Consider the following 55359-nt stretch of genomic DNA (forward strand, 5'->3'; position numbering starts at 1 on the left):
CGACGGCCACAACGCCATCGCTGCCAGGCAGGCCAGCAGCACGCCACCACGCGGATTTGTGCTCGGCAGGCTGCCACGCCAGCGCCGCTCGGCTTTGCCTGTTGCCATCAAGCCTTTTCCTCCTTGGCCGCCCGGCTCGCTGAAGACGCGAGCTACACCTTAGCTTTTCTTATCGGCCGGTCTGTTACTTTGTTGCAGTAAAAGGGTATGGGGTACCTCCCTTGTCAAGGTCTCCCGATTTTACTCGCGTACTTGTGACCTTTGCCGCGCTGCCACGTGGCAATAACCCCCTTGCAATTGCCCCCCTGTTCGGCACACCTAACCCCTAACACTATAACACTCTAAGCAGCGGCGAACGCGGCACCTGCGTCCAGGGGAAACGTCTTGATTGCTAAACGGTTTGTCATCTTCCTGTTGGCCCTGGCGCTGTCTCCGGCCGCCGTCCTGGCCGGACAGAAGGCGATCATCTTCCCGTTCGACCTCATCGACCAGCAGCAGCAGTTCGAGATTGGCTTGATGCCGAAAGGCCTCGACCCCGAGGACAAGCGGCGCCTCGAGATCATCACCGATGAGCTGACGAAGCTAGTCAGGGACAGCGGTCGTTACGAGGTGGTGGACCGCACCCCCATAGCGAAGGACATCGAAGACAAGTCGCCGATGTACAAGTGCAACGGCTGCGAGGACGATCTCGCCAAGAAAGTCGGCGCCGACATCGCGTTTATCGGTACAGTGCGCAAGGCCTCCGACGTGTTGTTCACCGTCAGCATCTACGTGCGCGACGTCGCCAACCAAAAGGTGATCCACCAGGGGTCGAGCGAAATCTACGGCAACACCGACAAGATGTGGTTGCGGGCGGTGAACTACATCGTCGACCGCCGGTTATATGCTGACAGAGGTGCGAAATGATCGACCGCCGCCGCCTCATGCTTGCCGGTGGTGCCGCCGCGCTAGCGGGCTTCGGGCTGCCGCTGCAGCGCGCCAGCGCTGCCGGCACGCTGCGGGTAGCTTCACTGAAGTTCGGCTCGTTGAGCTGGCTGCTCGAGACGATCCGCGCTGAGGGACTGGCAGACAAGGCCGGCGTCAATATCACCGTCGTCGAGGTGGCGACCAATCAGGCGGGTCCCGTAGCACTGCTCTCCGGCGAGGCCGATGTCATCGTCAGCGACTGGCCGTGGGCACTGCGCCAGCGGGCGTTGGGCGAGCACGTCAAGTTCGCTCCCTACTCTTCCGCCCTCGGGGCCGTCATGGTGCCGCCCGACTCACCCATCCAGAAGCTCGGCGACCTCAAGGGCAAAAAACTCGGCGTCGCCGGCGGCGCCATCGACAAGAGCTGGCTGTTGCTGCGCGCCTACTCGCGCAAGGAGCTGGGTACCGATATCGCCCAGCTGGCGCTGCCTTCTTACGGCGCCGCGCCGCTGCTCACCGAGGAGACGCGCTCTGGGCGTCTCGATGCCGTGCTCAATTTCTGGACCTACGCCGCGCGGCTACAGGGTGACAACTACCGGGCCATCATCGAGATGGATGACGTGCTGAAGGCGCTCGGCATCGCCCCTGTGCCTTCACTCGTCGGCTTCATCTGGCGCGAGGAGACCGAAGCCAAGAAGGGGACAGAGATCGCCACGTTCCTTTCCGCCGTGGAGCAGGGCAACGCCGTGCTCGCCACCTCGGACGCGGCCTGGGACCGCATACGCCATCTGGTGCGGCCGGAAAGCGATGCCGAGTTCGCCGCCATCAAGGCGTACTATCGCGCCGGCATTCCGACCCCCTGGACGGGGGCCGAGACGCGTTCGGCGGAGAAGCTGACGCAGGTTCTGGTTGACATCGGCGGTGCGCAGTTGCTCGGCAGTGACACGCAGTTCGATCCCAAGCTGTTCCATGCGGCAGGCAGTTAACGCGCCGGCGCGCGGCTTCAAGGTCGGGCGCCTCGGCTGGTCGTTGATCTCACTTCTTGCCCTCGTCGGGTTGTGGGAGCTTGCCGCGGTCATCGCCCAGAGCCGCTACCTGCCTGGGCCGATGACCGTCTTCGACGTCATGGTGCGCGAGGCCGAGGCCGGGGAGCTGTGGGGCAACATCGCCGCCACCCTCACCCGCGTCGCCTTCAGCTTCATCGTCGCCATGTTCATCGGCTCGGCCATCGGTTTGGCGCTCGGACGCTATCCCTTGGCCGACCGCTTCTTCGACGCCTGGCTGATCTTCTTTCTCAACCTGCCCGCGCTCGTCATCATCGTCCTCTGCTACATCTGGTTCGGGCTGACGGAGGTGGCGGCCATCACCGCCGTCGCGGTCAACAAGATCCCCAACGTCGCCGTCACCATGCGCGAGGGCGCGCGCGCCCTGTCGAAAGACCTCAACGAGATGGCGCAGATCTACCGCTTCGGCTGGTGGAAGACGCTGCGCCATGTGACGGTGCCGCAGCTGGCGCCGTTTTTCGCCGCGGCGGCGCGGTCGGGGCTGGCGCTGGTGTGGAAGATCGTGCTCGTGGTCGAGGCCTTCGGCCGCTCCGACGGCGTCGGTCATCAGCTCAACATCGCCTTTCAGCTGTTCGACGTGCCGATGATCCTGTCGTATGCACTCGCCTTTATCGTGGTCGTGCAGATCATCGAGATGGCGATCCTGCAGCCGCTCATCGCGAGGGCCAGCAAATGGCGCCGCTGAAGCGTCCGCTGACGGTTCGGGTCGACAGGAAGGTGTTCCCCGCCGTCGGGGGGCGGCCGGAAAACCTCGTGCTCAAGAACGTCGAGTTCCAAGTGGAGCCGGGCTCGTTCGTCGTCATCACCGGGCCTTCCGGCGGCGGTAAGTCGACGCTGCTCAACATCATCTCCGGGCTCGACAAGGAGTACGAGGGGGCGATCGACTTCGGCGGCAACAACGACCGTCTCGCCTTCGTGTTCCAGACGCCGCGACTGCTGCCATGGCGGACCGTCTACGAGAACGTCGCGCTGACCCTCCCGCCGGGCGACCCGCGCCTCGCCAACATCCCCGAGATGCTGAAGCGCGTCGGCCTCACGGACGCCGCAAACGCGTATCCGGAGATGATCTCGCTCGGCATGCAACGCCGTGTGGCGCTGGCCCGCGCCTTCGTGCTGGAGCCCGAGCTCTTGCTGATGGATGAGCCGTTCGTTTCTCTCGACGATCCGACCGCCCAGGGCCTGCGCGAATTGCTCGTCGAACTGTGGTCGAGGCGGCCGACGACGGTGCTTTTCGTCACCCACGACCGCCCCGAGGCCGTGATGCTCGGCACCCGCATCTTGCGCCTGTCGAACGGAGCTGCAACTATCGCCCAGGATGTTCCGGTGCGGCTCTCGGTGGTCGACCGGACCGACCGCGAAAAGGTGCGGGCGGAGCAGCGGCGCATCTTCGGCGAAGCTTAGATCTCAGCAAGATTGATGGAACACGTGCGCCCGACGGCGAGAATGCTTGCCAGCGTGATGGATGAGCGCGAGGCGCGCCTCGTCGCCGCGCTCGGCGCCGACATTATCGACGCGAAGAACCCCGCCGCCGGCGCGCTGGGCGCGTTGCCGCCCGCGGCCGTCGCGGCGATCCGCGCCTGCGTGCCACGCCACGTGCCGGTGAGCGCGACGATCGGCGATCCCAGTGATGATGTGGAGGCGAGCGCGGATGCAGTTGTGCGCATGGCGGCAGCGGGGGCCGACATCGTTAAGGTCGGTCTCAGCAAGGTTGCCGGGGCGGAGCCTATGCTGGAGCGGCTCGGCAGTCTCGCCCTGGGCGAGGTCCGCCTCGTCGGCGTGCTGCTGGTCGATCATGGCGTCGACCTCGATCTCGTCGCTGTGGCGCGCGCCGCCGGACTGGCCGGAATGATGCTCGATACCGCCGACAAGCGGCGCGGCGCTCTCCCCGACGTCGTCGCCAGCGACGCGCTGGCCCGCTTCATCTCGGCCGTGCATGCGGCCGGAATGTTCGCCGGGCTGGCGGGATCGTTGCGCGCCGAGCACGTCTCGTCGCTGCTCAGGTTGGCGCCCGACGTTCTCGGCTTTCGTGGCGGATTGTGCCGCCAGGCCGAGCGCACGGACAGTATCGACGCCGAGGCAGTGCGTGCCGTGCGCCGCGTTATCCCTGTTTGCGATGCAGCACTCGCCGATGCTTGCCGCGCGCCATTGTCGGGTGCTATGGCGCCCCGGCAGACGAAAGACGTGGCATGAGCGGCAAGCAGAGCATCACGCGGCGCGACGGCGTCGTCCTCGATCGCATCTTCGTGCGCGGCCTGGTGTTGCCCATCGCCATCGGCGCCTACGACGAGGAGCGGGGCATCACCCAGAAGGTGGGCTTCACCATCGAAGCCTCGGTCGGCGCCGGCGTGTCGCCGAAAGGCGACGACCTTAACGAGGTCCCGTCCTACGACGATCTGGTCGGAGCGGTGAAGACGGTGGTCGCCGCCGGGCATATCAATCTCGTCGAGACGCTCGCCGCGCGCATCGCCGACCGCTGCCTCGACGACAAGCGGATCGTGTCGGTGCTGGTGCGGGTGGAAAAGCTGGAGCGCGGCCCGGACGCCGTCGGCGTCGAGATCGTGCGCCCACGCCCTACGTGAGCACGTTGCACAAGCCGACCGTCGTCAAGCTCGGCGGCAGCCTCGCCGAGAGTCGGCGCATCGCGGCCATATTGAGGATCGTCGGAGCGGCGCGACGCTCGTGCGTGATCGTGCCCGGCGGGGGTTCCTTCGCTGACGCGGTGCGCGCGGCCTATAAGAAGCACAGGCTCTCGCAAGCCGTGGCGCACCGCATGGCCATGCTCGCCATGCACCAGACGGGCATGATGCTAGCCGGCATGCACGCCAGGTTGGTGCCGGTGGAGACCTTGGCTGATATGCGGCGTGCACTTGCCGACAGCCGCATCCCGGTATGGCTGCCGCTCAAGCTGAGCGCGAGGGACACGCAGATCACCGCCAACTGGAGAACGACTTCCGACGGCTTGGCCGCGCGCCTTGCTGAGCGGCTTGGCGGGGCATCGGTAGTGTTGGTCAAATCCTGTCGGGTCGATCGATCGGCCGCGCCCACACGCCTCGTCCGCGCCGGCGTCGTGGATCCGGTCTTCGCCGAAATCGTGGCGCGTGCGTGCCTCCCTTGGCGCGTGCTCGGCGCCGGCGATGAGGCGGAGCTGGCTCGGCTTCTCGCCGCTCCCCATCGATCCGGTCGACGGAGCCCGGCCAGGCGTGCTATCGCGCGCCACAGATGACCGCATGCGGCGTCGGCGATGACGCGGTCGAGGCACGGCTCACATGGCGCAAAAGCTGCTTTTCCTGACCGGACGTCTCGCCGAGCCGCGACTGGCCGAGACGGTGGCGGCGATGGGGCTGCCGAACGGCTCCTGGCGCATCGCCAACCTCGGCATCAAGGTGGCGGCGCTGATGACCGAGAACATCGTGCGCAACCGCCTGAAGGAGCCGCTCGAGGCCGACCGAGTGATCGTGCCGGGACGCAGCCGCATGGATCTGTCGCACCTCGCCGAGCATTACGGGGTGCCGTTCGAGCGCGGGCCGGACGAAATCATCGACCTGCCGCAGTACTTCGGCCATGACGGCAAGCCGCCGGACTTATCGAAGCACGACATCCGCATCTTCGCCGAGATCGTCGATGCGCCGGCCATGAGTGTCGACAAGCTCGTCGAAAAAGGTCTTGAGCTGGTCGGCAAGGGCGCCGACGTGGTCGACATCGGCTGCCAGCCGGACGTGAAGTTTCCGCACCTGGAGGAGACGGTCGCGGCGATGAAGCGCGCCGGGCTGAAGGTGAGCGTCGATTCCGGCGATGTGGAGGAACTGCGACGCGGCGCGCGCGCCGGTGCCGACTTTGTGCTCAGCCTCGATGAATCGAACCTCGACGCCATCGCCGGCACCAGTTGCGTGCCGGTGCTGCTGCCAAGGCCGCACGGCGACCTCAACTCTCTCATCCGCGCCATCGATCTGTGCAAGGCAAGGGGCATTCCGCACATCGCCGATCCGGTGCTCGACCCGATCAACTTCGGCTTCATGGCCTCGCTCGAGCGCTACGCGCAGCTGCGCCGCGCACGCCCCGACGTCGAGATCTTGATGGGCACGGGCAACCTCACCGAGCTGACCGATGCCGACAGCCAGGGCGTCACCGCGGCGCTGCTCGGCATCTGCACCGAGCTCGCCATACGCAACGTGCTCATCGTACAGGTATCGCCGCACACGCGGCGCACGGTCGAGGAGCACGACGCCGCGCGCCGCCTGATGTATCGCGCGCGCGCGGACGGCAACCTGCCCAAGGGCTACGATGCCGGGCTGCTTTCGTTGCACGACCTGCGGCCCTATCCAGACACGCCCGAGCAAATCGGCGCGGCAGCGAAGGAGATAAAGGACGCCAACTATCGCTTAGAGTCGGCGGCCGACGGACTGCACATCTACAACCGCGACGGCCATCACGTCGCCGACGACCCGTTCGCGCTGTTCGACAAGCTCGGGGTCGAGAAGGACGGCGCGCACGCCTTCTACCTCGGCTACGAGCTCGCCAAGGCCGAGATTGCACGGGCGCTCGGCAAGCGCTATGCGCAGGATAGCCCCCTCGATTGGGGCATCGCCGCCGACAAGAAATCCGAAGACCTGACGCAGCATGCGCCCGAAGGGGCGACCCTCAAAGCCGCCCGCAAGGAGAAGCAGGATGCCGCGTATCGTCGAAACGATCGTGACGACGACGAACGCGCGGGGTGAGGCGCACATCGCGCCGCTCGGGCTGATCGAGGACGGCGAGCATTGGGTCATCGCCCCCTTTCGTCCCTCGCGCACGCTCGACAACCTGCACGAGGTCCCCTACGCGGTGGCGAGCCACACCGACGATGTGCGCGTGTTCGCCGGCTGCGTGACGGGGCGCAAGGACTGGCCGACGCGCCCGGCCGCGCGCGTCCCGGGCGTCATGCTCGCCGATGCGGTGTCGCATTGGGAGCTGGCGGTGGTGAAGGTGACGGAAGACGCACAGCGCCCCCGCTATGCGTGCAGCCTGGTGCACGAGGCGAGCCATAGGCCATGGCAGGGATTCAACCGGGCGCAGGGGGCGGTGCTCGAGTGTGCGGTGTTGGTGACGCGGCTGAAGATGCTGCCGCCGGAGAAGATCGAGGCGGAGCTGAAGTACCTGGAGATCGCCATCTCCAAGACCGCCGGGCCGCGAGAAGCGGAGGCATGGGGTTGGCTGATGGAGAAGATCGACGCATGGCGCGCGCAGCGCCCGCAGGGCGCTCAATCGAGCTAGCGATTGGACCCTGTGGCCAATGGCTTGAGGTTGCCGCAGTGATCCGCGCCGACGTTCTTCAAGGCGAGCGTCTCGAGCCCATGTCCATAGGGGCGCACAAGGTCGAGCGGCGCCTCACCGCGCCGCACCGCGCCGACTTCGCCGGCCAGGCATGGCCAATGCCAAGTGGCGTAGGGACCGAACACGTCCTTGACGATTTGTTCATCGCAGAGATTGCGGTCGGCGCAGTACTTGACCGCGTCGAAGTATTCCACGAACGCGAAGATCTCGCTCTGGGTGGGGCGGCGCTCGGCGCAATCATCCCTGCAAAAGATGAAATTGTAGAGCTTGTCGCGTAGCACCAGCATATGCGCACTCTGGAACTGCGTGACGAATTCGATGGCGGTCTTCGAGCGGTCGTCGAGTTGCTTGGCGACGCTATCCTCGTACTGCCGGTAGGTCGCATAGCCGCCGATGACGGCGGCGGTGAGCCCGAGCCAAGTCACGGCGATGCTGGAGATGTCCCTTATGCGCATGGTTTCCCCCCGAGGGAGCAGCATGTGGGCTCTTGGTATCATGCCTCTGCTCGCCGGGCGACCGCGGGACCGCGTGAAGCGGGGGCCCGAAGTTGGCGGATGGAGAGGATCGATGTCTGGCGCGCCGACCCGGCGCTGTTGCCTCGAGGCGTTCCGCACGGCTTTGGTGGGCTCTACAAGACGAGCTCGGTCCTGCCGCTGGCGAGGGCTTCCCTGGCAGCCTGGCGCAGTTCCTCGATGTGCAGCCAGATCTTCATCCTGACCTCGGCCTGGCTGTAGCGAATGCGCCACACCTGCTCGGCGTAGCGCCGGGTCACGCACAGCCGGAAGCGCTGCGCCTGCGGAGTGCGGCCCCAGATCACCGCCGTCTCGTCGGGCTCGAAGGCGATGTCGGTGTCGAAAATCAGCATGCTTGGCGGCTCTCGGTTCCCTCGCCGCCACCTAGGCTGTCGTGACGCCATTATGCATTGACCGAGATCAATGCGTCGCCCCCTAGCCCGTGCCCGGCCAGCAGGGCGACGGCGACGGCCGGGGCGCACCGTGTCACCCATTCGCGGCATTCATCGTTCGCCTCGATGAGGGCACCGAACGGGTGGCATGCACGGCCGAGCTCGCTGGCCAGGGTGGCGATCTCGGGCGCGCCGATGCCGGCGGCGATAACGGGTGCATGTGAGGACAACGGCACCGCCGCTAGGACCTCCTCTATGGCAGCGCGGATATCGCGCATCTGCTGCTCGGCGATTTCGCGCGCCGAGCGGCGCCAGGCCTCGAGGTCGGCGTCGATGGCGTCGCGGCCGAAGCAGCGTGCCAAGCGCGCGACGCTCTCCCCAACCGACTTGCCGCGGCCGTCGGCCGTGCCGTGCTGATCGACGCCCTCCGGCAGCTCGCCGAGGATGCGGCGCACGTCGGCCATATTGGCGAAGCCGCCGGCGGCAAGCCGCTGCGCGCGCCGGCGCAGCGTGGCGGTGCGGGCGACCGCACTAACGTCGGTGCGGGTCAGCCCGGTGTAGATGAGCTCACCTGTCGCCAGGCGCTCGCCGTCGGTGATGCCGCGCGCACAGACGCTGCCGCCGAGCACGGCCACGATGTCGGTCGTCGTCGACCCCATGTCGACGAGCAGGGCCTCGGGCATGTGGCGCGCGATCAGCGCGGCGCTGGCGAGAAAGTTGGTGGAGGCGACGTGCATCGGATCGGCGTGTGCGTGCTCGATGCTGCCGAAGCCGCGCGGGCCCGTCCAGATGCGCAAGCTGGTTCCCAGCAGATCCGTCAGTCGGTCGAGGATGGCGGCGACGCCGGTTCGCCGATCGGGGAACAGCTCGCACAACTCCCCCGTCATCGTCGCCGCGTGGATGTCGGCGCGCGCGGTGAGCGGCGCTGCCGCGGCGAACGCCATGTCGAGCTTGTCGAGCCCCTGCCACAGAGGGCAGGCGATCTGCCGCACGGCGATGACGCGGCCACCCTCGGCGAGCGCCACCTTGAGGTGCGCGCCGCCTACGTCGTATCCGGCCGTGATGGCCATGGCTCACCTTCGCGCCGTTGGGCTTTCTTGCGCGCCCGGCCGTGTTACACGAGGGGCGCGCGGAGGCAAGCTAGTGTGATGACCGAGAAATTTGCTATCATGAGCGGCGAGGTATCGAGCGAATTTCTCGATCTGAATCACACTAGCAACTATATGATTTTAGTGTCCCTTTTTCTTCCGAAGTTCGCTCCCCGCCCCAGCAGCAAACTCTGGCGAACTTCGGAATCGGGACGCTAGCCATGGACGTGATCCCGGTCATCGACGTGCGCCACGGCGTGGCGGTGGCCGCCGTGCGTGGGCAACGCGCCGATTACCGGCCGCTGGCGACGCCGTTGGCGCAAGGGTGCGACCCGGTCGCCGTCGCCCGCGGCTATGCAGCGCTGTTTACTTTTCCGATCCTTTACGTCGCCGACCTCGATGGCATCGAGGGCCACGGTCGCGATGCCGGCCTCGCCGCCCGGCTCGCGGCCGCGCTGCCCAAGGCGCGCCTCTGGATCGACGACGGCACGCCGCCCGGCGCTGCCGCGCGCCGCATCGCCGAGGAGGAGCACGCGACGCCGGTCATCGGCACGGAGAGCCTGCATGGTCCTGAAGATATCGCCGCGCTGCGGGCGCTGCCAGGCGATGCCTACGTGCTCTCGCTCGACTTTCGGAACGACAGTTTCGTGGGCCCAGCAATCGTGCTCGACGAACCGCAGCACTGGCCCGACAGCATCATTGTCATGACACTCGCCCGTGTCGGCTCGGGCGAGGGACCAGACATCGCTGCCATCGCGGCCATCGTCACTCGCGCCGGCAGCCGCCGCATCTATGCCGCTGGGGGCGTCCGGGATCGTGCCGACATCGTCAAGCTGCATGCCGCCGGCGCCAGTGGCGTGCTCGTCGCCACGGCGTTGCATCGTGGCACGTTAAAGGCCGGCGACCTCGAGGAGATCGCCGGCCTTTGATGGCGTAGCACGAAGGGCTTGAGCAGAACCGCGCGCCGGGGGTTCTACCCGTTCCAACGGCCAGAAAGCAGTCTACCCAATCGCTGCAGCAGACCCCTCTTCATAGGCGGGGCTTCATCCTGCTGTGGACGGTTTCCGCTTCAAGTCTTCGCACCGAACGGATGGTGAGCGGAGTTGCGCTGGGCGGTAACCTCGGCGGCGGTCGGCTTGCCGGCGACGGCGCGGGCGATCGACTCCTTCACGGCGCGATAGTTGTAGTCCTGGATCTTGGCGTCGTCGGAGGCTTCCCAGTGGATGAACACGCCGACGCAGATGAAGACGTCGTCAGCTTCCGAGGCTGGGATCACGCCCTCGGCGACCGAGTCCTGCACGGCCTTGGCGACGGCATACTGGGCGGGTCCGAACATCTGGACGGCCTGGCGGGCGTCCTTGATGGTGACCTTGTTGTAGAGAATCGTGTTCGGCTTGCAGGGGAGGTTCGGCGCGATCACCGCGAGCAGAGTCGTGAAGCCGTCCTTGTTGTTGGTCAGCGCGTTGCAGAACGCCGTCTCAGCGGCCGAGCCGCGCGGGCCCATGAGCAGGTCGATGTGGGCGACCTCGTTTCCATCACCGACGAGCGACTCGCCGATGAGCACCTTGTTGATCTTGGCCATTTCGGGGTTTCTCCCAAGCTATGAACACCACGAGCACCAACGCCACCCCGCCGAGGCCGAGCTGCACCGGTTCTGCCCAATTTCGAAAAGCTATCCTTTGTTATCTGCGTCCGGTGACGTTGTCCCCGAACCGGTTGGCCGGATAGCGGCGCGCCTTAAGCACCGCCCCTAGATAACGCGAGGCACCCTCCCGAGACAAGGGGCTACGGTGCGGTTGCCGGACCCAAGGCGTCGCATATGGAAGCGGCAAAAATAGTGGCTACAACGAGGTCCGCCGTGGTGCCGGGATTAACGCTGCGGCGCTTCAGGTCTGCATCGAAATCGCGCAGTTTTGGCAGCGTGTTGCGTTGCGCAACGGGGCGCCAGAAAGGCGACAAGGCCTGGGCCTCGCGGCGAACCTCGTTGGCGACGAATTCGCCATGTTTGCGAACAATGTGGCTGTCTGGAAATTGGGCAAGATAGGCCATGTCGAGCGTGGTGATCGCTAGCTGGTCATCGTGCGCCTCGGCGCGCGCGCGGCGCAGCTCGGGCAATCCGAACTCGAATATGTCGGCAAAGCCCGTCGAATAGTTGAAGGCGATGCGGTCGCGGTCGGCGGCCAGGTTCATCGCCTCGATGAGCCCGATGGTCGGCGGCACGGCAATATCCTGCTCGGGCGCCGCGCCGAGACCGCCTGGACGGGCACGCCGGATAGCGGCATAGGCGGCGGCGGCATCAGTGGCGTCGAGCGAGGCAAGCACCGCGCGCAGGCGATCGCGCAGACCGGCTTCGAGGGTCATCTCGGCCGCGGCGGCGAGCGGGGCACACAGCAGCAGGATGCCGAGATTAGTATTGCAGCCTGCGGCTGCGAACGAGGCCTCGACCGCGCGCAGGACGCGCGTGCCGACCTTCTCGCCGCGTGCAGCGACCCACGGCGCCGCCGCTTCGGCGCTCATCTCGAACTGCGCCACCTCCATGCCGTGACCGCCGGCATGCACGTGAACGTTGCCGGGCTTGAGCGCGGCCAGCTCGGCGCGGCAGGCGGCGAGAAACAACCCGCCGATCTGCGCCTCCTTCAGGCGGGGCATGGTTCGGAACGCGGCTCGGAACGGGGCTCTGGCGCCTCCCGCCGATGCTCGGCCACGGCGAGGAGGAAGTCCTCGATGATCGTCTCGGCGATGTCGACGTCGGAGACGCTCTGCAGCCCGCGCCAGGACGGGTTGCTGTTGACCTCGAGCACCAGCAGCCGCCCGTCGGGTGTGCGGATGAGATCGACGCCGGCGTAGTCCGCGCCCACAGCGGCGAGCGCGCCGGCAGCGAGCCGCGCCATCTCCTCGCTTGGAATGTGGGGGCTGGGCTCGCCGCCCTGGTGGACATTGGTGATCCAGTTGCCGGCGCGGCGGGCCATGGCCGCGACCACTCTACGGCGGGTGACGATGACCCGCCAATCCTCGAATGTGACGCCGGACGACGGCACGAAGTCCTGCAAATAGTAGATGTTGTCGGCAGCCTCGGGAGAGGGGAGGCCGGCGGCATCATCGACGCGCAGCAGGCCCTTGCCCTGCGAACCGAACAGTGGCTTGAAGATCAGCGGCCGGGCGGCCGAACGCACGTAGTCATCGGCTCCAGTGGGACCCTCCATGGTGCGGGTGCGCGGCGTCGGTATGCCCGCCTTGTGCAGCAGGAACGTCGTCGCCGACTTGTCGACGCAGCGCTCGATGGCGCGCGCGTCGTTCCATACGCGTACCCCGCTCTCGCGCAGCGCGTGCAGGATGCCGAGCCGGAAGGTGATCTGCTCCAGCGTGCCGGCCGAGATGGAGCGCACGAACACTGCGTCTGGCAACCTGCCATCGAAGCCGGGAATGTCGATGCCGCCTGCGAGCTGCGTATCGAAGGCGCAGCGAGGCAGCGACGTGACGACGACATAGGCACCGCGCGCCCGCAGCGCCTCGGCGAGGCGGCGCACGTGCCAATTGCCGCTCTCCTCCTCGAGGAACAGAGCGATGCGCAATCCGCTTCCGCTGTGCTCAGCGGAAGCTTTTATCGACGACATCTGGAGCAAGCTCGCCCGCGTGGAAGGATGAGCCCGTATCGAGGTTGGAAACGATGACCTCGGCAGGGCTGAACAGCATGGGATCGATTTTGTAGAAGTCGCCACCGGCCGCCGCGAAGATTTCGGCGAACGGCAGGCCGTAGGCGGAGCAGGTAGAGCTGGGCAGGGTCTGCGCCAGCTTTTGGGCCGCCTCGTCGCCGCCGCGCACGAATAGCTGCACGCGGCCGCCGTAGATAATGGCGTCGTTGGTGCGCCCCATCGCCTTCATGAAGTCCGGGATCGGCGGCGCAATGGGGGCGGTGCCGATGCCGTCCTCGATGTGCTCGAGCGGGAAGTGCAACTCGTGCGCCTTGTGCAGGGCGACCTCGAGCACGCGCGCGGCGATCTGCACGGTACCGGCGAGGCTGCCCGTCGGGGCGAAGAGGATGGTCAGATCGGTCGGCTGCACGCCGCATGCCGCCGCAATCATGCGGGCAACCGCTGCCGGCGGGGCCTTATCGCCTTCGATGACCAGCGAGGCCTTGCTATAGTGGTCGACGTAGCCGAGGTCTTTATAGAGCGCTTCGACGCGGGAGAGGGCGCGCGCGGGACCGGAGCCAAGGGCGAAGAAGCCGCTCTCCTGCTCGCTGATCTGCCAGCCGGCATACTGGCTGGCAAGGCAGGCGATGACTGGGTTGGTGGCGTGCACGGTGACGCCGAGCGGCCAGTGCTTGAGGCCCGAGGAGGTGTGCAGCGACACGGTGCCGAGACCGCCCATGCACACCTCGGCGAGGCGGCGTCCGGCTTCGAGCCCGCCTATCGCGCGCGCGCCGAGGTCGATGCACCGCTCGCCGGCGGTGCCAAAGGTCACCTCGCAGCGCAGGGCGCTGGCGTCGGCGACGATGCCTTCAACGAGCTTGGCTGCGCGCGCCGAAACGCTCGGGGCCGGGCCGTTGTATTTCTGCATTGTTGCTGCGCTCCCTGTTTGGCGCCTGTGCATACAGCATCTCACCCAGTACGTCCAAGCGCCGGTGGCAGCTCCGGAACGCCTCCTCGGCGGTCTCCCCGGCGGCAAAGACGGTGGCGATCGGACGGTAGCGCGGGATGCGGGTGGCGGGTGATGGGCGATCGGCTGTCCACGCTGGCCAGGAGAGGGAGGCGACGGCGAGCGGGCCGGGGTCGGCGTAGAGGACCGCGGCGGCACGGGCGCCGTTCAGTACCGGCAGCTGCGGCGCCCGCCCCTCGCAGGCGGCGAGATGCGCGTGGAACAACGACCCGGTGGCGTCGTCAAACACGTCGAGCGTGGCGCTGGGGCGCGGGTTGATGTCCAACAGATAGGGTGTCGTGCCGACCAGGAGAAAATCGAAGGCGACGAGGCCGACGAGACCCAGGGCGCCGCAGAGCTGCTCGACCGCGGCGCGTATCGACATTTCGATAGCGGGCGCGAGGCGCACCGGACCCACGGCGCCGCCATAGCGGTAGGGGCGGGGGCCGCAACCGACTATCCACTGGCGGCTAATGCCGACCATGTGCGCGCCGTCGCGCGTGGCAATGGCGAGGGCTGAAGCCGGCTCGCCGACGAGGCGACGCTGAAAGTAGCGTCGCGGGCTGCGCTCGGCGACGGTCGCCGGCACGATATGCGCGCCGCCGCTGCCGCCGATGCGCTTCGACAACCACTCGCCCGGTTTCTCTGGCGGTGCGAGGCGCGTTTCGGGATGGGCGATGGCGAGCGCATCGAGCAGCGCCCCGAGGGCTGCAGGGTTCTTGCTGCGCGCGACCGTCGAGGCGTCATTGCCGATGAGCCGATAGCGGCGCGCCAGCGCGGCAATAAGCTTGGGGCGGTCCTCGAAGCCGGAGCCGAGAACGAGCCCGATCGGAGGTCGCGCAGGCGCGGCGGCGAGCTCGGCGAGCGCGGTGAAGACCGGCTTGGCGTGAAAGCCGATGCGCGCCGCATCTTTGACGCAGCGCGCCTCCGCCGCGAGCTCGCCGGTGTCGCTGTCGCCGAACGCGTCGGCAACCAGCGGCAGGTAGCCCGCGCGCCGGGCGGAGGCGGCGAGCCCCCGCCCGGACAGCGCAGCGATGAGGATGGTCTTTGCCGTCAAGCTGTGAGCGTCCGCGCCAGCTCGAAGGCGGCGCGGAAGTCGAAGTGCACCGGCTTGTCGGAGGCGATCATGCGTTTAAAGAGACCGGACTCGGTCTTGTACTTGATGTCGCCGATGGCGAGCGGACCGACGCCGAGGGCGTTACATCCCGGAAGCGGTGCGCCGTCCATGAACAGCTCCATGCCGTCGACGCCGGGCGGTGGGACGGCATTGACGTCGGCGACGACGAGCAGGTTGTTGGCCTTCGCCTTGTTCTCCGCGCTGATGACGCGCACGCCGGCGGCGGCCGCGGCGAAGATCACCTCGGCGTCGGAGATGATCGCCTGCTTCGCCTCTTCCGTTTCGCCGGACTTGGCGATGAGGTCGACGCCGAAGCGCTGCTTGGAAACCTCGGCCGACCTGATGACGCGGTCGACGCCGCGGTGGGCGACGAGGGTCACCTGTGCACCCTCCAGCGCAGCGATGATCGAGGAGGCGAAGCCGACGACGCCGGTGGCGCCGAACACGGCGACGCGCAGCCCCTTCCAGCCGCGGTTGAACTTGGTGCGCAGCACGCGCTCGACGCAGGCGACCATGGCCGCAGCGGTCGTGAACGAGCCGGCCGGATCGGCGAAGGTGGAGAGACCGAACGGTGGCACCAGCGCCTTCTGCGCCGCATCCATCATGTCGAGAGCCAGGATGGCGTCCTTGCCGCCGATGAAGAGGCCGGTCCTCACGCCGAAGTTCGGCGGGCGCGAGAAGATCGCGTCCTGAGTGAGCGCAGTCACCTCCTCCAACGTCACGTTGATATAGGGGACGATAACTTTGTAACCGGCATCCGCTGCCATGTTCACGTCGAACGGAGACATGTGCTTCTGCGGCGAGAGCATGTGCAGAATCGGAGTGGCGTCGCTCATTTTTTGGTCTTTCCTCGGCTCTTTGAACCTATGTGCTCACGATCTTCTCGACGCTGGCGCCCCTGTTGCGCCCCCCGGCGACGAGGATCTCAAGACCCTCGGCTCTAGCGAGTCCGATGGAAGAATCATAGAGGCGGCCAGCAATTTCCTGCGAGGGTGCGAATGCGAACCCAGTCGGCCCCCACGAGCTCTGCCCGATCCCATATGCACCGGCAGCGCGTAGCGCTTCGACGACGCGTCCCACAGCCGGGCTGGTCCATGGGCTGCCGCCTTGTGCGCCTGCGAAATGGTTACCGACGATCTTCTGAATTTCCGTCAGTGCATTCCCGAAGGCGTCGATGTCCGTTTCCATAAGTCCCGGCACGAGCTGCATAAGGACGAGGCGGCACACGTTCGCTGCTGCAGCATCGGAGAGTGGTGGCAGTGCAGCGAAGGCCTGCGCTTCCGCTTCGCCGTGTACACCCGCTGTGCGCGCATCTATGACCAGCAGGGCGCGCCAGTCGTCGGGGAAGTGGGTGCGTACCAGGATCGGCGGAGCCTGATCGCGTGCGCCGCGGCCGCCATCGACGATGAAGCCGCCGTGCTCGAACGCCGCCATGCCGATCGCAGAGCGCGCGCCGCGGTCGACAATCTCGCCGAGGCGCGATGGGCTGTGCTCGATGCCTTCGAGCGTCATCAGGGCGGCGCCAGCAGCGAGCGCGAGCTGCGTGCCCGAGCCGAGACCGGCATGCGATGGAATGGCGGAGGCGATCTTCACCTCGTACGCACCACCCAACGAGAACACGTCGGCGAAGCGGCGCAGCGTAGCGATGGCACGGGCGTGGTCGGGGCCCTCACCCTTGTAGGTGCGGCTGCGTCTCAAGACCAGCTCGGTGCGGGGAACGTCGACGGCGAGCCCGATGCTTCCGAACATGCGCCCCAAACCGCCGTTCAGGTCGAGGAAGCCAAGGTGCAAACGTGCCGGCGCGACGACGCGTACGGCGCCGGGGTGGGCGCGCGGGCGCATTGCGGGCGCCTCAGATTGCGTTGCGTCGGCCAGTGGCATTACGGTTCAACCTGCTGGTGCGGTCCGTCCCTATAGCCGGAGGAGAGGACAATATGGCGGCTGAACGCGAAAAGCCCATGCCCGATGCCGAAGTCAACGCGTGGCTGCAAAAAAACCTGCCGAAGTGGCGCCTGGAGAATGGCTGGATCCGGCGGACATACAAGACGAGCGGGTGGAAAGGCACGCTGATGGTTATCAATACCGTCGGCCACCTGGCCGAGGCTGCTTGGCATCATCCCGATATCACGGCTTCCTATGCCTGGGTCGAGGTGCGCCTAATGACGCACACCGCCAAGGGTATCACGGCCAAGGATCTGGAGCTGGCCAAGAAGATCGAGGACGTCGTTCATTGGCAGCCGGGCAAGGAGGAAGGCCCGCTCGAGGGCACGCCCACGGGCGACATGCGCTTCGCTTACATAAAATACGATTGATCCATCTGGTAGGGTCGCCGCTTGCCTCGGCGCGGTCAGCGCGATAACGAGCACGGCTTTCCACCGCCGTGTCAGCGAGCCCCGATGTCCAGCGCCACGCCCACCTCCGCCACTCCGGCGTTCGACTGCATTCTGGCGCTGGGCTCTAACATCGGTGATAAGGCGGCCAACATCGGCAAGGCGATTGCGCTGCTCACCGAAAAGGGGGACGTGCGTCTCGTTGCGCGCTCGCGCAACTACGCGACCGAGCCGTGGGGCAAAACCGACCAGGACTGGTTCGTCAACGCCGCCATTGCCGTAGCGACCGAGCTCGATCCGCGCGGGCTGCTGGCCCGCTGCAAGGAGATCGAGCGGCGCATGGGGCGCGAGAGCACTGAGAAATGGGGGCCGCGCATCATCGACCTCGACCTGTTGGTCTATGGCGACGCCGCTTTCAGCGACGCCGAGCTGGTGCTGCCGCATCCCCACATCGGCGTGCGCGCCTTCGTGCTGGCGCCGCTCATGGATATCGCTCCCGACCTCGTCATCGGCGGCAGGAGCGTGCGCGCAATGTACGGTGCGGTCGATGCGACGGGGGTACGGCCCCTCGACTGAGCACAGATGAAAACGCCGCCGGCTTGCCGCCGGCGGCGCTTCTGAATTCCGTTGCGTGGCGCTTACTTGTTGCTGCCGTCGGCGTTGAAGGACGCGAGATAGGCGATCAGGTCGCCGCGCTCGATCTCGTCCTTGACGCCAGCGAACAGCATCTTGTTGCCGGGCACCTTCTTCTTCGGGTCCGCAAGATACTCGCCGAGCGAGGTCTCGTCCCAGGTGATGCCGGCGCCCTTCATGGCGGGCGAGTAGTTGAAGCCTTCAACCGCGCCCGACGCACGGCCAATCAAGCCGTTGAGCTCGGGGCCGACCTTGTTCTTGGCGCCGGGGCCGACCGAGTGGCACGGCGCGCACTTGGCGAATATCTTCTTACCGGCCTCGGCATCCTGCGCCGAAGCAACCGTCGGCAGCGCGAGCATGATACCCGCTGCGACAACCCACCTGAGCATCCCGATTTTCTCCCTGTTTTCGACGATCACGCGTCGTTGATGGCGCGCGTATCATCCAATAGCCATCGCGAATGTGCCAAGTCTTTTCTGAACTTGGACTGAACACGATGACGCACCCCCGGTTCCCCGAGGGCGCCGCTCAGGATTTGAACGATGGCCGCTCCGGCGAGTTAAGCGTCGCTCGGAACGGGCGTTTTCTCGACCGCCGGCTTGGGCGTCGCACCGCCGGGGCGGCGGTAGACGAAGGCCGGCGGGCTCTGGTGGGATTCAACATCTGCCACTTTCGCCCAATCCAGGTGCAGGGGCGACAGCGAGCAGGCCGGGTCGGTGTTGGCGGCATCGCCGGTCAGGGCGAAGGCCTGGCAGCGACATCCGCCGAAGTCGATCTCGCGCCGGGGGCACGACCGGCACGGCTCCTTCATCCAGCTCGTGCCGCGATACTTCTGGAACGCCGAGCCATTGAGCCAGATCTCGCCCAGCGGCTTGTCGCGCACGTTGTCGAACTCGAGGTGGGTGATGGATTCTGCGGCGTGGCAGGGGAGCACGCGGCCCGACGGTGTGATGTTGATGATGCCCCGCCCCCAACCGCCCATGCAGGGCTTGGGGAACTTGGCGTAGTAGTCGGGCACCACCGCGTCGATGACGATGACGCCCTTCAGCCGCTCGCGCTCGCGCTCGACGATGCGTGCCGCCTCCATGAATGCCTCGCGCGTCGGCATCAGTGACGCGCGGTTTTTGAGTGCCCAGGCGTAATACTGCACGTGGGCGATCTCGACGCGCCCGGCGCCCAGCTCGACCGCGTAGTTGATGATTGCCTCGACGCTGTGAATGTTGTGGCGATGGATCGGCGCATTGATCGTCAGCGGCAGTCCCAGCTCGCGCACCCAACCGGCCACGATCTTCTTCTTCTCGCTGCCGCCCTTGTAGCCGGCGATGCGGTCGGCGTTCTCGGCTGCCGTGTCGACATCCTGGATGGAGATCTGCACGTGGTCGAGGCCGCACTCCTTCAGCTTCTCCAGCCGGTCGCGCTTTAAAAGCACGGCAGCGGTGATGAGGTTCGTGTAAAGGCCAGCCTCGGAAGCCGTCTTGACGATTTCTTCGAGATCGCGCCGGGCCGTCGGCTCGCCGCCCGACAGATGCACCTGGAGAATGCCGAGCTGCGCTGCCTGGCGCATCACCTTCTGCCACTCCTCCGTCGTCAGCTCGGTGTTGACCTTCTCAAGCTCGAGCGGGTTGGAGCAGTAGGGACACTGCAGCGGGCAGCGATGCGTCAGCTCGGCCAGGAGGCCGATCGGGGCGCGGATGGCGCAAGACGGATCGGGCGTCGGCGAGGACGAGGCTTCGCAGCGCATTTCGCCGGCGTCCATCGTCAGCATCTCTTCCTTGACGTGCTTGACCTGGGAAGGGGCAGTTTCGCTCATGCCTTCACTACTCCCTTGTCGGCGAGGTCCTGCAACATCGCGATGATGTCGGCCTCTATTTCCTCCGGTGGTGCGTTGTAGTCCTTAGCTAGTTGTCCAGCGATGTCATGCACAGTCCGTGCACCATCACAAAGCTTCAAAACCTCGACAGCAATCGCATCCGGGTCGAATACGCGCTCAGGCGCCAGGATGAGCCAGCGGCCGCGGCCGGCGTCATGGCGCATCTTGATGTGGGGCGGCATGGCTGGCTTGCTGACGGCCGTGATGACCGTTCGCTGGCGTGGCGCCGTCTCACTCATCATTGCGCCTCCGGACGGAAGGCGCCGGGCGGAATATGGCCCTCGACGTAGGCATGCTGCAGCGCATCGAGCTGCACCCACAGCACGTTGCACTTGAAGCGGACCGCGTCGACGCAGGCCTCCTGCTCCTCGCGCGTCTTGGCGTTCTTGAGAACGTAGTCGAGTGCGAAGTCGGCGTCGCGCGGCGCCTGCGTGAGGCGGCGCTTGAAGTAGGCCATCACCTTGTCGTCGATGAAGTCATAATTCTCCAGCATGCCGGCGATGCGCTCCTTGTGGATCTTGGGAGCGAACAGCTCGGTGAGCGAGGAGGCGATGGCGACGGTAATCGGCTGCTCGCGCACGAAGGTGACGTAGGATTCTACCGCGAACTTGGTGGCCGGCAGCGCTCCCTTCATGGAGATGACGTAGTCGCGGTCGAGGCCGAGGCCATCGGTCAGCACCAGCCAGCGCTCGATGCCGCCCTCCTCCTCGCCGTAGCCGTCGTGGTCAAGCAGGCGGTGCACCCACTCCCGGCGCAACTCGCGATCATAAAGGCGGCTGATGAGCGCCGCGTCCTTGCGCGGTACCGCCGACTGGTAGCAGTAGCGGTTCAGCGCCCAAGCCTGCACCTGAGGCTTCTTCAGCTTGCCGCCGTGCAGCATGTGATGGAACGGGTGCTTGTCGTGGTAGCGCTCGGCGCCGACGGCGCGGATTGCCGCCTCGAAATCGGCGAGCGACATGAGCTCCTGCGCTTTGCGCTCGGTGCTCAAACGCTCCAGGCTTACCGGCTCACTCATAGGCGCACCTCCATGCCATCGTACCCGACTTCCCATCCCGCGCCATCGATGGCTTTGCGGGCGGGCGAGTTCTCGTCCAGCGCCGGGTTCGAGTTGTTTATATGCACGTATATGAGCCTTCCGACGCCCAGTTTTGAGAAGGCGGCGATCGATCCCGAGGCTCCCGACATGCTGATATGGCCCATTCGGGCTCCGGTTTTGTTAAGCAGGCCCTGCTCGATCATCTCGTCGTCGGTGAACAGCGTGCCATCGAAGAAGACGATGGATGCACCCTGCAGACGGGCGGCGAGCGTCTCATCTATGGCGGCGCAGCCGGGGATGTAAAAGAAGGACTTCTTCTCGGCCGGATCAGTAATTTTTAGGCCGATGGTGTCGCCTTCCTGGGTGCCGAAGTCACCCGAGGAGGTGTCCTCCAGGTAGAGCGCGACCTTGCCCGGCACGGCGAATGCTTCGATCGTAAGCCCGAGATCGACACCGGCGCCCTGCAGATCGAACGGCTTACCGAGCGCCATCTCGACGCGTGGAACGAGCGGCTCGGCCAGCACCTGGAACACCGAGTTGGTGCGGATGACGTCGAGGACGCGGTTCGTGGCATAGATGGTGAACGGCTGCGCCTCGCGCAGGTTGATGAGGCCGATGATGTGGTCGACATCGCCGTTGGTGAGCACCGCTGCCATGATGGGGCTGTGGCGCAGGCCGACCTTGGCATCGGCGTGCAGTTGCGGCGTGGCGTTGATTTGCTGGCGCAGGTCCGGCGAGGCGTTGAGCAGGGCCCAATTGACGCCATCGCGGCTGACGGCAAGCGATGACTGCGTGCGGGCTCTGAAACCCGGGGCTCCAGACCGCACGGCGGCGCAGTTGCGGCAGTTGCAGTTCCACTGCGGGAACCCACCTCCCGCAGCAGACCCCAGTATTTTGATGAGCATGGACGTCGTCTGGTTAGGGGCGCGCCGACGCCCGATAAAACAACGGCGGCCGAAGCTTCGACCGCCGTTGTCGGAAACTCACTGAGTTGGTGAGTTGATCGACAGTCGTTAGATGATGTCGATCTCAGCCGGCATATACGAGGTGACCTCGAGGCCAACTTCCTGCTCACGAACTGCGGGCTTCGTCCAAACCTTCATGACTTCCTCCTATTCGGCAAGATGCCGTCCAAAATTGGATGGCCCCGCCGAGGGCCCACCCACTGGAGCGCTTCCCTCTTGGTAGGGTCTCTCCAGTCCGCGGATCCAGAACACGCAAGCCCAGACCGCCATGGCGGCTATAAACCACAGGGCCCTTGGGAACGGAAGTCAAAGGCTCTCACAAACGCGTGTGCTATCCGTCATCTAATCGACACGCTGCGCAACGGCGCGGTGGTGAGTTCTAAGGTCGGCAATCGATCTGGCGCGCGCTGCCGGTCGCGGTGTTGAGAGCTCGGATTCGGCACGTGCTGCACGCCGATGCCGGATGGCCGGCGGTACACGGCAGCGCTCTCCCTTGTCAGGCGCCGTTGGCCAGTGCGACTTCGCCCTGGCGCCGCAAATCTATGCCCTTGTTATGCTGTGCATAGAAAAATTGTTCTTATCTTTCGATGGACTTGCCACGGCAATAGAAAATTCTACTTCGATAAACTATAAGAAGCGCACCGGCCGGACGGGTTGCCGTTGGGGTCGGTCCACCTAGTCGGTCCACCTATCGGTCCTTGGTCACCAAGCGCAGGCAGCGAAGGGTAAGGCGTTGCGGTACTTTCCGATCTTCTTCGATCTCGACGGCCGCGACGTGCTCATTGCCGGCGGTGGCGAGAAGGCTTTGCAGAAGCTGCGCCTGCTCGCCAAGACAACCGCAAGGCTCAGGATCGTCGCCGAGGATGTCAGCGCCGACATCGCCGCTGCTGGCATCCCAACCTTGGAGATCGCACGGCGCAGCTTTGTCGACAGCGATCTCGACGGCGTAGCGCTGGTGTTCGCCGCCAGCGACGATGCCAGCCTTGATGCCCGCGTGGCGGCTGCCGCACGGGCGCGCGGTCTCCCGGTCAACGTCGTCGACGGGCCGGGGGAGAGCAACTTTATCATGCCGGCCATCGTCGACCGCGATCCTATCGTCGTCGCCATCGGCAGCGAGGGTGCCGCCCCGATCCTGGCGCGTGAGATCAAGGCCAAGATCGAGAGTTGGCTGCCGGCGCGGTTCGGTCGCGTGGCGCAGCGGGCTCAAGCTTTGCGGAGCCGCGTGCAAGGGGCCATTGCCGATCCCGTCGTGCGCCGGCGTACCTGGGAGGCGCTCCTGCAGGGTCTGTGGCGCAACGCGGTCTTGGCCGACGATGCCGACACGGCCGAGCGCGAGCTCAGCCGCCAACTCGATGCCGCACGCGCCCAGGCGCAACCCGTTGGCAGCGTGGCGCTGATCGGCTGCGGCCCGGGCGAGCCCGACCTCATCACGCTGAAGGCGCAGCAGCACTTGCAAGCGGCCGACGTGCTGGTCGTCGATCGCCTCGTCAATCCGGCCATCCTCGAGTATGCACGCCGTGACGCCATCCGCATCGACGTCGGCAAAGAGCCGGAGGGCGATTCGGCCCTGCAGGAGGACATCAACCGCATTCTCGTGCGCGAAGCGCTCAAGGGGCAGCGCGTGGCGCGCCTCAAGGGTGGCGATGCGTTTGTCTTCGGACGCGCCGCCGAGGAGATGGCGGCGGTACGCGCCGCCGGCGTTCCCGTCCAGGTGGTCCCCGGCATCACGGCGGCGCATGCCTGCGCGGCGAGCGTCGGGCTGCCCGTAACGCTGCGCACCAAGGTGCGGCAGTTCGCCGTGGTCACCGGGGCGTCGGCCGACGGCCCCGTCGATCTCGACTGGCCGGCGCTGGCGCAGCCAGGCCAAGCCTTCGCCATCTACATGGGCGTGCGCACGGCGCAGCATTTCCGCGACAAGCTGCTCAGCGCCGGCGCCGCTCCGCAGACGCCGGTGGTCATCGTCGAAAACGGCACGCTGGCGAGCGAGCGGGGCGTGGCGACGGAGCTGGCGTCGCTGGCGCAGGCCGTTACCGAGGCCGGCATTCGCGGTCCGGCCGTCATCTTCGTAGGTCTCGACTGGGCTAGTGCCGGGCTGTCGCGCCCCGACAAGGTCGAGGTATACGGGATGCACCGCGCCCGCGAAGGCGAGCCCGCTAAGGCCGGCGTCGCGGCGGCGCATGCAGGACAAGGCCGCGCACCGAGGTGGTAGTCTGCCCTCATCGCGCAGACGGGAAATTTCGAGGAGGCGTTTGTGACCGCCCAACCGTTGCTTCCGAAGAACGCGCCGTTCACGCCGGAAGACATTGACGTTCTCAACAGCGTCGTAGCGCGCACGACGCCGCAGCAGCGTGCCTGGCTGGCCGGCTTCTTCGCCGGCTTCGAGGCCGCGCAGGCCGGGGCCCACCCGCAGCCGGCGGCTGCCGCCAAGCCGCGCCAGGCGCTCACCGTGCTCTACGCCAGCGAGAGCGGCAACGCCGAAGCCCTCGCCATGCGCACCAAGAAGCTGGCGCAGAAGCACGGGCTCGATGCGCGCGTCATCGACTTCGCCGATGCAGAGCTGAGCGTGCTCACCAGGGCCAAGAACCTCATGGTTTTCGCCTCGACCTGGGGCGAGGGTGATCCCCCCGGTCGCGCCGTCGACTTCTACGCCGCGCTGATGGGCGATGGCGCGCCGCGCCTCGATGGCGTCCGCTTCGCCGTGCTGGCGTTGGGCGATACGGCGTATGCGCAGTTCTGCGCCACCGGCAAGGCGATCGATGCGCGCCTCGAGGCGCTGGGCGGCACGCGCGCCTTCGATCGCATCGACCTCGATCTCGACTATGCCAAGCAAGCGGCGGAGTGGACCGAGAAGGCACTGGGAGGGCTGGCGCCGGCCGATGCCGCGGGCACGGCGACCGTGGTGCACGTCGACTTCAAGGGCGGCGCACAGCTCGCCGAGGATGATGAGCCGCAGTTCACCGCTGATAACCCACTCACCGGCGAGATCTCGACCCTCATCAACCTCAACGGCACCGGCTCGACGCGGGAGACCTGGCACGTCGAGATCGCGGCCGAGGCGCAGGGGTTCTCCTACCTGCCGGGTGACGCGGTCGGCGTCGTGCCGGAGAACGATCCGAACCTGGCGCTCGAGTTAGCCGAGGCGGTCGGCCTCGGCTCCGACGGGAGCGTCGTGCAGAAGCTGCGGGAGCGCTACGACATTACCACGCTGTCGCGCTCGCTCGTGGAGGCCTACGCCAAGCTCACGCAGCGCACCGATGTGAAGCAGCTGGCCGAGCCGCAAGCGTTCGCCGCCTTCGCCGAGGACCGGCAGCTCATCGACCTGTTCGAAACCTACCCTGAAAGGCTTGCGCCCGAGCAGCTGTTCGGCGTGCTACGGCCGCTCCCGGGGCGTCTCTACTCGGTCGCCTCCAGCCCCAAAGCGCACCCCGGCGAGGCGCATCTGCTGGTCGGCGCCGTGCGCTGGCAGTCGCACGGCAAGAAGCGGGGCGGCGTCGCCTCGACCTACTTCGCCGACCGCCGCAAGGTGGGTGATGAGGTGCGCATCTATGTCAAGCCGAACCGCCACTTCCGGCTGCCCGACGACGGCAATCGCCCGATCATCATGATCGGCGCCGGCACCGGCGTGGCGCCCTATCGCGCCTTCATCGAGGAGCGTGTCGAGACCGCTGCCGCCGGCAAGAGCTGGCTGGTCTTCGGGGAGCGCAACTACACCAATGACTTCCTCTATCAGCTGGAGTGGCAGGAGCACTTGGAGTCGGGGGCGCTATCGCGCATAGACGTCGCCTTCTCGCGCGATCAGCCGGAGAAGATCTACGTGCAGCAGCGGCTGTGGGAATCCCGCACCGACCTCCTCAAGTGGGTCGAAGAAGGGGCACACATCTACGTGTGTGGCGACGAGAAGGGCATGGCGCGCGACGTCGACGTGATGCTCTCGCATATTCTCGCCGAGACGGCGCGCGGCGATGACGAGGCGGGGCACGCCAAGCTGAAAGAACTAGCCAAGGCAGGCCGCTACCAGCGCGACGTATATTGAGGAGAGAGCCGACATGACCGTCAAGCGTTCGCGCAACGAGTCCCTCAAGGAAAACAGCCGATTCCTGCGCGGGACCATCGCCGACGGTCTCACACTGCCCGCGACCGGCGCCATCGCCGAGGATGACACGCAGCTTCTGAAGTTCCACGGCTCCTACTTGCAGGATAACCGCGACGTTCGCGGTGAGCGCACGAAGAAGAAGCTCGAGAAAGCCTTCATCTTTATGGTCCGCCTGCGTATCCCGGGCGGCCTCGTCAAGCCGGAGCAGTGGCTCGCACTCGACCGCGTGGCGACTGACTACGCCAACGGCTCGCTGCGCATCACAACGCGTGCCACCTTCCAGTTCCACGGCATCATCAAGTCGAACCTTAAACGCGCTATGCAGGCGATCAATGCGGTCGGCATCGACACCAAGGCGGCCTGCGGCGATGTCAACCGTGGCGTCATGTCGGTTGCCAATCCATACCTCTCCAAGGCGCACATGGAAGCCTATGAGCGCGCCAAGGATGTGAGCAACCATCTCGTCCCGCGAAGCGGCGCCTATCACGAAATCTGGCTCGACGGCGCGCGCGTCGATGCCGATGGCAAGCCGATCAGGGCGGAGGAGAAGGAGCAAAAGGAGGAGGAGCCGATCTACGGCACCTTCTACCTGCCGCGCAAGTTCAAGATCGTTTTCGCCGTACCGCCCGACAACGACGTCGACGTGTTTGCCCACGACCTGGGTTTCATCGCCATCCTCGAGAAGGGGAAGATCGCGGGCTGGAACGTTACGGTCGGCGGCGGCATGGGCATGACCCATGGGGACCCCAAGACCTTCCCGCGCACCGGCGATGCGATGGGCTTCTGCGGCCCCGATCAAGTTGTCGAGGTGGCCGAGAGGGTCGTCACCGTCCAGCGCGACTGGGGAAACCGCGAGAACCGTGCCAACGCGCGTCTCAAGTACACAATCGAGACGCACGGGCTTGCCGCTTTCCGAGCCGAGGTCGAGCGCAGGCTCGGCTACGAGCTCGGCGAGCCACGTCCCTATCATTTCGACTCGACCGGCGACAGGATCGGCTGGCGGCAGGGCCGCGACAAGAAATGGCACCTGACGCTCTTCATCGAGAACGGGCGCATCAAGGACAGGCCCGGCCATACGCTGCGCTCCGCCCTGCGCGAGATCGCTGAGTTCCACACCGGTGCCTTCGTGCTGACTAGCAATCAGAACCTCATCATCGCCAACGTCTCCGCAACGGCGAAGGGAAGGATCGATGCTGTTCTGAAGGAGCACGGCATCGCCATCGGCAGCGAGCTGTCGGGCCTCAGGCGCAACAGCATGGCCTGCGTGGCGCTGCCGACCTGCGGGCTCGCGCTCGCCGAGAGCGAGCGTTTCCTGCCTGAGCTGCTGACGGCGCTCGAGGAGTCGCTCGACAAGGCCGGTCTCAAGGATGACGACATCGTCATCCGCATGACCGGTTGCCCCAACGGCTGCGCGCGGCCCTACCTCGCCGAGATCGGACTCGTCGGTCGCAATCCCGGGCTCTACAACCTCTATCTCGGCGCGGCGTTCAACGGCGAGCGGCTCAACAAGCTCTATGCCGAGGACGTCGACAAGGCGCGCATTGTGCGGCTGCTGGAGCCGATTTTCGAGCACTACGCCAAGGAGCGCGAGGAGGGCGAGCATTTCGGCGACTTCGCCATCCGCGCCGGTTACGTGCGGGCAACGACTGCGGGCAATCGCTTCCACGCCGATCTCGCCTCGATCAAGGCCGCCAGCTGATCCTGCAACGTTGCCTCGCGCTCTAGCGTCATTCCGGCACTTGTTGCCGGGATCCGGCCCGCGTCTGGCGTAACGGCTAGTGGCGGAGGGGGTTGAGGAGCGAGAAGGCAGCCCAGCAGAGCACCAGTGCCAGCACGACGCGCAACACCCAGTCGGGCACCATGCCGGTGATGCGCGATCCGAGCGCGATGCCCGGCACCGAACCCAAGAGCAGCAGGCCGAGGATTTTGAGGTCGACGTTGCCCATGCCGAAATGGCTGGCGCCGGCGAGGAAGGTGAGCGGTATGGCGTGCACGATGTCGGTGCCGACCAGGCGCCGCGCCGACAACGAATGGTAGAGCGCCGTGAGCGCCACTACGCCGATGGCGCCCGCCCCGACCGAGGTGAGTGCGACAAGGACGCCGAGGGTAAGGCCGAGAAAGAGCGTGGGGACCTGGCGCACCGATGGCGGCGCGTCGTGGTCGGGAGCGCGCATCGCATAACGCTTGATGACGGGGTAGGCGGCGACGCACAGCGCGCTAATGATCAGGGCGATCGCCAGCACCTTGCGGATGATCGCTGCCAGCACGTGGATGTCAGGCTCAGCGAGATAGATCCAGGACAGTACGACGGCAGCGCCTGGAAGGCTGCCGAGGGCGAGCCAGCGCACGATCGGCCAGTTGACGTTGCCGAGCGCATGATGTCGCCAGGCGGCGCTCGCCTTGGTGATGGAGGCGAACAACAGGTCGGTGCCGACGGCGAGCACCGGCGAGATGCCGATGCCGGAGATGAGGAACGGCGTCATGAGCGAGCCGGCGCCTACGCCGGTGAGCCCGACGAGGAAGCCGACGGCGAACCCGCCAAATACGATGATGGGCCAGGCGCCCGAATGTAGAAATTCCATTTACGACAGGCTCGTGATCGCGTTCCGGGCGCCTCAGGGCGCGACCTTATCTGTTATCTTGGCTGGTTCAACCGCGGATCGCGGCGCGAGGGGCCTAAGAGAGGACACTGACGATATTCCGCAGGCTTAGGATGGCCACGACGCAGCCGACGATGATCATTAGCACCTCGTCGGGGAGCATTTTGGCCGCGTAGGCCGCGAACGGCGCCGCTACGACGCCGCCGATGATCAGGCCAGCGATGATCGGCCACAGCTCGAGGCCGATGGTCGCGACGAAAGTCGCCGAGATGGTAAAGGTGACGAAGAACTCCGCCAGATTGACCGAGCCGATGGCGTAGCGCGGCGTCGTGCCCTGCCCGATGAGGCTCGAGGTGACGATCGGCCCCCAGCCGCCGCCGCCGATGGAATCCAGAAGTCCGCCGACGAAGCCGAGCGGCGCCACACGCGAGGGCTCGGTTCCTGGCGAGACGCGCTGGCTGAGGGCCTTCCAAACGATCAGAAGCCCGATGAGCAGCAAATAGCCGCTGATGAACGGCTTGATCTTCTCGCCCGGCAAATTGGTCAGCAGGTAGGCGCCGATGGCGCCGCCGATCATGCCTGGCAGCGCGAGCCGCAGCAGCAGCTTGCGGTCGACATTGCCGAGGCGCCAGTGGGACGCGCCCGAGGCTGCCGTGGTGAAAGTCTCGGCGGCGTGGACGCAGGCGCTTGTCGTCGCCGGCGGAACGCCGAGGCTCAGCAGCACCGAGGAGGAGATTACGCCGTAGGCCATGCCGATGGCCCCGTCGACCATCTGCGCCGCGAAGCCGACGGCCACGAACAGGAGCAGATCATCCCACATCGTGTTGGCTCACACCTTCTCAGCTCTGGGTCCGCAAGCTTGATATAACGGATGCCGGACACAGGGCACGGCTGGTTGGAAGAGCCGTTAAAGCTCGATTTTCACCGGAATGCCGGCAGCGTGCAGCAGCAACGCCGCCTCGCTGGCGCGGCGCTGGAACTCGCGGCGGTCGTCATCGCTGTCGCCCAGGTCGCGGCATAGCCCGCGCTCCAATAGCTCGCGCGTCAGCCGGAAGGCGGAATCGTTGGCGGCATCGCCGGCCGTGGCCCTAGCAATCACGCCGCCCGCAACCGAGGCACCGGTTACCGCGTCGATGATGAGGAAGGAGCCCGTTGGCTGATTGTCGGCGAATTTATCGACGGCCACCGGGCGCCCCAACGTGATCGAGGCGATGGCGATGTCATTGACGGCACACTTCTCGGACGGCTGCGCGGCAAGGGTCTCGAGATCGAGCAGCGACCTGATGCTGAGCGTCGAAATGGGGGCCAGATCGGTGGCGGTGCGCAGGAAGTAGCCGGCGTTCGGATCGAACGGCGTCTCCCACAGCCACACAATGCGGGCCTCGAGCTGCGCCGCCACTGTTGGCAGACTGTCCGCGGCCGATAGGACGGCGCCGCGTGCCACGTCGATGTCCGCGTCGAGCTGCAGGGCGACGGCCTGGCCCTGCTTGGCGATCTCGAGGTCGCGGTCCATGGTGGCGATGCGCAACACGTGCGCGCTCTGCCCGCTCAGCGCGTCGGTGATGCGGTCGCCAACGCAAATGCAGCCAGAGGAGACCGTGCCGGCGAGGCCGCGAAAATCGAGGCCATCGCGGAGGACGGTTTGGACCGGCATGCGGAATGGGCCGCGTGCGGTGACGTCGCGCGAGGGGATGCGCTCGAGATGCTCGAGCAGGTGCGGCCCGGCGTACCAGGGCATGTGCTCGGACTTGCGGGCGACGTTGTCGCCGCCGACGGCGGAGACGGGAATGGCGATCGCCTCGCGGAAGCCGAAGCGCAGTGCCAGCTCGCGGAAGTCCGCCTCGATGGCGCGGAACTTGTCCTGCGACCAGTCGACGAGATCCATCTTGTTGACGGCAAGGATGAGGCGCTTGACGCCGACGATGTCGAGGATGGCGGCGTGGCGGCGCGTCTGCCGCTTCACGCCGTGGCGCGCATCGACCAGCATGATGGCGACGTCGGCGTGCGAGGCGCCCGACGCCATGTTGCGCGTGTACTGCTCGTGCCCGGGGCTGTCGATGACGACGAAGCGGCGCGTTTCGGTATCGAAGTAGCGCCAGGCAATGTCGATGGTGATGCCTTGCTCGCGCTCGGCGACGAGGCCGTCGAGCAGCAGGCTGAAGTCCGGGTGCGCGCCGCCGGTCGCCGCGTTCGACGAGCGGTTGATAGTCTCGCGCTGGTCGTCATAGAGGTCGGAGGCGTCCCACAGCAGGCGCCCGATCAACGTCGACTTGCCGTCGTCGACGGAGCCGCACGTCAAGAGGTGCAGGATGCCGTTGAGCTCCTGGTTGAATGCGGGCGCCAGATCCTCGCGCCGGATAGCCGTCAGCGCAGTCATCAGAAGTAGCCTTCCTGCTTCTTGCGCTCCATGGCGCCCGTCTGATCATGGTCGATGAGCCGTCCCTGGCGCTCGGATGTGCGCGCGCCGAGCGTCTCTTCGACGACGCTGTCGAGGCCGGCCGCCGTCGAAAGCACGGCGGCGGTGAGCGGCCAGCAGCCGAGCGTGCGGAAGCGCACGCTCTTCATCTGCGGAACCTCGCCGGGCTGCAGCGGTAGTCGATCGTCGTCGACGACTAGCAACTGGCCATTGCGTACGATGGTGGGGCGGCGGGCGGCGAAGTAGAGCGGCACGACTTCCAGCTTCTCGCGGGCGATGTAGCGCCACACGTCGCGCTCGGTCCAGTTGGAGAGCGGGAAGACGCGCACCGTCTCGCCGGGGCCGAGGCGTCCGTTGAGCAGGTTCCACATCTCCGGGCGCTGGCGGCGCGGGTCCCAACGATGGCCGGGTGAGCGGAAGGAGAAGACGCGCTCCTTGGCGCGCGAGCTCTCCTCGTCGCGGCGCGCGCCGCCGAAGGCGGCATCGAAGCCGTACTTGTCGAGCGCCTGCTTCAGCGGCTGCGTCTTCATCACGTCGGTGTAGACGGACGGTGCGTAGTCGTACGGGTTGATGCCGCGCTTCAGCCCTTCCTCGTTGACGTGCACGATGAGATCGAGGTCGAAGTCCTGCACCGTCTTGTCGCGGAAGGCGATCATGTCGCGGAACTTCCACGTCGTGTCGATGTGCAGCAGCGGGAATGGTGGCTTCTGCGGCCAGAATGCCTTGCGCGCCAGATGCAGAAGCACCGTCGAGTCCTTGCCGATCGAATACATCAGCACCGGCTTGCGGAACTGCGCCGCAGCTTCGCGGAAAATATGGATCGACTCGGCCTCGAGCATGTCGAGGTGCGAGAACTCCGCAGTCATGCGGCAGCATCCTTCTGACGGGGCCTGTTGTGCAGGCCGCATTCCTTACCGTCTTCGTTCTCCCACCACCAGCGACCGGCGCGGATATCCTCGCCGGGCTTGATGGCGCGCGTGCATGGCTGGCAGCCGATGGAGGGGAAACCGCGGGCGTGCAATGGATTGACCGGAACGTTGTTGGCGGCGACGTAGGCCTCGAGCTGCTCGAGGCTCCAGTCGGCGATGGGGTTCAGTTTGACAAGGGCGTTCTCGCTGTCCCATGCGGCAAAGGGCACATGGGCACGGCCGGCCGACTGCTCGCGCCGCAGGCCGGTGACCCAACCGGCGGCGCCGGCGAGGGCGCGCTTCAAAGGCCTCACCTTGCGCACCTCACAGCACGCCTTGCGGTTCTCCACCGCAAGGCGGAACCCATAGATGCCGTCGCGCGCCACCAGCTCCTCGACCTCACGCGCATCGGGGAACATGACGCGGATCTTAAGGCCGTAGCGGTTCTCGCTGGCTTCCAGCGTTTCGAGCGTCTCGGGAAAATGGCGCCCGGTGTCGAGGGTGAAGACATCGATTGCCGCGCCGCTCGTCGCGATGGCATTGAGCACGGCCTGGTCCTCGATGCCGAGGCTGGTCGAAAAGGTAACGCGGCCGGGCACCGAGCGGGTGATCTCCAATAGGCGCTCCTCGAGGCCGCCGATGGCCGCCAACCGCCGGTCGAGCGCTATCGCCTCGACCGCCATGTCGGGCGGCGCGGCGCGGGCAGTGCGCAGGGGAGGCCGGGCGCCCCGCGCCCCTCTGGCGCCGCGCCCAGTGGAGGTTTTCGTCGGCATCTTGAACCCTTGGCTGGAGCCCCGAAAATAGGGGAAACCGAATTCTACTTAAAGCGTCTGCCCTAAATAAAAATAGGATCGCATTCCAGATGGTGGGGCGCGGAGAAAATTTTTCCCAAGCGCGAGCTTCGTGGAACGGTGTGCCGCCCACATCGGGATGGACTCTCGAAGGCAAGGCGCACGCCCAGATCGTGTCGGCCGCCGGCTGCAGCCTAGGGCAGTGCAAAGGGCGACCGGGTTGGGGAGAGAGCCATGCACAACTTGTGCGCAAACCACATGTCGCACCCGTCCATTTCCCCCGCCACGAAGCGCGAATCAGTGTCTCAGCAATTCGAGCATCGGGACCGGCAATTCAAGTCACAGATTTATCGCAGGATGTGTGCCCGAGTTGCTCCGGCGAAAATATGGGGATGAATTAGATATGAAGAAAATGCTTATACTTCCGAGGCTTATTTCCTGCCATTTAATGTGGACATCCGCGTGACATTCCGGCCTCTGCAGCATCGGCTGAATAATGCCCCTGGCGAGTTGGTTAACAGATGGTATTCTCGCGACCGCTTCGTGATGGAGCCGGACATGAAGAGGGCTCTTCCATGTTCCAGCCCCTGGGCGAGGCAGCAAAAAGCAAACGTTGAGCAAGTAGCGGGGTACCACAATGGGGGATTCCTCTAAGCGTCCCGATTTTCCGCAGTTCGACCCACCCGTCGATATGACGAGGGAACGGGCCGAAGAAGCCGGGATCGAGGTCTTCGAGGTTGTCGGATCAATTAAATGGTTTGATGCATCAAAGGGTTACGGTTTCATAGTGCCCGACAACGGGCTCGCCGACATCCTGCTCCACGTCACCTGCCTGCGGGCGGGTGGCTATCAGACGGCCTACGAGGGAGCGCGCGTGCACGCCGAAGTCCTGCGCCGGCCGAAAGGCATGCAGGCGTTCCGCATCCTCAGCATGGACGAGAGCACGGCCATCCATCCCTCGCAGCTGCCGCAGCGGACGCACGTCATCGTCACGCCGGAAAGCGACTGGGAGCGGGCCATGGTCAAGTGGTTCAACCGGGTGCGCGGTTTCGGCTTCTTGACGCGCGGCGAGGGAACGCCCGACGTATTCGTGCACATGGAAACGCTGCGGCGCTTCGGTTTCACGGAGCTGCGTCCGGGTCAGATGGTGATGGTGCGCTGGGGCCACGGCTCGAAGGGCTGCATGGCTGCCGAGCTCAGGCCCGACGGACAACCCGGACTGCCGCCAACGCACTGACAAGGGCGATGGCTCAATTGCGAATTCGGAGCAGGGCTGCCCATGGGGCGGCCCTGCTTTTTGTAGCGGTCATCTCCACGGCGCTCATCGCGCCGGCCGATGCGAAGATGCGCATCGACCGGCTATGGCTCGTCCCCGCCAGCGGACAAGAGGTGCCGATCGACATCGAAATTGCCCAAGCGCCGGAGGAGAAGTCGCTGGGGCTGATGTTCCGCACCGAGCTCGCCGACAATGAAGGCATGCTGTTCCCCTACGGCGAGCCGCGCGAGCTCTCCATGTGGATGCACAACACCTACATCCCGCTCGACATGCTGTTCATCCGCCCCGACGGCGTCATCCATCGCATCGAGACGCGGGCCGAGCCGCTGTCGGATCGTGTGATCAGCTCCGGCGGTGAGGTGTCGGCAGTGCTGGAGCTTCCCGGCGGTGCTGCCGCGCGGCTGGGCATCAAGGCCGGGGACCGCGTCCGCCATCCACTGTTCACTGCGCCCAAGCCCTGAGTTCACTGCGCCCAAGCCCTGATCCACCGCCGCGCCGCCCGTCGGATACGCCGCGTTTACTAGGCCGGTGGCATCGCGTAGAACCCCTCTGACGTCGCGCGTCGGGGCGTAGCTCAGCCTGGTAGAGCACTTGCTTTGGGAGCAAGGGGTCGCGAGTTCGAATCCCGCCGCCCCGACCAAGAGACGCGACGGTCGTGAAATGCGAGGGGCACGATGGTGGCGCGTATTTTCAAACCGGCCAAGACGGCCATGCAGTCGGGCGAGGGCCGCACCAAGGAATGGGTGCTGGAGTTCGCGCCCGCGAGCCCGCGCGAGATCGATCCGCTGATGGGCTGGACGGGCACGCGCGACATGCGCGCCGAGGTGCAGCTCGCGTTCGACACCAAGGAAGAGGCGATCGCCTACGCCGCGCGCGAGGGCATTGCCTACGAGGTGTTCGCGCCATCGCCGCGCAAGATGATCCGCAAGTCCTACGCCGACAACTTCAAGTACGGCCGCATCGGGCGCTGGACGCACTAACGATCGAAGTCTCTTCCTGCACTCCGACAGCCTCGGTTACACGTCCGGTTACCGCGTCCGCTCGAGCCGAGCTCCGGAGGTGGAAGGGATCGACGGGGTGTGCGCCAGGCCATAAGAGCGCTAGTTGCTGCTCGAGGCGGGTTCTTCTGACGCGGACGCCAACCTCGGCCCGCTTCTATCGCGAGACCAGTTGATCAGAACTGATCGAGGCCAATGAGCTCCGGGAGGCTCTGCTCGGGCACCTTGTGAGCGGCGTGGCGGCTCTTTATTCCGCGCTTATGCGGGGCGCGCATAATCCGTATCGAATCCTTATGTGCCGAGGCCTAGCTCCTCCACGTCGAACCCGACAGGAGGAAGCACAATGTTGGATCTCGTCTATCTGGCGCTCGGGCTAGGCCTCTTCGGCCTCATGGCCCTCTACTCGGCCTGGTGCTCAATCGACTGACGCCCTTCCCGAACATCTCGATGATCTTCCTTTTGGCGGTCGTCTTCGCCGCGGTCACGTTCGGCATTTGGCCGGCCGTCTACGCATCCGTTCTCTCCTTCCTGGCTTACAATTTCTTCTTCATCGAGCCGCTCCATACGTTCACTGTCGCCAAGCCGCACGAGCTCCTGGCGCTCTTCGTCTTCCTCGCCGTCGCGGTCGTGATCTCGACGCTCGCCGGAAGCGTACGCGACCAGGCGAGCATGGCGGCGAGCCGCATGCGCGCCACCCGGCGTCTTTACGAGTTCACGCGCAAGCTCTCGAGCGTCGCCGGCTACGACGACATCCCGGAAGCTGCCGTCGCTGCCATTCACGCAAGCCTCGCCAGACCTGCCGTGGCGCTACTCGATCGGCGGGGGGAGCTGGAGCTGCGCGCGGCGTGGCCGCCGGAGGAGAGGCTCGATACCGCGACCATGACGGCGGCGCGCTGGTCGCACGAGCGCAACGAGCCGGCGGGAGCGGACACGACGACCTTACCGGCCGTGCCGTGGTATTTTGTGCCGCTCAAGACGGCGCGCGGTACGTTTGGCGTCATCGGTATCGGCCGTGACGGCGATGGCCGCAGCCTCGATGCTGAGGCGCGTACCCTGTTCGAGACGCTTGCCGAGCAGACCGCCGCGGCACTCGATCGCGCCTCGCTTGCGCGCGAGATGGTCGCGGCCCGCGGCGCCGCCGAGACCGAGCGGGTGCGCAACACGCTGCTGGCCTCCATATCGCACGATTTCCGCACGCCTCTGGCCTCGATCCTCGGGTCGGCGACAAGTCTCCTCGAATATGGGGACAAGCTCGATACCAACGCCAAGAAGGAGCTGCTTGGCCAGATCAGAGGCGAAGCCGAGGATCTCGACGAGATGGTCCGCAACCTGCTCGCCATGACCCGTATCGATGCCGGGGCACTGGAAGTGCAGAAGGACTGGATCGACCTGCGCGAGCTGGCCGAGAGGGTGGCCAGCGCCGCGCGCCGGCGGGGCGCCGCGCAACGCATAGAGGTCGTGCTTCCCGCCGACTTGCCGCTCGTCCGTGCCGACGCACGCCTTGTCGAGCAGGCGCTCGGCAACGCCGTCGCCAACGCCGTGGCGCACACGCCGCGCGAGACGCGCGTCGTGATCGACGCCGATGTCGGGGGCGGCTCCGTGGCGCTGCGCGTGACCGACGATGGACCGGGTATCCCTGCCGAGGTGCTGCCGCACGTTTTCGAGAAGTTCGTCCATGCCGCACCATCGGAACCGGGATTGGCTGATGGCGGCGAGAGCACCGGTCTCGGTCTCACCATCGCCAAGGGCATCATGGATGCGCACGGGGCCTCGATTGCTGCGGTAAGCCCTGTAACCAAGGGCCACGGCACGCGCATCATCTTCACGTTCCCCCTGAGCGAGACATCCAAATGACGGGCAAGACCCGCGCGCTAGTGGTCGACGACGAGGCGGCGATCCTACGCTTTCTCAAACCAGCGCTGGAAGCCAACGGCTACGAGGTTGCCGCTGCGATGACCGTCGGCGAGGCGCTGAAGGGCATCGCCAAGCAAGCACCCGATGTCGTCGTGCTCGATCTCGGCCTTCCGGATGGGGACGGCAAAGACGTCATCCGCCAAGTGCGGCAGTGGTCGGACGTACCCATCATCGTGCTCTCGGCGCGCGAGCGCGAAGCCGAGAAGATTGAGGCGCTCGACCTCGGCGCCGACGACTTCGTCAACAAGCCGTTCGGGATGGGCGAGCTGATGGCGCGGTTGCGCGCCGCGCTCCGGCACCGCGCGCAGCGTCAGGGCGAGACGACCGTCCTGAAGCTCGGCCAGATCGAGATCGACACCGTCCGACATCGTGCCACGCGCGCCGGGTCCGAGCTGAAGCTGACGCCCAAGGAGTTCGAGCTCTTGGCCTGCCTGGTGCGGCATGCGGGCAAGGTCATGACGCACAGACAGCTGCTCATGGCCGTGTGGGGCCCTGCACATGCGCAGGATACTCAATATCTGCGTGTCTACGTAGGGCAGCTGCGCCAGAAGGTCGAGGAGGACCCAGATGATCCCAAGATCATCGTGACCGAGCTCGGCGTTGGCTACCGCCTCGCTGAGGCGTGACTTCAGCTCATGGCGGATGCTGTCGAGGTCATAATCTCGGTCCCCTTCCGCCTGTGGGGCTATACCCTCGCATCTTCCGCCATCCCGCGTGGTCGCTGCGGGCGGATCTGAGAATGTGGCGTCTTCGGGCTTTGCGGTGAGCTAGAACTCGAGCGCTGGGCTTCGAACCGGCTCGCTAGCGCATTCGCGCTTGCTGCGGGTCATTGACGGATGGGCGGCGTTCTGGTGTTGTCTGCACCCCCACTAGGAGAGGCCCGGCCGCTATACGAGTCGGCCTGCGAGGTCCGTGCTCGAAATCTTCATCGTCCTGTGCCTCGTCGTCTTGAACGGCGTGTTCGCTCTGTCCGAGCTGGCGATCGTCTCGGCGCGCCGCGCAAAGCTGAGGGCTCTCGCCAAAGCCGGGCGCAAGGGGGCGAGAAGCGCGCTCGCGCTCGCCGACGATCCCGGCCGGTTCTTGTCCACGGTGCAAATCGGCATAACCCTCGTCGGCATCCTCGCCGGCGCCTTCTCGGGCGCGACGCTCGGCATCGAGCTGGAGGATTATCTGATCGCGCGTGGCCTGCCACGCGATGTGGCCGAGGCGCTGGGGCTTGGCGTCGTCATCGTTGCCATCACCTACCTGTCGCTGATCATCGGCGAGCTGGTTCCGAAGAACTTGGCGCTGCGCAATGCCGAAGCCATAGCCTGTGCCGTCGCGCCGATGATGACCGTTCTCGCGCGCGTTGGTTCTCCCTTGGTGTGGCTGCTCGATAGCTCGACCAAGCTCGTCCTGCGCTTGACGGGGCAAGCGCCGCAGCCGGCCGCGGCGGTCACCGAAGAGGAGATCAAGACGCTCGTAGCCGAGGCCGAGAGCGCCGGCGTCTTGGAGAGCGACGAGCGGCAGATGATTGCCGGCGTGTTGCGCCTGGGCGATCGCGCCGTCCTCGGCCTTATGACGCCGCGCACCGACGTCGATTGGATCGACCTGGCCTCTGACGAGGCCGACATCCGGGCGCGGCTGATCAGTACCGGTCACTCGCGCCTGCCGGTCGGCGAAGGCTCGCCCGACGCAATGATCGGCGTCGTGCAGACGCGCGAGCTGCTCGCTGCGCTCCTTGCCGACAAACCGCTCGACGTGCGCGGCCACGCGCGCCAAGCCCCCATCATTCCGGAGACCATGGATGCGCTCGACGTGCTGCAAGTGCTGCGCGAGGCGCCGGTACCCATGGCTCTGATCCACGACGAGTATGGGAATTTCGAAGGCCTCGTCACGCCGGCGGACATACTCGAGGCCATTGCCGGCGTCTTTCATTCCGATGCCGAGGGTCGCGAGCCCTATGCAGTCGAGAGGGACGACGGCTCATGGATTCTCTCCGGCGCGATGCCGGCCGACGAAATGGCGGAAATGCTGGAGATCACGCTGCCCGGGAGCCGAGACTACCAGACTGTTGCCGGCTTCGTGCTGGCGCTCCTGCATCATCTTCCCGTGACAGGGGAATCCGTCGCTGCGTTCGGCTGGCGCTTCGAGGTCGTCGACCTCGACGGCCGCCGCATCGACAAGGTGCTCGCCACGCGCATTCAGGCGCTGCGCCGCCGACAGGCCTGAGCGTCGGCGGAGCCCCAGCGTCACTGGAAGAGCACAAGCGCCTTCTCGACGGTGTTCCAGATTCCCCAGGCGAGCGGGATGCCGACGAGCAGCCAGAACAAGGTGGACTTGAAGGTGATGCCGCCCATGCCGATGCCGTAAGAGCCGGTTCTCACGGGACCCGTCGCCTCATGCAACTTGGCCAGCTCGGCGGCGACGTCAGCCTCGCTCATGTGCCATTTGTGGTTGACGGGGTGTACGAGAAGATTGGCGATGAAGCCAACGACCAGGAGCCCAGCCAGAGTGTAAAAGATGGGTCCGTAGATCTGGTCGGGCGCGATGCCGGCGGCCTGGCGCGTGTCGTGCATGTAGTTGACGATGACGGGCCCGACGATGCCCGCCGTCGACCAGGCGGTGAGAAGCCGTCCGTGGATGGCGCCCACGAACTGGGTGCCGAACATGTCGGCTAGGTACGCCGGTATGGTCGCGAAGCCGCCGCCGTACATGGAGGCGATGATGCAGATCGCGCCCACGAACACCGCCAGGAGCTTCCACTCGGCCGCGAACGAGGCCAGCACATAAAGCGCGGCGCCGAGGACGAAGAAGATGAAGTAGGTGGTCTTGCGCCCGAGGTGGTCGGAGGACGAGGCCCAGGCAAAGCGGCCGAAGATGTTGAACAGGGAGATGAGACCGACGAAGCCGGCGCCGACCGCCGCTGCTTTTGCCAGCAGAGCCGCATTCTTCTTGAGCTCGAGGTAGCCGATATCCGGGCTGCCGGCCAACGCGCCGCCGAAGGTCTCCTGCAGCATCGGGGAAGCAGCGCCGATAATGCCGATGCCCGCCGACACGTTCATGGTCAGGATGATCCACAACAGCCAGAACTGCGGGGTCTTGTGTGCATCCTTGAGGTGTACGTTGTTGGAGGTGATCATGCGGTTGCCGTTGGCCGGCGGCGTCCATCCCTCGGGTTTCCAGCCGGCGGGCGGCAGGCGATAGCCGAAAGCGCCGATCAGCATGAAAGCGAAATAGATGGCCGCCATGGCAACGAAGGTCTGCCACACGCCGACGTCGGTTGCCGAGCGGAAGCCGCTCCACTCGAAGGAAAAGTCGCCGATCGAATAGGCGCCGCCGCTGAGGCCGTTCATCAGGATGGCGGCGAGCGGCGAGCCGATCATGGCGCCGCCGCCGAAGCCCATGATGGCCATGCCGGTCGCCATGCCGCGCCGGTCCGGGAACCATTTGATGAGCGTCGATACCGGCGAGATATAACCGAGGCCGAGACCGATGCCGCCGATGACGCCGGCGCCGAGCCACATCAGCCACAGCTGGTGGATGTAAACGCCGAGCGCGCCGATGAGCAGGCCGCCGCACCAGCACAGCGCCGAGACGAGGCCCGCCTTGCGCGGACCTACGCGCTCCAGCCACCCGCCCCAAATCGCCGCGGAGATGCCGAGCAGCAGGAAGAAGAACGTAAACATCCAGCCGAGATCGAACTGGCTCCAATTGCAGTCGGTGGCGGTCAGGGCGTGCAGGGTGCCGATCGACTTTTCGGTGAAGGTGACGGCGCCGGCCGAGCATTCGGGCAGCGGCTTGCCGTCGGCACCGAGGAGGGCGCCCTGCAACGGCTTCCAGAACACCGAAAACCCGTAGGCCATGCCGATGCACAGATGGATGCATAGTGCGGCGGGCGGGACGAGCCAGCGGTTGAAGCCGGGTTTGGCAATGATGCGCTCTCGGGAGAGCAGCGGCGCGCCGACTTCCTCCGCGGTTACAGTGCTGGCCATGGTGCGTTCCCTTCCCCCGAAGTCCCATTTTTGCGGCGGCTGGCGCCTGGCGCCGCCGCTCTTCTCCCTTTCTTGGCATGGGTTTGCCGTCACGATCAACGAATCTGGTAGGCGGGATGGGGTGCCGGCGAATGCCATGCCCGCCAGAGGGGGCAAACGCGGATCCGCGTGCGGGGCGCCTGGCGCCCCGCTTCCTCACTGTGCCGCTAACGGACTATTGGCGCGCGTACTTTATGCCGCCCGCTCGCTGCTCAGCGCCGTATGCGGGGCATGATGGCCGTCGACGCGGAAGGGGATGCACTCGGCGGCGAGCCGGTTGGGGCCCATGCCATCGAGGGCCGCGAGCATGCGTCCCTCGCGTTTGAGGAACGTGTCGGCCAGCGCGACGAAGCGCCGGTTGGGCACGGCCGTGTCGGAGGCACGCCGCAACGCCAGGGCAATGGCTCGCTCGGGTGCCTGCGGATTGAGCGCACACAGGGTAATGAAGGCGGTGGCGGTGGAGCGGCTGAGGCCGGCGTAGCAGTGGATGAGCAGCGGCGCCCGCCGGTCCCAGCCGCGGACGAACTCGATCAGCTGGCCGACGTGCTGCTCGGCGGGGGCAATGGCGCCGTCCCGCTCCTCGACGATGTCGTGCATATCCAGTCGCAGATGCCGCTCGGGCGCCACACCGGCGGGTGTGAGAGGGGCAAGTTCGGCATTGATGGCGCTGATGAGATGGCGTGCGCCGCTATGCTCGAGGACCTCCGGGATGTGCCTCAGCGCGCAGACGTGGACAGAGGCGGAGGGCTTAAGCTGCATGATCGAATCTTTCTGGTTTCCAATGCTTAGGCGGGGTGTGCCAGCGAACCATGACCGTTTCAAGAAGCCGGCGTTCGTGGTCGTGTACAGGGCGTAGTTCCTGGCAACTCAGTGGCTTGCCAGCCCGACGCGGGCGGCTTATCCACGTCACTCACCGTGCGGTAGGGCTACCATGATATAGGTGGCCAGCAAGGGATCCCGTAGCTCAGTTGGATAGAGCATCTGCCTTCTAAGCAGAGGGTCGCAGGTTCGAATCCTGCCGGGATCGCCACCTTGTTTCAATTCCTTATGAGCGCGCTGCTGCCTTCATTCTGAAGCGCTTTTCTTGGGCTCATTCTGAATTTTGGCCGCTGTCTGTTCCCTTTCGACCTACGCACGCCGCTTGCGGGCATTATCGCGCATTTCTCAGCCTGCTGCGCAACGCGCCGACTTGGGAGCGGGCGACGAAGGACTATGGCCGCATAAACGTGCCGGTGCTGATTGTCTGGGGGGACTGCGACTGGGCGAAGCCGTCCGAGCGGGAGCGTGATAGCCGTCTTGTTCCCGGTGCCGCGACGGCGACGGTTGCGGGCGGGGGACATTTCCTGCCGCTCGATCGGCCGCACGAGTTGGCGGAACTGATCATCGGCTTCGCCGCATCGATTGATCCAGTGATCCCACGCTGACTTCGCGGCGCGACGCATCGGGCGTCGATTTCGCCGCCCGCAAGGGTTCGTCAGGCAACTTCGTCGATCGGCGCTAGGGCAACCGCAGCACCACCTTGCCGACGATACGCGAGCTCAGCTGATGGAGTTGAAGCCTGCGCATTAGGGGACGCAGCCCCAACGCGGCGACGAGCCTCCGCGCCGCATTGTACGCGGTGCAAACCGCCCACGCCGCCGGGCCAAGGGTTCGGACGTTGAAGACGACTCCTTGCGGCGTGTGCAACGGATTGCCGGTCCAGCAATGGCGCGACGGCATTGGCAGGCCACGGCGTTGGCGTGCACGGTTGCCGAGGCCATGGATGGACGAGGCGAACGCCGCACTGGAACTGACGATCCGCGGCGCGACACCGAAGATCTCGAGGCCAAACCGCCAAGGCTGCCGGAAATCGGTGTCAACCGGCCAGTACCTCTTGAGCGGGCACAGAAATCTTTTCGCCCCCGTGCGGCTGACGAGATAACCGGTGGTCGTTTCAGGCACGCGCGAATAGCGGACGATGCGGCGGCTGTCGTCGAGCTCGGCGATCGGCTTCACCGCGCGGTTGCTGTCCTGACAAATGTGGACGATGTCCCAGCCGGCCGGCAGGTTATCGAGCACATTGGCGATGATCTCGCGCATGTTGGCAGGAAGTACGGCATCGTCTTCGAGGATAAGCGCGTAGTCCAAGTCGCGTTCGACGATCGATTGCATTGCCGTTAGGTGACTGGCGTAGCAGCCAACCTCGCCGGGCTTCAGCTGCGAGTGCAGCTTGCCGTCCGTGAAGAAAAAATCCTTGAGCTGTGCAGGAACTGACAGACCCTCTACGCCGACAACCCGCTCGGCGGGAAGCTCGGCCAGGCGTAGATACTGACGGATCGCGATCCGCCGCGCCTCGTCAACCTCTCGGTTGATGTAAAAGGTTGGAATCGCATTCAGATTGAGAGCGCGGGACGCTTGCGCATTCCAGGCATCCCAGCCGTCGCGGGCGGCGTCGCGAGGGAGCCTGGCTGCGGGTTCAACAAGCATACACGACAACTCCACTTACGCGGATACAAGAACTGCCGCACGAGCGCTCAGGCTTGATGTTCTAGCATCGTGAATATCCGTTAGGCGAGCAGGTTCTATCGGGCGCCGAGCTTCCCTGCCTAATTGTTGCGCAGCTGCCTCGCACGCCGATGCGGCGCTACTTGGGTGGCCGACTGCCGATTCTGTGCAGAACTTTCAACAAACGGCGGATATGTGATTCGATGCACTCGCGCCCCTGGCGGCCAGCCTCTAGTCCTGGGCGAGACGATAATGACCGGGGTGCGGGGCCATGCGGCGCAGTATTTTAGACGTATGTCTGTTCAATTCTCCCTTCCACACGTTGCGGGCAATGTTCTGGAACATAAGGACTTTGGGCTTTACTTGGTGGGCGTGGTGTCTCGCGAAGAATACTTGCACCGCACTCGGTGAGTATTATTGCAGCGCGGGCGATGCATTAGGCGTGCGGCCCAAAACCATGCGTGTCGCCGCTCGGATCTTGCGCTGACTAGCTAGCGAGAGGGGCCAAGCACCCTTCCCGACTCCCCGCTCAGCTTTTGTCGATGAGGAGGACGACCTTGTCCTCGGCCGGGTCGACAATAGCGAGCTGGTCGTCGGCGACGAAGTACCGGCACGGGCCCAACTCATCCGCCTCCGAGAGCACCGGTTCGGGGAACTCTTCAAGCTCGATATCGCTCGGCACGCTCCAGCCGACCCGCAGATCCGCGACGTCGACCTCACGTCCGAGGCGGACCGATCCCAAGATGAGCTCGCGCTCGTCCGCGCTAAGGTGGATGTCGGTCGAGCACCTGCCGCCGGACCCAGCCGCCGCATGTCGCCGCGGGGTGGCCGGAATGACGGCGACGACCTCGTAGGTATCGGGGTCGCAGATGACGTATTCGTCCTCGACCCAGACGTACACGTAGTCCCGATACTCGGGGACGATATCGATAACCGCGATAGGCACAGGGACGAAGTGCCAGTGGCGCGGCAGGCGGCGCCCGATCGATATATCGATGTCGACGTCGGTGTGGTGCTTTGCGTCGGTCTTGTCGCGGAAGGCGCTCTGCACGCGGTCGCGCTTGTCATCCGAGAGCTCGACCTGCTTGACGCGCTCCGACTTGTCGGTAGGGGCAGCCGTGTCGGCATCCTTTCCGGTGACGCTATCCTGCGCCTCCTTATCCTCCTTATCCTCCGTCTGCTTGGCCGCGTCCTTGACCTTGTCCTTGGTGCGCGCCTGAGCATCGTCCTCGTCCGGCTTCCCGTCGAGCTTGGCGCGCTCGGCGGCCCTCTTCGACGGACGCGTGTCGTCCGCCTTCGCACGCTCCTCGTCGGCCTCGCGCTCGGCCCGCGCCTTAGCCCTATTGCCAGCGTCTCCACCACGATCGGAGTCGTCGGCATCCCGTTGACGTTCACCTCTATCGCCAGCCGGGCCTTCGGCCGAGCGGCGCGCCGGCGGCGTTTCGGTTGCTTCGCGCGCGGGTCCGGGCTCAACCGCGGGACTGTCCCCGCCGCCACCCGCGCTCGGGCCGGCTCGCTCCGCCGGCGCTGCAGGACCACCTAGGTCCGGCCCGCCCCCCATTCCCGCTGGTCCTTCAACTCCCGGACCGCCGGGGGCTGGCCCGCCCATCCTGCCGTCTGGCCCTCCTTGTGCGTACGCGCAGCCCATGGCGCTGAGCATGAGCGTCGCGACTAGCGTCATTGTTGTTCTCATCTTGACGTCTCCATTCGCAACAAGAGAGCACGCATCATGCGAACTCGAGACGCCAACGGAGTGTGCCGATTAAGTGTTCCCGGGCGCGGCCTGCTGACCAGTGCTTAGTTGGCGCGCGGGCGGTGAACCAAATGGATCGCCGTGAGTTGATTGCCTCAAAGAGAAGCTGGTCTTCGTCGGTGGACGAGCGGGCGAGCGTCACCCCGCCAGCAGCTTGATTGCCGGCTTCACAGCCGCCGAGGCCGCGCGTGCGGCACTAGCCAGAGAGCCTACTTATCGTCGCTGTAAGGCTGCTCGCCCTCGACGTACGGGCGCACCTTGCGCCACAGGCGATGGTAGTCGTTCGCATACCGGCGCTGCTCTTCGATATCATCGGCGAGCCGCGACGCTTCCCGCAGCCGCTCCATCTCGCTCAGCGCCTTTTCGACCTGCTCTCTCGTCATGCGAGGCTCCTCGTGCCCGACCTCGGGCGGCGTGAGGCAACGCGCGCCATCGGCGAGAGATATATCGCCAGTCTGCCCTGCTGAACAACGCACAACATCCGCTATTCATGGCCGGCAAAGCAGGAATGCTGCAACACATATCAGCGGCGTTGCGAATTGCTAACGATCTCCCGGACATTCTCGTTGAGGAAGCTCGCCACGCGCCAGGCATTTGCACGCAAGCTCACCCATACCGGCTACAAGGATCGGAACCTCGCCTTCCGGCGCGTGTTTGCCTAACGAGCAGCGCGCGGATCGGTTCTCAGGGTTCACAAACTTTGCTGAGGTCCATATGCGCACAGCAGTCGCATCTATAGTCGCCGCTGTCCTAGCCGTGAGCAGTTCGGCCCATGCGCAAGAGCAGCCGGGCTTTGGGCCAAACCCGAAGCTGCCTGAGCCGCAGTATTCACTGTTTCCGACCGTCAACATCGCCCCGGCGACGAGCTGGCGCGACGGTGCCAAGCCGGCGCCTGCGGACGGATTGAGCGTGATGGCATTGGCGACGGGCCTCGAGCATCCGCGCTGGCTCTACACGCTGCCCAACGGCGACATTCTGGTCGCCGAGACGAACGCGCCGCCGAAGCCGGAGGACGGCAAGGGCATCAAAGGCTGGTTCATGAAGCTCTTCATGCGGCGTGCCACCGGTCCGGCGAAAAGCGCCAACCGCATCCGGTTGCTGCGCGATGCCGACGGCGACGGTGTGGCGGAGGTCGATGAAGTGTTCCTCGACGGGCTCAACTCCCCGTTCGGCATGGCACTCATCGGCGACAGCTTCTATGTCGCCAACACCGATGCCGTGCTGCGCTTTCCCTACAAGGATGGCGAGATCATCGGCGCCGGGGTCAAGGTGACCGATCTCCCCGCCGGTCGGCTCAATCACCATTGGACGAAGAACATCATTGCCAGCCGCGACGGCAAGCGGCTTTACGCAACCGTCGGCTCCAACAGCAACGTCGGCGAAAACGGCCTCGACAAGGAGGAGGGTCGCGCCGCCATTTGGGAGATCGACTTGGAGACGGGCAAGAAGCGGATCTTCGCCTCCGGGCTGCGCAATCCCAACGGCATGGCCTGGGAGCCGACGACAGGTCAATTGTGGACCGTCGTCAATGAGCGCGACGAGCTCGGCAACGACCTCGTCCCCGACTACCTGACCTCGGTGAAGGACGGCGGCTTCTACGGCTGGCCCTACAGCTACTGGGGCCAGCACGTCGATACGCGCGTCAAGGAGCAGAAGCCCGACCTCGTCGCCACGGCGATCGCGCCCGACTACGGCCTCGGTGCGCACAGCGCGGCACTCGGGCTGACGTTCTACGAAGGCACCCTATTGCCCGAAGACTATCGCGGTGGCGCATTCATCGGCCTGCACGGCTCGTGGAATCGCGAGCCGCGCGCCGGCTACAAGGTGACCTTCGTGCCATTCGCCAACGGGCGCCCGTCCGGACCGCCGAAGGACGTGCTCATCGGTTTCGTCGACGGCGAGGGCAACGCGCAAGGTCGCCCTGTGGGCGTTGCGGTAGACAAGACGGGGGCGCTGCTCGTTGCCGATGACGTGGGCGGCCGCGTGTGGCGCGTGACGCCGGCCGCTGGCGCGCCGGCGATACCTCGCGCGGCATCTCAGTAAGCGTTCTACAAGCGGAAAGCTGCGCCCATGCAGGGCGTGCATGGCGTTCCAGGTGTGCCGCGTGGCACAGCGGGAACGTCGCGTGAGCGGTAGTGGTTGTGCAGCGACACAGAAGTGGAGTTCGCAAGATGCCGCTCTTCTTTTTGCCCTTCCTCTATTCGCAGCTGTTGCTCTCAAGCGCGACCAATTACTGGACCGAGGCAGGCGAGGAGTACTACAGCCCCTCGCTGCCTTCCCCGGAGACGATCGCGCAGGTCCTCCGCTGACCTAGGGTGGTTGTTTCTGTGGGGTGCAGGGCCTACACAGGGCGGCTTCACAAGCCGCCAGGTAACCAGCCTATGCCGCTCCTCCGCTTCGACCTCATCGAAGGCCGCACCGACACTGAGATAAAGACGCTGCTCGACGCCGCGCACCGGGCGATGCTCGCCGCCTTCAACGTCCCGGCGCGCGATCGCTATCAGATCGTCAACGAGCACAAGGCATCGCGCATGGTCGTCGAGGATACCGGTCTCGGCATCCCGCGCACGAGGAACATTGTTGTGGTGCAGGTGATCACTCGCCCGCGCGGCAAAGAGGCGAAGCAGCGATTTTACCGGTTCCTCGTCGAGGAGCTGCAGAAGAGCTGCGGAATCGCTGCGTCCGACGTCATGGTATCGATGGTCGAGAACACCGACGAGGACTGGTCGTTTGGCCTCGGGCGGGCGCAGTTCTTAGACGGCGACCTCTAGCTCGCGACACTATTCGCGGGGCTTGGGGGCGTGCTCAGCGAGCAGCGAGCGCAGCATGCGCACAACGCGCGAAGCGGGACCGCTGGAGCAGCACTGGAGCGAAATGCGCGCGCCCTCGAATAGCAGAAAGACTTCGTCGGCGAGTTGGTCGGGGTCTTCATAGCCGGCTTCGCGGAAGAGGGCGACGAGGCGGTTGCGCTTACGCGTCTTATAGTCGTCGATGATCTTTCGTGCCGGGTGGTCGAGCTCGCGCATCTCGACCGCCGCATTGGCGATGGCGCAACCACGTTCGCCGCCGTCAGTGAGGACCTTCTCGACGTATCGCACCCACCCCTCGAGCTGGGCATTCGCATCGCCGGGATGCTCACGCGCCAGGGCCTCCCAGACGTCATCCCCCTCCTTGGCAAGCTGGTTGAGATAGGCGGCGATCAGCTCGTCCTTGGAACCAAAGTGACGATAGAGCGTCATTTTGTTCGTGGCCGCGGCCTCTGCGATGGCTTCGACACCCACGGCGCGGATGCCATGGCGGTAAAATAGCTCCCTAGCGGCCGCGAGAATGCGCTCGCGGGGTGGCGGCTGTGCGGGTTCTGCTGTGCGGTTAATGGTGCTTACCATGGCCTCTTGACATAGGGTGTGACCGGTCAGTATACGAGAGGGAGTTACCGGTCAGTAACACAGTGTGCGGACGCTGTCATGCTCTTAGTTTCGCCGCACCGCACCAAATCCCGCGAGTATATCATGCAGCCAGCCAGCACCGTGCAGCACAAAGCCACGCACCCGGATGGTTTGAGGCCGGACGAGGCGAGACGCAATATCCTGTGCCTGACGAGCAGCCCCCGGCGTGACACCTCCTATTCGAGCCTTGTGGCTATGCGGGTGTTGCGGGAGCTGCGTCAAGTCTATCCAGACGCCACCGTCACGATTCGCGATCTTGCACGCAATCCCCTTCCGCATATCGACGAGGACTTCGTCACCGCTACCCGGTCCATCGCAGGCGCGCGCACCGACCGCCAGCGCGCGCAAGTTGAGCGCTCGGATGCGCTGATCGACGAGCTGTTCGCCGCCGACGCGATCGTCATCGCCGCGTCCATGATCAATTTCGGGGTGCCGTCGACTTTGAAGGCGTGGATCGACCACGTCGTCTGCCCTGGACGGACGTTCCGTTATACCAACACCGGCTCGCAGGGGCTGCTGCGCGGACGCCGCGCCATCCTCGTATTGTCTCGCGGCGGGATCTATTCGGGCGGCCCGCTGCGCTCGTTCCAGCACGACGAAAGCTATTTGCGCTCGGTCCTCGATTTCATCGGCATCACTGACGTGCAGTCGATCATTCTCGAGGGCATGGCGCTGGGGCCGGAGTTTGCCGAGCGGGCCGTCGATGCCGCCATGCGGCGGGCAGCGGCCGTCGCCGGTGTCCTCGCTGCCGCGTAGCCGACCGTTACACGACGCATTCTCATCGCACCGGGAACGCAAGCGCGCTTCCAACACATCCAACGGATACCTATGCCTATCTTACCGATTGCCCGCCTTGCCGTTCCTTTGTCGCTTGTCGCTGCGCTGCTGGCGGGATGCGGGGAAGCCCAGACGGAGGCGCAGGGCGCGCCGCCTCCTCCGCCGCAAGTCAGCGTCGCCAAGCCGGTGCAGAAGATGGTGACGGAGCGCGACGAGTACGTTGGGCGGTTCGTTGCCTTCGACTACGTCGAGGTGCGCGCGCGCGTGTCGGGCTATCTCGAGAAGATCCACTTCAAGGACGGCCAGATCGTCAAGCAGGGCGATCCGCTGTTCACCATCGACCGGCGACCGTTCCAGACCGTGCTCGAGCAGGCCAAGGCCGCCGTAGAGCAAGCGAAAGCCAACCTCGCCTTCGCCGAAAGTGATTTGAAGCGCGGCGAAAGCCTGCGCACGGGCACGACCATCACCCAGCAGGCGCTCGATCAGCGCTTGCAGGCATCGCGGGTCGCCGCGGCTGCCGTGACATCGCAACAGGCTGCGGTCGAGCAGGCCGAGCTCGATCTGAGCTTCACCGAGCTCAAGGCACCGATCTCCGGGCGCATCGGCGACCGGCGCGTCTCGATCGGCAACCTCGTGTCGGGCGGGTCGACGGGTAGCACCACGCTTCTGGCGACCATCGCCTCGATCGATCCAATCCGTTTCGAGTTCACCATGGATGAAGCGTCGTACCTGCGCTACCTGCGTATGGCCAGCAGCGCGGCCTCGAGCGCCGCGAACCGCGGCATGTCGCTTCCTGTTCGTCTCAAGCTGATCGACGAGGATGCCTTTACGCACGAAGGCACCATCGACTTCGTCGACAACACGATCGACCGCTCGTCAGGCACTATTCGCGGCCGCGCCCTGTTCGCCAACACCGACGGCCGTCTGACTCCGGGTATGTTCGGGCGCATCCAGATCGCCACCTCCGCGCCCGCGACTGCGCTACTCGTGCCGGATTCCGCCATCGGCACGGAGCAGGTGCGCAAGTTCGTCTATGTGCTGAGCCCCGATAACGTGGCGACGCCGAAGTACGTTACTCTCGGCCAGGTCGTTGACGGAATGCGCGTCGTGCAGGGGCTGCAAGCGGACGACACCATCATCGTGAACGGCCTGATGCGCGTGCGTCCGGGCGCCAAGGTGACGCCGGAGCAAGTCGCGGCCGAGGCGGGCAGCATTCGCGCGACCTCGTCCATCCGCACCAACTAAGGGCACGCCGCGATGCGACTGTCGCACTTCTTCATCGACCGGCCGATTTTCGCCAGCGTGATCTCGATCATCTTCGTGATCGTAGGCGCGGTGGCGTTGGGCCGACTGCCGATCGCGCAGTATCCGGATATCGCTCCGCCGGTCGTCAACGTCACCGGTCAATATCCGGGCGCCAGCGCCGAGGTCGTCGCCAACACCGTCGTTGCGCCGCTAGAGCAGCAGATCAACGGCGTCGAGCGCATGCTCTACATCTCGTCGAACTCGACGGTCGACGGGCGCTTCACGATCTCGGTGACGTTCGACCTCGGAACCGACCTCGATACCGCTCAGGTGCAGGTGCAGAACCGGGTGGCGGTCGCGCAACCGCGACTGCCGGCGGACGTGCGCAACATCGGCGTGACGGTGGCCAAGGCCTCGCCCGACCTGATGATGGTCGTGCACTTATATTCGCCCGACCAGTCGCGTGACACGCTGTTCATCTCCAACTACGCCAGCGTCAACGTCGTCGACGTGCTGAGCCGCATCCAAGGCGTCGGCTCGATCACGGTGTTCGGCAGCCGCGACTACTCGATGCGCGTATGGCTCGATCCCGACCGGCTGCAGTCGCTCGGCCTTACCGCCAACGACGTGACGAGCGCGCTGCAGCGTCAGAACGTGCAGGTAGCGGCCGGCATCCTCAATCAGCCGCCTGTGACGCAGCCGGGGGCGTTCCAGATCTCGGTGCAGACGCTGGGGCGCCTCGCTGACCCCAATCAGTTCGGCGAAATCGTCGTCAAGCAAAGCAACGATGCGGTGGTGCGGCTGAAGGATGTCGCGCGCGTCGAGCTAGCCGCGCTCGACTACGGCGTCAACTCCTACCTCGACAAGAACCCGGCCACCGGTCTCGGCGTCTTCCAGCTGCCCGGCTCGAACGCCATCGACACGGCGGAGAAGATAAAGGAGACGATGGCCGAGCTGTCGAAGAGCTTTCCGGCCGGACTCAAGTACGACATCATCTACAACCCGACTGACTTCATTCAGCAGTCGGTCGACGCGGTCGTGACCACGATCCTCGAAGCGGTGCTCCTCGTCGTCCTCGTCGTGGTGCTGTTCCTGCAGACGTGGCGCGCGGCGATCATTCCCATCGTGGCCATCCCCGTGTCGCTCATCGGCACGTTCTTCCTTTTGGCGGCGTTCGGATTTTCGCTCAACAACCTGTCGCTGTTCGGACTGGTGCTGGCGATCGGCATCGTCGTCGACGATGCCATCGTCGTCGTCGAGAACGTCGAGCGCAACATGGCGAAGGGGCTGAGCCCGCGCGAGGCGGCCTACCGCACCATGGAAGAGGTGGGCGCGGCGCTGGTCGCCATCGCCCTGGTGCTCACCGCGGTGTTCGTACCCTCGGCCTTCATTACCGGCATCTCCGGCCAGTTCTACCGGCAGTTCGCGCTGACCATCGCCGGCGCAACGATCATCTCGCTGATCGTGTCGCTGACGCTGTCGCCGGCGCTGTGCGCGCTGCTCCTCAAGCCGCACGGCGAAAGCCATCGCACGGCCTGGTACTTGTGGCCACTGCGCGCCTTCTTCGCTGTCTTCAACTGGAGCTTCGACAAGCTTTCCAACGCCTATGGCCGGGTGGTCGGACGGCTGGTGCGGCTGGCGGTCATCATGCTGGTCGTCTACGTCGGCGTCATCGCCTACGGCATGAACGAGTTCCGCAAGACTCCGATCGGCTTCATTCCGGCGGTCGATGGCGGTTACCTCATCACCGTCACGCAGCTGCCGCCCGCCGCCTCGCTGGCGCGCACCGACGAAGTCAATCGGCGTGCCGTCGAGCTGGCGCTACAGGTGCCGGGCGTCGCGCACGCCGTGAACATCGTCGGCTTTTCCGGCGCCACGCGCACCAACGCACCCAACGCCGGAGCCGTGTTCGTGGTGCTGAAGCCGTTCGAGGAGCGGGCGAAGGACCCCAACCAGTCGGCGCAGGCCATTCAAAAGGCACTCCTGGGGAAATTCTCGGCCATCCAGGACGCGATGGTGCTCGTCGTCGCGCCGCCGCCGGTGCGCGGCATCGGCAACGCCGGCGGCTTCCGCATGATGATCCAGGATCGCGCCGGGGCGGGCCCGGGAGCGCTGCAACAGGCCGTCTTCGCGATGATGGCGAAGGCGAACCAGACGCCGGGCCTGCAGCAGGTCTTCTCCTTGTTCGAGAACGCAACGCCGCAGCTCTATCTCGACATCGATCGCGTCAAGGCGCAGATGCTCGGCATCAACGTGACGGATGTGTTCACTGCGCTGCAGACCTATCTCGGCTCGGCCTACGTCAACGACTTCAACCTGCTCGGCCGTACGTTCCGTGTGACGGCGCAAGCCGACAGCGCTTACCGCGCCGAGACCAAGGACGTGCTCAAGCTTCGCGTGCGTAATTCGGCTGGCGACACGGTGCCGCTCGGTAGCTTCACGACGGTGCACGACATTTCGGCGCCATCGCGCGTTCCGCGCTACAACCTCTATCCGGCGGCGGAGCTCGACGGCGCGGCGGCGCCTGGTTATTCGCAGGGGCAGGCGATCGATCTCATGCAGAAGCTAGCGGCAGAGACGCTGCCGCAGGGCTTCGGCTATGAATGGACCGAGCTCGCCTACCAGCAGATCCGCGCCGGCAACACCGCAGCGTTCGCGTTTGCGCTCGGCGTCGTGTTCGTGTTTCTCGTGCTCGCCGCCCAGTTCGAGAGCCTGACGCTGCCGCTCGCAGTCATCCTCATCGTGCCGATGAGCCTCATCGCCTCGATCACCGGCGTGATCATGCGCGGGATGGACAACAACATTCTCACCCAAGTCGGCTTCATCGTGCTCATCGGATTGGCCGCCAAGAACGCCATTCTGATCGTCGAGTTCGCGTCGCAGCTCGAGGACGGGGGACGCAACAGGTGGGAGGCAGCGACGGAGGCGGCGCGACTGCGCATGCGGCCTATTCTCATGACGTCGCTGGCGTTCATCCTGGGCGTCGTGCCGCTGGTGTGGGCGGTGGGTGCCGGCGCCGAGCTGCGCCAGGCGCTCGGCACCGCCGTGTTCGCCGGCATGATCGGCGTCACGTTCTTCGGCCTCATCTTCACGCCGGTGTTCTACGTCACCTGCCGCTGGGTGGGCGGACTTTTCACGCGCCGCCTGCGGCGGGCGCCAGCAGAGCCGCCGGGCAGCGTCCAGCCGGCCGAGTAATGGGCGCAACGTCAGGGAGAGCGACATGGCCCGTGCAGATCGGGCCGTCCAGACGATGATCTTGTTCGCTGCGCGGGATACGGCCGCGCACCTTGGACGTTCCTTTTGCAGCCTGAGTGATTCCTCTGCACCCAGCAAACTCTGAATAGCGAGGCGTCAGATGATCAAGCTTTCCGTCAACGGAACTGCGGCGGAATTCGACGGCGACCCGTCGATGCCGCTGCTGTGGTTCCTGCGCGACGTGCAGGGACTGACCGGCACCAAATTCGGCTGCGGCGCGGCACAGTGCGGCGCCTGCACCGTCCACATCAACAGCGAGCCGCGCCGCAGCTGCGTAACGGCCATTGGCACGCTCGCAGGTGCCGAGGTGACAACCATCGAGGGAGCCAGCGGCAAGGAGACGGACGCCGTACGCGCCGCGTGGGTGGCGCTCGACGTGCCGCAGTGCGGTTACTGCCAGTCGGGACAGATCATGTCGGCGATCGGCCTGCTCAGTGCGAACCCGAAGCCGACCGACGAGGACATCGATCTCGCCATGACCGGCAACGTGTGCCGGTGCTGCACCTACCATCGCATACGGGCCGCTATTCACGACGCGGCCGCGCGTCTGGAGGGCTAAGCCATGAACGTTCCGGTCTCGGCTGATCGGCGGCAGTTCCTGCAAGGCTCGGCCGCGCTCGGTCTCGTCGTCGGTTTCCACCTGCCGCTTGTGGGACGCGCGCGGGCCGCCGAGCCGGCCGGCGAGTTCGTCCCCAACGCGTTCATCCGCATCGCGCCGGACAACACCGTTACCGTACTCTCCAAGCACATCGAGTTCGGCCAGGGGCCGTATACCGGCATCGCCACCATCCTCGCCGATGAGCTCGACGCCGACTGGGCGCAGATGCGCGTTGAATCGGCGCCGGCCGACGTCAAGAGGTACGCCAACAGCGCGTTTGGCATCCAAGGTACCGGCGGCTCGACCGCTATGGCCAATTCCTGGGATCAACTGCGCACGGCCGGGGCCGAGGCGCGCGCCCGGCTCGTCGCGGCGGCGGCGAAGCAGTGGGGCGTCGATGCCGGCTCGATCAGCATCGAAAAAGGCGTCGTCAGGGACACCACGGGCAAGTCGGCGACCTTCGGCCAGCTCGCCGCATTGGCGCAGGAGACGCAAGTCGCCGGGCCCTTCCAGCCGAAAGAGCCCGCGGCCTGGAAGTTGATCGGCACACGCCTGCCGAAGGTCGATACGCTGTCGAAGACCAACGGCACGGCGATGTTCACCATCGACGTGAAGCTGCCGGACATGCTGACGTGCGTGCTGGCGCGTCCGTCGCGCTTCAATGCCAAGGTGAAATCCTTCGATGCGGCTCCGGCACTCGCGGTGCCGGGGGTCAAGGAAGCGTTCGCCGTCCCGCAGGGCGTCGCCGTGCTCGCCGATGGCTTTTGGGCGGCCAAGAAGGGCCGCGATGCGCTGAAGATCGAGTGGGACGAGAGCGGCACAGAGGCGCGCGGCAGTCAGGAGATCATCAAGGATTACCTCAAGCTTGCCCGCGTGCAGGGCGCCATCGCGCGCAACGACGGCGACACCGACGGCGCGCTGTCCGGGGCCG

Annotated in this window: 57 protein-coding genes and 2 tRNA genes (1 of these 59 only partly in view); 32 read left to right on the forward strand and 27 right to left on the reverse strand. The window is 65.7% G+C overall.

The window, feature by feature from the left end; all coding sequences use genetic code 11:
* Positions 1–384: 384 nt before the first annotated feature.
* Genes F9K20_RS12850 through F9K20_RS12890 form a run of 9 tightly spaced genes read left to right on the forward strand, consistent with a single transcriptional unit; the run spans position 385 to position 7220 of the window.
* Positions 385–906, forward strand: a complete 522-nt coding sequence (locus tag F9K20_RS12850) for a DUF3280 domain-containing protein (protein WP_291002246.1) — start codon at positions 385–387, stop codon at positions 904–906.
* Entirely contained in the window at positions 903–1892 is a 990-nt protein-coding gene (locus F9K20_RS12855) for an ABC transporter substrate-binding protein (RefSeq protein WP_291002249.1), read from the forward strand. The genes F9K20_RS12850 and F9K20_RS12855 overlap by 4 nt, the downstream gene beginning before the upstream one ends.
* Positions 1876–2655 carry an ABC transporter permease gene (locus F9K20_RS12860; RefSeq protein WP_291002252.1) on the forward strand — a complete coding sequence of 260 codons (780 nt, stop codon included), beginning with the start codon at positions 1876–1878 and terminating at the stop codon, positions 2653–2655. Before F9K20_RS12855 ends, F9K20_RS12860 begins: the two co-directional genes overlap by 17 nt.
* Positions 2643–3371 (forward strand): ABC transporter ATP-binding protein, encoded by a 729-nt coding sequence (locus tag F9K20_RS12865; RefSeq protein WP_291002255.1) that lies wholly within the window; start codon positions 2643–2645, stop codon positions 3369–3371. Before F9K20_RS12860 ends, F9K20_RS12865 begins: the two co-directional genes overlap by 13 nt.
* A gap of 15 nt (positions 3372–3386) precedes the next feature.
* Positions 3387–4160, forward strand: coding sequence for a (5-formylfuran-3-yl)methyl phosphate synthase (locus F9K20_RS12870; RefSeq protein WP_291002257.1), 774 nt, complete (start codon positions 3387–3389; stop codon positions 4158–4160).
* The gene (locus F9K20_RS12875) at positions 4157–4549 is read left to right on the forward strand and encodes a dihydroneopterin aldolase (RefSeq protein ID WP_291002260.1); all 393 of its coding nucleotides are present in this window, start codon (positions 4157–4159) and stop codon (positions 4547–4549) included. The genes F9K20_RS12870 and F9K20_RS12875 overlap by 4 nt, the downstream gene beginning before the upstream one ends.
* A gap of 5 nt (positions 4550–4554) precedes the next feature.
* Positions 4555–5193 carry a uridylate kinase gene (locus F9K20_RS12880; RefSeq protein WP_291002263.1) on the forward strand — a complete coding sequence of 213 codons (639 nt, stop codon included), beginning with the start codon at positions 4555–4557 and terminating at the stop codon, positions 5191–5193.
* A 43-nt stretch (positions 5194–5236) separates the two neighbouring features.
* A complete protein-coding gene (locus F9K20_RS12885) occupies positions 5237–6685 on the forward strand; it encodes a DUF6513 domain-containing protein (RefSeq protein WP_291002266.1) in 1449 nt (482 codons plus the stop codon).
* Positions 6636–7220: a DUF447 domain-containing protein gene (locus tag F9K20_RS12890; protein ID WP_291002269.1), complete on the forward strand. Its 585-nt coding sequence runs from the start codon at positions 6636–6638 to the stop codon at positions 7218–7220. Before F9K20_RS12885 ends, F9K20_RS12890 begins: the two co-directional genes overlap by 50 nt.
* On the opposite strand, the gene F9K20_RS12895 is transcribed toward F9K20_RS12890, so the two are convergent.
* The 3 genes from F9K20_RS12895 to F9K20_RS12905 all read right to left on the reverse strand — a co-directional run bounded on the left by F9K20_RS12895 (position 7217) and on the right by F9K20_RS12905 (position 9254).
* Complete coding sequence (locus F9K20_RS12895) at positions 7217–7759, reverse strand: hypothetical protein (protein ID WP_291002272.1); 543 nt, start codon at positions 7757–7759, stop codon at positions 7217–7219. The genes F9K20_RS12890 and F9K20_RS12895 overlap by 4 nt on opposite strands.
* Before the next feature lie 149 nt (positions 7760–7908).
* Positions 7909–8145, reverse strand: a complete 237-nt coding sequence (locus tag F9K20_RS12900; protein ID WP_291002276.1) for a hypothetical protein — start codon at positions 8143–8145, stop codon at positions 7909–7911.
* A 50-nt stretch (positions 8146–8195) separates the two neighbouring features.
* Positions 8196–9254, reverse strand: a complete 1059-nt coding sequence (locus F9K20_RS12905) for a hydantoinase/oxoprolinase family protein (protein ID WP_291002278.1) — start codon at positions 9252–9254, stop codon at positions 8196–8198.
* A 239-nt stretch (positions 9255–9493) separates the two neighbouring features.
* Here F9K20_RS12905 and F9K20_RS12910 point away from each other — a divergent pair, with 239 nt between their 5' ends.
* A complete protein-coding gene (locus tag F9K20_RS12910; protein WP_291002281.1) occupies positions 9494–10201 on the forward strand; it encodes a HisA/HisF-related TIM barrel protein in 708 nt (235 codons plus the stop codon).
* A gap of 140 nt (positions 10202–10341) precedes the next feature.
* Here F9K20_RS12910 and fae read toward each other — a convergent pair whose 3' ends face one another.
* The 7 genes from fae to F9K20_RS12945 all read right to left on the reverse strand — a co-directional run bounded on the left by fae (position 10342) and on the right by F9K20_RS12945 (position 16869).
* Positions 10342–10854 carry a formaldehyde-activating enzyme gene (gene fae, locus F9K20_RS12915; protein WP_291002283.1) on the reverse strand — a complete coding sequence of 171 codons (513 nt, stop codon included), beginning with the start codon at positions 10852–10854 and terminating at the stop codon, positions 10342–10344.
* 203 nt (positions 10855–11057) lie between these two features.
* Positions 11058–11921 carry a triphosphoribosyl-dephospho-CoA synthase gene (locus tag F9K20_RS12920; protein ID WP_291002286.1) on the reverse strand — a complete coding sequence of 288 codons (864 nt, stop codon included), beginning with the start codon at positions 11919–11921 and terminating at the stop codon, positions 11058–11060.
* Entirely contained in the window at positions 11909–12844 is a 936-nt protein-coding gene (locus F9K20_RS12925; RefSeq protein ID WP_291002288.1) for a RimK family alpha-L-glutamate ligase, read from the reverse strand. Before F9K20_RS12925 ends, F9K20_RS12920 begins: the two co-directional genes overlap by 13 nt.
* A 16-nt stretch (positions 12845–12860) precedes the next feature.
* Positions 12861–13832, reverse strand: a complete 972-nt coding sequence (mch, locus tag F9K20_RS12930; protein WP_291002291.1) for a methenyltetrahydromethanopterin cyclohydrolase — start codon at positions 13830–13832, stop codon at positions 12861–12863.
* Positions 13774–14967: an ATP-grasp domain-containing protein gene (locus tag F9K20_RS12935; RefSeq protein WP_291002294.1), complete on the reverse strand. Its 1194-nt coding sequence runs from the start codon at positions 14965–14967 to the stop codon at positions 13774–13776. The genes mch and F9K20_RS12935 overlap by 59 nt, the downstream gene beginning before the upstream one ends.
* Positions 14964–15863, reverse strand: a complete 900-nt coding sequence (locus tag F9K20_RS12940) for an NAD(P)-dependent methylenetetrahydromethanopterin dehydrogenase (protein ID WP_291002297.1) — start codon at positions 15861–15863, stop codon at positions 14964–14966. The genes F9K20_RS12935 and F9K20_RS12940 overlap by 4 nt, the downstream gene beginning before the upstream one ends.
* Before the next feature lie 28 nt (positions 15864–15891).
* The gene (locus F9K20_RS12945) at positions 15892–16869 is read right to left on the reverse strand and encodes a beta-ribofuranosylaminobenzene 5'-phosphate synthase family protein (protein ID WP_291002300.1); all 978 of its coding nucleotides are present in this window, start codon (positions 16867–16869) and stop codon (positions 15892–15894) included.
* A gap of 92 nt (positions 16870–16961) precedes the next feature.
* Here F9K20_RS12945 and F9K20_RS12950 point away from each other — a divergent pair, with 92 nt between their 5' ends.
* Together F9K20_RS12950 and folK are read left to right on the forward strand one after the other, a co-directional pair.
* Positions 16962–17339, forward strand: coding sequence for a 4a-hydroxytetrahydrobiopterin dehydratase (locus F9K20_RS12950; protein WP_291002303.1), 378 nt, complete (start codon positions 16962–16964; stop codon positions 17337–17339).
* A gap of 84 nt (positions 17340–17423) precedes the next feature.
* The gene (gene folK / locus F9K20_RS12955) at positions 17424–17933 is read left to right on the forward strand and encodes a 2-amino-4-hydroxy-6-hydroxymethyldihydropteridine diphosphokinase (RefSeq protein WP_291002306.1); all 510 of its coding nucleotides are present in this window, start codon (positions 17424–17426) and stop codon (positions 17931–17933) included.
* A gap of 62 nt (positions 17934–17995) precedes the next feature.
* On the opposite strand, the gene F9K20_RS12960 is transcribed toward folK, so the two are convergent.
* From F9K20_RS12960 to pqqA, 6 genes are all read right to left on the reverse strand, one after another.
* Positions 17996–18379, reverse strand: a complete 384-nt coding sequence (locus tag F9K20_RS12960; RefSeq protein WP_291002308.1) for a cytochrome c family protein — start codon at positions 18377–18379, stop codon at positions 17996–17998.
* A 170-nt stretch (positions 18380–18549) separates the two neighbouring features.
* Positions 18550–19731 (reverse strand): pyrroloquinoline quinone biosynthesis protein PqqE, encoded by a 1182-nt coding sequence (pqqE, locus tag F9K20_RS12965; RefSeq protein ID WP_291002489.1) that lies wholly within the window; start codon positions 19729–19731, stop codon positions 18550–18552.
* Positions 19732–19796: 65 nt separating this feature from the next.
* A complete protein-coding gene (gene pqqD, locus F9K20_RS12970; RefSeq protein ID WP_291002492.1) occupies positions 19797–20099 on the reverse strand; it encodes a pyrroloquinoline quinone biosynthesis peptide chaperone PqqD in 303 nt (100 codons plus the stop codon).
* A complete protein-coding gene (gene pqqC, locus F9K20_RS12975; RefSeq protein WP_291002311.1) occupies positions 20099–20875 on the reverse strand; it encodes a pyrroloquinoline-quinone synthase PqqC in 777 nt (258 codons plus the stop codon). Before pqqC ends, pqqD begins: the two co-directional genes overlap by 1 nt.
* Positions 20872–21801, reverse strand: a complete 930-nt coding sequence (pqqB, locus tag F9K20_RS12980; protein ID WP_291002313.1) for a pyrroloquinoline quinone biosynthesis protein PqqB — start codon at positions 21799–21801, stop codon at positions 20872–20874. The genes pqqC and pqqB overlap by 4 nt, the downstream gene beginning before the upstream one ends.
* Before the next feature lie 108 nt (positions 21802–21909).
* The gene (gene pqqA / locus F9K20_RS12985) at positions 21910–21999 is read right to left on the reverse strand and encodes a pyrroloquinoline quinone precursor peptide PqqA (protein WP_068459450.1); all 90 of its coding nucleotides are present in this window, start codon (positions 21997–21999) and stop codon (positions 21910–21912) included.
* Between the two features lie 595 nt (positions 22000–22594).
* Here pqqA and cysG point away from each other — a divergent pair.
* From cysG to F9K20_RS13000, 3 genes are read left to right on the forward strand one after another with little or no spacing between them, the layout of a single operon-like run.
* Complete coding sequence (cysG, locus tag F9K20_RS12990) at positions 22595–24070, forward strand: siroheme synthase CysG (protein ID WP_291002319.1); 1476 nt, start codon at positions 22595–22597, stop codon at positions 24068–24070.
* A gap of 42 nt (positions 24071–24112) precedes the next feature.
* Positions 24113–25894 carry a flavodoxin domain-containing protein gene (locus tag F9K20_RS12995; RefSeq protein ID WP_291002322.1) on the forward strand — a complete coding sequence of 594 codons (1782 nt, stop codon included), beginning with the start codon at positions 24113–24115 and terminating at the stop codon, positions 25892–25894.
* A gap of 13 nt (positions 25895–25907) precedes the next feature.
* Complete coding sequence (locus tag F9K20_RS13000) at positions 25908–27653, forward strand: NADPH-dependent assimilatory sulfite reductase hemoprotein subunit (RefSeq protein ID WP_291002325.1); 1746 nt, start codon at positions 25908–25910, stop codon at positions 27651–27653.
* Between the two features lie 76 nt (positions 27654–27729).
* On the opposite strand, the gene F9K20_RS13005 is transcribed toward F9K20_RS13000, so the two are convergent.
* From F9K20_RS13005 to F9K20_RS13025, 5 genes are all read right to left on the reverse strand, one after another.
* Positions 27730–28536 (reverse strand): sulfite exporter TauE/SafE family protein, encoded by an 807-nt coding sequence (locus F9K20_RS13005; protein ID WP_291002328.1) that lies wholly within the window; start codon positions 28534–28536, stop codon positions 27730–27732.
* Between the two features lie 94 nt (positions 28537–28630).
* Entirely contained in the window at positions 28631–29374 is a 744-nt protein-coding gene (locus F9K20_RS13010; RefSeq protein WP_291002332.1) for a sulfite exporter TauE/SafE family protein, read from the reverse strand.
* Positions 29375–29461: 87 nt separating this feature from the next.
* Entirely contained in the window at positions 29462–30931 is a 1470-nt protein-coding gene (locus tag F9K20_RS13015; protein WP_291002335.1) for a GTP-binding protein, read from the reverse strand.
* The gene (gene cysD / locus F9K20_RS13020) at positions 30931–31836 is read right to left on the reverse strand and encodes a sulfate adenylyltransferase subunit CysD (RefSeq protein WP_291002338.1); all 906 of its coding nucleotides are present in this window, start codon (positions 31834–31836) and stop codon (positions 30931–30933) included. Before cysD ends, F9K20_RS13015 begins: the two co-directional genes overlap by 1 nt.
* The gene (locus F9K20_RS13025) at positions 31833–32561 is read right to left on the reverse strand and encodes a phosphoadenylyl-sulfate reductase (protein WP_291002494.1); all 729 of its coding nucleotides are present in this window, start codon (positions 32559–32561) and stop codon (positions 31833–31835) included. The genes cysD and F9K20_RS13025 overlap by 4 nt, the downstream gene beginning before the upstream one ends.
* 799 nt (positions 32562–33360) lie before the next feature.
* Between F9K20_RS13025 and F9K20_RS13030 the strand changes: the two genes are divergently transcribed.
* The 7 genes from F9K20_RS13030 to F9K20_RS13060 all read left to right on the forward strand — a co-directional run bounded on the left by F9K20_RS13030 (position 33361) and on the right by F9K20_RS13060 (position 39068).
* Complete coding sequence (locus F9K20_RS13030; protein WP_291002497.1) at positions 33361–33906, forward strand: cold-shock protein; 546 nt, start codon at positions 33361–33363, stop codon at positions 33904–33906.
* A 17-nt stretch (positions 33907–33923) separates the two neighbouring features.
* The gene (locus F9K20_RS13035) at positions 33924–34406 is read left to right on the forward strand and encodes a DUF192 domain-containing protein (RefSeq protein WP_291002341.1); all 483 of its coding nucleotides are present in this window, start codon (positions 33924–33926) and stop codon (positions 34404–34406) included.
* A gap of 102 nt (positions 34407–34508) precedes the next feature.
* Positions 34509–34585 (forward strand) — tRNA-Pro (locus tag F9K20_RS13040).
* A 34-nt stretch (positions 34586–34619) separates the two neighbouring features.
* On the forward strand, positions 34620–34925 hold the full coding sequence (locus F9K20_RS13045) for an ETC complex I subunit (protein ID WP_291002344.1): 306 nt from the start codon (positions 34620–34622) through the stop codon (positions 34923–34925).
* 429 nt (positions 34926–35354) lie between these two features.
* Positions 35355–36797, forward strand: a complete 1443-nt coding sequence (locus F9K20_RS13050; protein ID WP_367115859.1) for a DUF4118 domain-containing protein — start codon at positions 35355–35357, stop codon at positions 36795–36797.
* Positions 36794–37483 (forward strand): response regulator, encoded by a 690-nt coding sequence (locus F9K20_RS13055; RefSeq protein WP_291002347.1) that lies wholly within the window; start codon positions 36794–36796, stop codon positions 37481–37483. The genes F9K20_RS13050 and F9K20_RS13055 overlap by 4 nt, the downstream gene beginning before the upstream one ends.
* Before the next feature lie 286 nt (positions 37484–37769).
* Positions 37770–39068 carry a hemolysin family protein gene (locus tag F9K20_RS13060; protein ID WP_291002350.1) on the forward strand — a complete coding sequence of 433 codons (1299 nt, stop codon included), beginning with the start codon at positions 37770–37772 and terminating at the stop codon, positions 39066–39068.
* Positions 39069–39088: 20 nt separating this feature from the next.
* Here F9K20_RS13060 and F9K20_RS13065 read toward each other — a convergent pair whose 3' ends face one another.
* Both F9K20_RS13065 and F9K20_RS13070 read right to left on the reverse strand, forming a co-directional pair.
* Entirely contained in the window at positions 39089–40831 is a 1743-nt protein-coding gene (locus F9K20_RS13065; protein WP_291002353.1) for an OFA family MFS transporter, read from the reverse strand.
* Between the two features lie 231 nt (positions 40832–41062).
* Positions 41063–41629: a protein tyrosine phosphatase gene (locus F9K20_RS13070; protein ID WP_291002355.1), complete on the reverse strand. Its 567-nt coding sequence runs from the start codon at positions 41627–41629 to the stop codon at positions 41063–41065.
* Between the two features lie 194 nt (positions 41630–41823).
* Between F9K20_RS13070 and F9K20_RS13075 the strand changes: the two genes are divergently transcribed.
* Both F9K20_RS13075 and F9K20_RS13080 read left to right on the forward strand, forming a co-directional pair.
* Positions 41824–41900 (forward strand) — tRNA-Arg (locus F9K20_RS13075).
* Between the two features lie 196 nt (positions 41901–42096).
* Complete coding sequence (locus F9K20_RS13080) at positions 42097–42294, forward strand: hypothetical protein (RefSeq protein WP_291002358.1); 198 nt, start codon at positions 42097–42099, stop codon at positions 42292–42294.
* A 73-nt stretch (positions 42295–42367) separates the two neighbouring features.
* Here the strand turns inward: F9K20_RS13080 and F9K20_RS13085 are convergent, their stop codons facing one another.
* The 3 genes from F9K20_RS13085 to F9K20_RS13095 form a co-directional block, all read right to left on the reverse strand.
* Complete coding sequence (locus F9K20_RS13085; protein WP_291002360.1) at positions 42368–43336, reverse strand: glycosyltransferase family 25 protein; 969 nt, start codon at positions 43334–43336, stop codon at positions 42368–42370.
* A gap of 547 nt (positions 43337–43883) precedes the next feature.
* On the reverse strand, positions 43884–44915 hold the full coding sequence (locus F9K20_RS13090) for a DUF1236 domain-containing protein (RefSeq protein WP_291002363.1): 1032 nt from the start codon (positions 44913–44915) through the stop codon (positions 43884–43886).
* A gap of 401 nt (positions 44916–45316) precedes the next feature.
* Complete coding sequence (locus F9K20_RS13095; protein ID WP_291002366.1) at positions 45317–45490, reverse strand: hypothetical protein; 174 nt, start codon at positions 45488–45490, stop codon at positions 45317–45319.
* Positions 45491–45863: 373 nt separating this feature from the next.
* Between F9K20_RS13095 and F9K20_RS13100 the strand changes: the two genes are divergently transcribed.
* From F9K20_RS13100 to F9K20_RS13110, 3 genes are all read left to right on the forward strand, one after another.
* Positions 45864–47150 carry a sorbosone dehydrogenase family protein gene (locus F9K20_RS13100; RefSeq protein ID WP_291002369.1) on the forward strand — a complete coding sequence of 429 codons (1287 nt, stop codon included), beginning with the start codon at positions 45864–45866 and terminating at the stop codon, positions 47148–47150.
* Positions 47151–47278: 128 nt separating this feature from the next.
* On the forward strand, positions 47279–47416 hold the full coding sequence (locus tag F9K20_RS13105; protein WP_291002372.1) for a hypothetical protein: 138 nt from the start codon (positions 47279–47281) through the stop codon (positions 47414–47416).
* 72 nt (positions 47417–47488) lie between these two features.
* Entirely contained in the window at positions 47489–47878 is a 390-nt protein-coding gene (locus tag F9K20_RS13110) for a tautomerase family protein (protein WP_291002375.1), read from the forward strand.
* Positions 47879–47887: 9 nt separating this feature from the next.
* On the opposite strand, the gene F9K20_RS13115 is transcribed toward F9K20_RS13110, so the two are convergent.
* On the reverse strand, positions 47888–48493 hold the full coding sequence (locus tag F9K20_RS13115) for a TetR/AcrR family transcriptional regulator (RefSeq protein ID WP_291002378.1): 606 nt from the start codon (positions 48491–48493) through the stop codon (positions 47888–47890).
* A 123-nt stretch (positions 48494–48616) separates the two neighbouring features.
* Between F9K20_RS13115 and F9K20_RS13120 the strand changes: the two genes are divergently transcribed.
* From F9K20_RS13120 to F9K20_RS13140, 5 genes are all read left to right on the forward strand, one after another.
* Positions 48617–49309 (forward strand): FMN-dependent NADH-azoreductase, encoded by a 693-nt coding sequence (locus tag F9K20_RS13120; protein WP_291002381.1) that lies wholly within the window; start codon positions 48617–48619, stop codon positions 49307–49309.
* 72 nt (positions 49310–49381) lie between these two features.
* Entirely contained in the window at positions 49382–50575 is a 1194-nt protein-coding gene (locus F9K20_RS13125; protein WP_291002384.1) for an efflux RND transporter periplasmic adaptor subunit, read from the forward strand.
* Positions 50576–50587: 12 nt separating this feature from the next.
* Entirely contained in the window at positions 50588–53770 is a 3183-nt protein-coding gene (locus F9K20_RS13130; RefSeq protein WP_291002386.1) for an efflux RND transporter permease subunit, read from the forward strand.
* Between the two features lie 160 nt (positions 53771–53930).
* Positions 53931–54389, forward strand: a complete 459-nt coding sequence (locus F9K20_RS13135) for a (2Fe-2S)-binding protein (RefSeq protein ID WP_291002389.1) — start codon at positions 53931–53933, stop codon at positions 54387–54389.
* A 3-nt stretch (positions 54390–54392) separates the two neighbouring features.
* A protein-coding gene (locus tag F9K20_RS13140) for a xanthine dehydrogenase family protein molybdopterin-binding subunit (RefSeq protein ID WP_291002390.1) crosses the window boundary here: on the forward strand, positions 54393–55359 show its start. Its footprint extends 1193 nt past the window's final position; 967 of the gene's 2160 nt are visible here — the first part of the coding sequence; its start codon is at positions 54393–54395; its stop codon lies beyond the right edge, outside the window.

Origin of the sequence: Hyphomicrobium sp., from assembly GCF_009026145.1 — a bacterium.
GTDB lineage: Bacteria > Pseudomonadota > Alphaproteobacteria > Rhizobiales > Hyphomicrobiaceae > Hyphomicrobium_A.

Bases quoted from the DNA above. Each gene is read 5' to 3' on its own strand.
- F9K20_RS12855 (WP_291002249.1), top strand. From the start codon at position 903: ATGATCGACCGCCGCCGCCTCATGCTTGCCGGTGGTGCCGCCGCGCTA.
- F9K20_RS12860 (WP_291002252.1), top strand. From the start codon at position 1,876: ATGCGGCAGGCAGTTAACGCGCCGGCGCGCGGCTTCAAGGTCGGGCGC.
- F9K20_RS12865 (WP_291002255.1), top strand. From the start codon at position 2,643: ATGGCGCCGCTGAAGCGTCCGCTGACGGTTCGGGTCGACAGGAAGGTG.
- F9K20_RS12870 (WP_291002257.1), top strand. From the start codon at position 3,387: ATGGAACACGTGCGCCCGACGGCGAGAATGCTTGCCAGCGTGATGGAT.
- F9K20_RS12875 (WP_291002260.1), top strand. From the start codon at position 4,157: ATGAGCGGCAAGCAGAGCATCACGCGGCGCGACGGCGTCGTCCTCGAT.
- F9K20_RS12885 (WP_291002266.1), top strand. From the start codon at position 5,237: ATGGCGCAAAAGCTGCTTTTCCTGACCGGACGTCTCGCCGAGCCGCGA.
- F9K20_RS12890 (WP_291002269.1), top strand. From the start codon at position 6,636: ATGCCGCGTATCGTCGAAACGATCGTGACGACGACGAACGCGCGGGGT.
- F9K20_RS12895 (WP_291002272.1), bottom strand. From the start codon at position 7,759: ATGCTGCTCCCTCGGGGGGAAACCATGCGCATAAGGGACATCTCCAGC.
- F9K20_RS12900 (WP_291002276.1), bottom strand. From the start codon at position 8,145: ATGCTGATTTTCGACACCGACATCGCCTTCGAGCCCGACGAGACGGCG.
- F9K20_RS12905 (WP_291002278.1), bottom strand. From the start codon at position 9,254: ATGGCCATCACGGCCGGATACGACGTAGGCGGCGCGCACCTCAAGGTG.
- F9K20_RS12910 (WP_291002281.1), top strand. From the start codon at position 9,494: ATGGACGTGATCCCGGTCATCGACGTGCGCCACGGCGTGGCGGTGGCC.
- fae (WP_291002283.1), bottom strand. From the start codon at position 10,854: ATGGCCAAGATCAACAAGGTGCTCATCGGCGAGTCGCTCGTCGGTGAT.
- F9K20_RS12920 (WP_291002286.1), bottom strand. From the start codon at position 11,921: ATGCCCCGCCTGAAGGAGGCGCAGATCGGCGGGTTGTTTCTCGCCGCC.
- mch (WP_291002291.1), bottom strand. From the start codon at position 13,832: ATGCAGAAATACAACGGCCCGGCCCCGAGCGTTTCGGCGCGCGCAGCC.
- F9K20_RS12940 (WP_291002297.1), bottom strand. From the start codon at position 15,863: ATGAGCGACGCCACTCCGATTCTGCACATGCTCTCGCCGCAGAAGCAC.
- F9K20_RS12945 (WP_291002300.1), bottom strand. From the start codon at position 16,869: ATGCGCCCGCGCGCCCACCCCGGCGCCGTACGCGTCGTCGCGCCGGCA.
- F9K20_RS12950 (WP_291002303.1), top strand. From the start codon at position 16,962: ATGGCGGCTGAACGCGAAAAGCCCATGCCCGATGCCGAAGTCAACGCG.
- folK (WP_291002306.1), top strand. From the start codon at position 17,424: ATGTCCAGCGCCACGCCCACCTCCGCCACTCCGGCGTTCGACTGCATT.
- F9K20_RS12960 (WP_291002308.1), bottom strand. From the start codon at position 18,379: ATGCTCAGGTGGGTTGTCGCAGCGGGTATCATGCTCGCGCTGCCGACG.
- pqqE (WP_291002489.1), bottom strand. From the start codon at position 19,731: ATGCGCTGCGAAGCCTCGTCCTCGCCGACGCCCGATCCGTCTTGCGCC.
- pqqD (WP_291002492.1), bottom strand. From the start codon at position 20,099: ATGAGTGAGACGGCGCCACGCCAGCGAACGGTCATCACGGCCGTCAGC.
- pqqC (WP_291002311.1), bottom strand. From the start codon at position 20,875: ATGAGTGAGCCGGTAAGCCTGGAGCGTTTGAGCACCGAGCGCAAAGCG.
- pqqB (WP_291002313.1), bottom strand. From the start codon at position 21,801: ATGCTCATCAAAATACTGGGGTCTGCTGCGGGAGGTGGGTTCCCGCAG.
- pqqA (WP_068459450.1), bottom strand. From the start codon at position 21,999: ATGAAGGTTTGGACGAAGCCCGCAGTTCGTGAGCAGGAAGTTGGCCTC.
- F9K20_RS13000 (WP_291002325.1), top strand. From the start codon at position 25,908: ATGACCGTCAAGCGTTCGCGCAACGAGTCCCTCAAGGAAAACAGCCGA.
- F9K20_RS13005 (WP_291002328.1), bottom strand. From the start codon at position 28,536: ATGGAATTTCTACATTCGGGCGCCTGGCCCATCATCGTATTTGGCGGG.
- F9K20_RS13010 (WP_291002332.1), bottom strand. From the start codon at position 29,374: ATGTGGGATGATCTGCTCCTGTTCGTGGCCGTCGGCTTCGCGGCGCAG.
- F9K20_RS13015 (WP_291002335.1), bottom strand. From the start codon at position 30,931: ATGACTGCGCTGACGGCTATCCGGCGCGAGGATCTGGCGCCCGCATTC.
- cysD (WP_291002338.1), bottom strand. From the start codon at position 31,836: ATGACTGCGGAGTTCTCGCACCTCGACATGCTCGAGGCCGAGTCGATC.
- F9K20_RS13025 (WP_291002494.1), bottom strand. From the start codon at position 32,561: ATGGCGGTCGAGGCGATAGCGCTCGACCGGCGGTTGGCGGCCATCGGC.
- F9K20_RS13030 (WP_291002497.1), top strand. From the start codon at position 33,361: ATGACGAGGGAACGGGCCGAAGAAGCCGGGATCGAGGTCTTCGAGGTT.
- F9K20_RS13045 (WP_291002344.1), top strand. From the start codon at position 34,620: ATGGTGGCGCGTATTTTCAAACCGGCCAAGACGGCCATGCAGTCGGGC.
- F9K20_RS13055 (WP_291002347.1), top strand. From the start codon at position 36,794: ATGACGGGCAAGACCCGCGCGCTAGTGGTCGACGACGAGGCGGCGATC.
- F9K20_RS13065 (WP_291002353.1), bottom strand. From the start codon at position 40,831: ATGGCCAGCACTGTAACCGCGGAGGAAGTCGGCGCGCCGCTGCTCTCC.
- F9K20_RS13070 (WP_291002355.1), bottom strand. From the start codon at position 41,629: ATGCAGCTTAAGCCCTCCGCCTCTGTCCACGTCTGCGCGCTGAGGCAC.
- F9K20_RS13085 (WP_291002360.1), bottom strand. From the start codon at position 43,336: ATGCTTGTTGAACCCGCAGCCAGGCTCCCTCGCGACGCCGCCCGCGAC.
- F9K20_RS13090 (WP_291002363.1), bottom strand. From the start codon at position 44,915: ATGGGGGGCGGGCCGGACCTAGGTGGTCCTGCAGCGCCGGCGGAGCGA.
- F9K20_RS13095 (WP_291002366.1), bottom strand. From the start codon at position 45,490: ATGACGAGAGAGCAGGTCGAAAAGGCGCTGAGCGAGATGGAGCGGCTG.
- F9K20_RS13105 (WP_291002372.1), top strand. From the start codon at position 47,279: ATGCCGCTCTTCTTTTTGCCCTTCCTCTATTCGCAGCTGTTGCTCTCA.
- F9K20_RS13110 (WP_291002375.1), top strand. From the start codon at position 47,489: ATGCCGCTCCTCCGCTTCGACCTCATCGAAGGCCGCACCGACACTGAG.
- F9K20_RS13115 (WP_291002378.1), bottom strand. From the start codon at position 48,493: ATGGTAAGCACCATTAACCGCACAGCAGAACCCGCACAGCCGCCACCC.
- F9K20_RS13120 (WP_291002381.1), top strand. From the start codon at position 48,617: ATGCAGCCAGCCAGCACCGTGCAGCACAAAGCCACGCACCCGGATGGT.
- F9K20_RS13125 (WP_291002384.1), top strand. From the start codon at position 49,382: ATGCCTATCTTACCGATTGCCCGCCTTGCCGTTCCTTTGTCGCTTGTC.
- F9K20_RS13130 (WP_291002386.1), top strand. From the start codon at position 50,588: ATGCGACTGTCGCACTTCTTCATCGACCGGCCGATTTTCGCCAGCGTG.
- F9K20_RS13135 (WP_291002389.1), top strand. From the start codon at position 53,931: ATGATCAAGCTTTCCGTCAACGGAACTGCGGCGGAATTCGACGGCGAC.